Here is a 57,671-nt window from a genome sequence, read left to right on the forward strand (position 1 = left end):
TCCGCCGCAATCGCTACTATATCTTTATCCTCCATGGAGGAATCAGTCATCTTCTGCTTCTGGGCCACCACCTTTACCGAGGCGATAAGGTCCCTGTATCTTGCTGCATTCTCGAAATCAAGCTCCTCGGAAGCAGCCTCCATCTTCTCCTGAAGATCCTTCAGGATCACAGAATAATTGCCATTAAGGAAGTCCAGCGCCTTGTCGATCCTCTCGCGATACTCTTCCTTGGTCACATGCCCGTTGCAAGGTCCGCAGCACTGCTTCATATGATAATTAAGACAAGGTCTCTCAAGCCCTATGTCCCTCGGCAGTACGCGATTGCAGGTCCTGAGCCCATACAGCTTATTTATCAGTTCAATCGTATCCTTGACCGCCGCAGCACTGGTAAAAGGCCCGAAGTACCTTGACTTGTCCTTCTTCATGAGGCGGGAAAAGAGAATTCGCGGATAATCTTCTGCAACGGTCACCTTTATATAAGGATAAGTCTTGTCATCCTTAAGAAGCGTATTGTACCTCGGACAATGCTCCTTAATAAGGTTGTTCTCCAGAACCAGAGCCTCGAGCTCCGAGTCCGTAACAATATATTCAAACCTCGCGATCTGCTTAACCATGCGGTCGATCTGAGGTCCGCGTCCAATATTTGCACGAAAATAAGACCTGACACGGTTGTGCAGGTTTATGGCTTTTCCGACATACATGATGGTATCGTTCTCATCACGCATGATATAAACTCCCGGGTTCTTCGGGAGCTTTTTTAACTCTTCCTGAATATCAAAGTTTCCCATATCCAACTAAATAATAACATAAACACGCCATTAAGGCACCGACGAAGTGTGAGGAAGTCGGTGCCTTAATGATTTGTTAAAGAGGAAAAAAAGGATACTATTAGAGGGTGAGGCCTGTTGGCATCAAAGATTATCCTGCAGATATCTCAAAAGAGCTGCTTCTGCCCTTTCTTCGTCCTCGCCGTCGCAGGTGATGGTGATAGTCTCTCCGCATTTAATGCCAAGAGACATAACGCCAAACAGATGCTTAAGGTCAACGCTGCTGCCGTTCCCCTGCGCTGTAATGCTGCAGTTAAACGTGCCGGCGAGTTTTATGAGACCTCCTGCCGGAAGTGCATGGATCCCCTCGGGGTCTTTTACAGTATAATCAAATACCTTCATATAAAGCCTCCTGCATGCACATCCGATCCGGGATGCCATAAATCACGTTACTAAAAAATTAAATCTCTACTCCAAAGTGATCGAAAAGAATCTTTTCAGCTTCAGGATTCCAAAGTCCCTGGTGAGCCTTGCAGCTCTCATTAAGCTTTGCAAAGAGAGGATCGCTCTCCCCAAGCTTCTCAAAATCATCAATTGCTGTAAGAGGCATATCGATCTGAGTATAGATCAGCTTCTTACCTCCGGGAATTCCGGGCAGATTGCAGGTAGTCTCTGCTGCTGCGTCAAGTCCTCCGATATGAGTAACCATAACTGAAGGATTGATATCTCCCTTGGCAGCAAGCTGAAGAGCCTCTAAGAGGTCATCATTGTTTCCGCCTGTTGTACCCAGAATATGAGTGCTTGTATAGTGAGCATTATAAAGGTTGATGTCAGCCTTGAACTGGTTGTCTGTAGGACCTGCAAAGAAGTTCATGCAGCCATCAAACGCCATAAGTCTGTCGCCCATCTCAGCAACGCTTCTTACAGGAACATAAACGAATACGTCGTCATATCCGTGTCCCTCTGTGATGTCCATAAGCTTCTGCTCAGCATCATCACCTGACGCATTAAAGTATATAAGCTCGATGCCTTTCTCTTTTGCAAACTCAGGGCTGATAACCTGTGCTGCCCTTGCAAGCTTGGCATCATCAAGATCTGTTACTACGATTCTCTTAGGTTTGTTCTCGAAACGAAGGCCATAGCTTACAGCGCCCAGACCCATAGGTCCGCAGCCACCCATGATAAGGATGTTTCCGCCCTCTTTGGTTCCCATAGCGTGGTTGTAATTCTGCTTGTTGGTGTGGTAGTTTGCATGATATCCACCGATAATGCAGCTCATAGGCTCTCCGAGAGATGCCTGGTAGAAGCTCTCGCCGTTGTATGGAAGAAGCGCATCCAGCTCCATTACTTCGTGAGGCATGATGCAGTAAGTAGCATCTCCGCCACAGAAACGATATGAATATCCGGGAGAATCAAGCTTGCCCTGGTAGTTAAGTGCAGGCTGAAGTGCCCACTTATCGCCTACCTTGTACTTGTCCTTCCACTTATCGCCAACTTCAACGATAACACCTGAGCACTCATGTCCTGTGATAATAGGATTTACATCGATATCCTGAGGTGCTCTCTTATGCTTCTTGCCCTGCTTGGCAAGCTTATATGTTGACATGCAGATGCTGTCACTGATTACCTTAACAAGTATCTCATCGTCTTTGATCTCGGGGAGCTCGAACTCCTCAAGTCTAAGATCCATTTCTCCGTACATTCTAACTGCTCTGGTTTTCATTATTCCTCTCCTTCAAAAAGCTCACTGATTTCCTGTTCACTCATGGTCAAAACCTTCTCAACACCTGCCCTGTCGCAGAATGTCATTGCGATCTTCTGAAGCACATCAAGGTGCTCATCTCCAACCGCCGCAATCCCGATAACAACCTTAACCTTCTCGGGAGCGCCCCAGTCCTGGCCCTCAGGAAATGTCATAAGTACAAGTCCTGTCTTTAAAATATGTTTCTTAGCTTCCTCAATACCATGAGGTATTGCTACCTCATTCCCAATATATGTATTAAACACCTTCTCTTTATCCAGCATTGCCTGAGTATAATACTCATTTGTATACCCCTGTGATGCAAAGATATCTCCGATTCTTCTTATGATATCTTCCTTTTCACCGCTTGCCTGATTTATAAAGATATTCTTAGTTTCCAGTATCATGTGTACCTCCGGTTTAAAACGCGCCTAACTGTTCACTAAAATAGGCCCTTAGTATCTCCTGTAGCTTGTCCTGAATGCCTTCTTCATCTCCCCCTTTGAGAACCGCAAGAAACTTCTCGTCCTCAATGATGGCTCCGGACACCCGTCCAAGCATCTCAGCATTCTGCTGCCTGTGCTCATCTATCGGCATTGTCATGCAGAGCACTGCCTTAATGCCATTTAGCTTTGGATCTGTAAAAGAGCTTTCTCCTCCCAGTCCCGCTGTTATTATCTGACACTCTTTTACCGCCTTTGACCTGCAGTGGAAAAGAGCTATCCCAATCTCCGGAAAGAGCTGGCTCATAACCTGTTCTCTTGCGATGATGTCCGCCGCAAGTACCGCTGCTGCCCTTGGTGTGTCAGTAATATCTGTAGCCAAAAGTTTGATCAGTGATTCAAGGGTCGTATCTTTTGAAACTATCAGGTGATGATACCTTCTGATAACACCTTTCACCCTTGTAATAACGTTGTTGATCTCATCAAGCTGCCTTGTGAAGTCATTGTTTTCCTGCCTTGCCGGCATTGATGCATATTCGTCTATCTTAACGCTGATCTGCAAAACATCTCTGTTTGTGATCAGGGGACTAACCTGGCAATAGTCAACGCCCAGGTCATCCACATTTATACTTGATATAAAAAAGTCTGTTCTGGATACGGTATGCTGTGTGATCTCATCCACACCGTATGCCTTTAGCACGATGTCCCAGTCCGAGAAGTGACTCTTTAGCTTGGCCATCATCAGCTGCGCTACCCCAAATCCGCTGGCACAGATGACACCTATTGTTACCGTGCGCTTCTTGCGCTTTCTTGAGTCGATCCTCTCTTTTGCTGCTCCAAAGTGCATTGCGAGGTAGCCGATCTCGGCCTCGTTAGCAACAAGACCTGTCTTTTCCCCAATTACCTCTGCTGCCTTTTCGCATTTTTCAAACACCTCCGGATACTCCTGCTTTATCTGCAAAAGCAGCGGATTGCTGATGGTCATGTCGTTCTTCATCCTGTAAAGAGCCGGCTCAAGATGTACCATAAGGCCTCTGATGAAGTCATCATCAACCTTAAGTTCCCTTGCCAGTTCCGGATCAAAGACATCTATCATGCCATCGATTATTACCATAAGTTCATCGGTATTAATGCCGCTCTCGCCGATGGTTTCGCTGGTGTAATTAAGTTTTGCTCCGTTTATATGAAGCAGTATGTTGTTAACTTCCGATTCCGGAATCTCAATGGAGAACTCATTCTCAAGTGCCGTTGCGATATTCTTGGCGATGTCATACCCCTTGTCAAATCTTGCATCGTAGGTCTGCTCATCCACAAGCTCGCCCTGGCTTATTCTCTCAACAGCAACTGCAAGGTGGACCAAAAGTCCCACAAATGCATCGTTGGTCAAAAGATTCAGATACGGCTCTTCAAGTTTTTCCAAAACCGATTCCACTTCAGAGAGTATCTCTTCATTCATAAGAAGATAGATATTATCTCCCTCTGCAATGACTTTTTTGCTCTTCATGTTCTCAGTGACGTAGCGCTGCATCGCTATTCGATAGCTCTTTTCACTTCCTGAGAGCATGATCCCGTAGCCGGGTTTTCTTATGATATCCAGGTGGCACTCGCTTGCCCATTCACTGATGGCTTCAAGGTCCGTGCTGATGGTAGCTTCGCTCACTCCGAACATATCGCTGTAGTAAAAGAGCTTTTGAGGCTCGCGATTTCTAAGAAGTTCAAGCTTAAGCAGATTCCTTCTCTGATCCTTGTCGGATATCACCTGTTCTTTGCGGGCTTTTACGATCTTTAGAAGCTCGGCCTTTTTGCTTTCGTCGCCGACTATCAAAGATCCTTCGCCCTTTTTTCTTACAAGGGTCAGATCATAGCTCTTTAAAATACTCGAGATGTAATCCGCTTCCCTTAAAATAGTGCGCTTGCTTACACCCAGAGCATCAGCGACTTCCGAATCTGTCGCCGACTGCTCTGCTTCCAACAAATATATTAAGATTTGTCTAATGCGAGGTGTAAGTTCCATTTAGTCTCCGTCTTATGCTCTGAGTTCCTCAGCGAGCTGATCATACTCAGGAGCAGACATGAAGTTGCTGATTGTTATCAGTCTTGCGTTAGGAGCGCTCTTCTTTGCTCTTGCTGCAAGATCCTGATGAGTTACTACTATCTGAGTTCCCTCAGGAATCTCAGAAACTGAAGCATGTGTTACTTCAATATCTCTTCTTCCGACATCAGCGAGTTTCTTTCTGAGTACTGTTGCACCCATTGCTGATGATCCCATTCCTGCATCGCAGGCAAATACGATGTGCTTAACATCTGCTGCTGCAGTGTTTACAAGTGTGTCAGCTACTGTCTGTACTTCGCTTGCTGCAACACCCTTTGACTCAGCCTTCATCTCTTTCATCTGGTTTGTTGACTCCTCAAGAGACTGCTTTGCATTTGAAAGCTTGATGATAGGAGCTGCGATAACAAATGAAACAGCTGCTGCAACTACTACTGAGAGAAGAACCATGAAGGTTGATCCCTTAGGTGCCATTCCAACATAAGCAAAGATTGATCCGGGTGATGGAGGTCCTGCAAGACCAAGCTTAAATGCTGTGTTGAAGATCATGGCTGCTACTGATCCACCGATTGTAGCAAGGAGAAGAAGTGGATTCATAAGTACATATGGGAAGTAGATCTCGTGGATACCACCAAGGAGATGAACTATAAGTGCTCCGGGAGCTGAATCCTTTGTTACCTTATCCTTAGCAAAGAGCCAGTAAGCTACAAGTACGCCTGTACCTGCACCGGGGTTTGTCTCGATCATGTAGAAGATTGACTTTCCGGCCTGGCTAACCTGCTCTGCTCCAAGAGGAGTGAAGATACCGTGGTTAATAGCGTTGTTAAGGAAAAGAACCTTAGCAGGCTCAACAAATATTGAAACAAGAGGCAGAATGCTGTGGCTTACAAGGAAGTCTACACCACCGTTAAGAACTGCAAGTACTCCGCCCATGAAAGGTCCGATTACATAGAATCCAACGATTGCAAGTAAAAGACCAAGGATTCCGATTGAGAAGTTGTTGACAAGCATCTCAAATCCTGAAGGGATCTTACCCTCGATTGCCTTGTCGAACTTCTTGATAACCCATCCGGCAAGAGGTCCGGCGATCATTGCGCCCATGAACATAACGTAATCTGTTCCGCAGATAACACCGACTGCCATGATGGCACCCATAACTGCTCCCCTTTGTCCTCCGACCATCTTACCACCCTGATAAGCTATAAGCAGAGGCAGTACATATTTGATCATCGGGTCAACCATTGAACTGAGCTGTTCATTAGGAAGCCAACCGGTTGCTATAAATAATGCGGTCAAAAGACCCCAAGCAATAAACGCGCCGATATTCGGCATGACCATTCCACTTAGGAAACGGCCGAAGCTTTGTATTTTTTCTTTCATTTGGATTTCCCCTTCCAACCTATGCGATAGGTACGTCCCGACACGTCTGCCGGTATTTCAAGTGTATAATCCGAACGCATTCGTTTGTTGTAAGGTCATTATATTTGTACGCAATTTAATTTTCAATTCATACATCTTTAACTTTGTCACGTGGAGAAAGTGACAAGTCCTTAAGAGTCAAAAAATGCGCGGTGTACAGTGCACCGCGCATTATTTATTTATCCAGTATTTTCTCGAATTCCTTCTCGGGCATCGGCTTGTAGAAATAATAGCCCTGAATAAAATCACAGTCATAGTCCCTTAGGAACTTCAGCTGCTCTTCAGTTTCAACGCCCTCGGCCGTAACCTTGGCGCCTATCATGTGGGCGAGTCCTATGGTTGTAATGATAATGGACTCCGCCTTATCGTTGATTCCAATCTTACGGATAAATCCCAGATCCAGCTTAATGATGTCAAAGCTGAAGTTCTCCAGCATTGAGAGAGAACTCATTCCGCTTCCGTAGTCATCAAGAAGGATCTTTATGCCCTGCTTCTGCATCTTGTTAAGATAGTCCATTGCCTTTGCTTCAAGATCCGCATAAGCCGATTCCGTAACCTCGAACCTTACCATGGTAGGGTCGAGCTCCATGGCATTTATCCTGTCAAAGATACTCTCGATAAAAGCGGTATCGTAGAAATCCACTCTTGAGAGATTCATGGCGCAGGGGACAATCCTTTGCTTGTTGCCCGTGCGTCTTGCTATGAACTCCATGCCCCGTTTAATAATAAAGTTATCCAGAGACGGGATCTTACCCTCGGCTTCAATGACAGGAATGAAATCGCCGGGAGAAACCATACCCATATCTTTGTGCCGCCATCTGATAAGCATCTCGGCACTGACAATCTCGCCGGTCTTGGCATCAACTATAGGCTGGTAATACGGCTCGAATTCGTTTTCATCAAGCGCTCTCTCAAAATCCGCCAGAAGGAATCGCTGCTTAACATAGTTCTCCTTCATAACGTCATCATAGTAAGCGTAAAGAGGATTTCCTTTTCCTGTCTTAATATTCTTCTCGGCAAGCTTGGCCCCTGCAAGGAGCTGTCCTATCTCAGCACCGGAATGTTTTATGGAATAGATTCCACATCTTATCTCATAGTTGAATTCCTTGTTTTCAACTTTGAAGGTCTGGCTGCACACTGCCTTAAGCCTCTTGTCTTTTAAGTTTTCATCAGCAGTTATCAGCGCAAAGTGATCACTTTCAAGACGCCCCAAAAGCACAGGCTTTAAGTACTTCCTCAGCGCATCCCTGGTCTGGAAGATGACCATATCTCCGCTGTTGTCGCCAAAGAGCTCGTTTACCGCCTTAAAGCCCTTAACATTGGTATAGACAAGGGAGTAATCTCCCTGATCGGAAAACTCGGATATAAAGAGCCTTGCCCTGTCCATAAATCCTGATCTTGTATATTCTTCTGTCAAAAGGTCATGATCCAATGTAGTCGTAATATCAAAGTACACAAACAGCAGCCAGTCGGGATATCCGGGAACCTTTCTCACCCTGATATTCTTGGCCCTTCTTCCCCTTGGGGACTCAACATTTATGGTTCTGACAAAATTGCCCTTCTCTTCAATCTCGCGGAAGATCTCTTTTAACTTCATTCCCTTAAGGAAGTTTTCACGTTCTTCCTCGACAACCTTCTGTGAGAGTTTGAAACAAACATCACTGTATTTGAGCTTGGTACTCTCAAATACTTCCCATAGCGTCTCGCACAGATAATAAACCTCGCAGTTCTCGTTCTTCATGTTTACTGTTACAACCATGTCGAAACCGTCTGCAAGAATAGCCTTTATAACAGGCTGCTCGTAAATGCCCATGTAAGGAATGACAGGCCCTTCTTTAAGCGTGCTTCTGACGCCGTCCTCTATAACTTCACCGGTACCTTTAAATCTTGTTCTGCCATTTTTCACCTTGAAATAACTTCCGTCGGTGATCATATAGAATCTGCTTCCAAAACTGTCAGGCAGCACAATATCATTGATGACATCCATGCCATCAATCTTCATGGTTTTTATGTAATCTGCGTGGGGTATTATCTCAATATTGGTAAGATCAAGTCCGTCTGAAAAGTGGACAAAGTTAGGATCCGCAGCTTCTCCCTCAAGCTCCGGCAAAAGATATACATTATAAGCCGCATTCATGGATCCCGAGCTAAGTCCTATAATAACGCCCTCGTAATCAAGGAGCGCCTGCTTAAGCCTGATTCTCTTCATGTATGCAAGCTGCGTAGGCACATGACCACCTGCCAGATATATTACGTTTGACCACGCAATAATATCCGACAGAGCATCGCCTGACTGTTCTCCCAGTATTTTTACTTCGCTTACCGGAAGCTCTTTAAACTCAAACGCATTGAGCAGTTGCTGCTTCTGGTGCTCATTCTCGGATACTGCCTTAGGGTCGCAGGGAATATAAAGGAGCCTTGCAGACTCCGGCCACTCACTCCTCATATCCTCAAAAAGGCCATAGCAGTCCTGTGGTGGAATCTTCTCTACAGATCCCATCTCCTGATAAGGAATGAAACTGCCGGTTAGATAAAGAACCATTTGCTCTTTCTCCTTTTAACCCAAGGCCATTTGCATATCGTATATAAATCTATTGTATCACGTTTTTGCATTCCCTGCCGAATATCAACGCACTATTTTTCAAATGATTTCCGCATATATTGATTAGTCTATGCACAATATTTAAGGAGACTCTATTTTTTTCATCACATATAATAAGCAAAATACTGAAAACAATTCTCGCAGTAGCAGGAGGTTACCATGAATATTTCACATAGAAAAGTAAACAAAGTTCTTGTTCTTACAGATAAAAACGGCGCACCGATTGCCAATAAGGAGGTACATATCCGGCAGACTAATCACAGCTTTTTATTCGGCTGCGGAGCCTTTGATTTTATCCCACACGTCATGAACGGTGATGACAGGACAAAAGAGATAACGGAGAGCTGGCTCGATATCTTTAATTACGGAACGCTTCCCTTTTACTGGGGTAATTACGAACCCGAGGAAGGTAAGCCAAATAAAGAAGTGCTCATGAATACTGCAAAATACCTTCAGGGTAAAAACGTCAAGGTCAAGGGCCACCCACTCTGTTGGCACACTGTATGCGCCGACTGGCTCATGAAATATGACAACGAGACCATACTTAAAAAGCAGCTTGAGAGAATCGAGCGTGAAGTCGTAGGTTTTAAGGGCGTTATTGACATGTGGGATGTCATCAACGAAGTTGTTATCATGCCCATTTTTGATAAGTACGACAACGCCATTACAAGAATCTGCAAGGAGAAGGGTCGAGTAGGACTTATCCGCGAAGTCTTTGAAAAGGCTCACGAGTGTAATCCCGAGGCGACTCTGCTCCTTAACGACTTCAACACATCCGTAGGCTACGAGATCCTCATTGACGGATGTCTCAATGCAGGTGTACCGATTAGCGCCATAGGAATCCAGTCCCACCAGCATCAGGGCTACTGGGGAAAAGAGAAACTGGAAGAAGTTCTGGATCGTTTCTCATCTTTTGGTCTTCCTATCCACTTCACGGAGAACACACTGATCTCAGGCGAGATCATGCCCGCACACATCGTTGATCTCAACGACTGGCAGGTAGATGAATGGCCAAGCACTCCGGAGGGCGAAGAGCGACAGGCAAGAGAAATCGAGGAAATGTACCGAATTCTCTTTTCACATCCTCTTGTTGAGGCTATTACAACCTGGGATTTCAAGGACGGCGCATGGCTCAATGCACCAAGTGGGTTCCTCAGAAAAGACCTCTCGAAGAAGCCATCTTATGAGATGCTTAAAAAACTCGTGAAAAACGAGTGGTGGACTGACACCACAGTAAAGACTGATGAAAACGGCCGTATAGACTTCTCAGGATTTATGGGTGAATACAAACTGACCGCCGGCGATATGTGCGCAGATGCGACACTCGCAGACGATCAGGAGATGGTTATCAAACTGGGATGATAGCACTAATTTATAGCTCTTCCATTATCAAGTTGTTGTTATAGAAAAGATGATTGTGTTCCCGTCTATCCATGCTGCACCGCCATAGTATCCAGGAATAATATCCTTACAAAAATCATATGAATATTTCCAGTTGCCCTCAGGCTTTTCAATACTCTCGAATGTAACATCGGGATCAACTTCTTTCCATTCATAAGATGAAGCATATTTCTCAGCAGCTTCATCGGACAGAATAATATATCCCTGGTACATGTAGTCTGTAGGTCCGGGGACTCTGTCATCTCCACTGCCTAATTTGATCTGCTCCCACTGAGTTTCAAGTGCTCCTTCTAATGAAGGAAACATCTTTGCTATTGCGTCCATGTTATTGCTTGGATTCTTTATTGCTTCTTCATTTTGGGTTTTATCTTGTATTGTTGTTATTAGGGTCCCTTCAAACTTATCAAATACAAACAATTTCATTCCAATCCAGCGGAATGCTAATTGTGCTTTGCGTTTAGCTGAAATCTTTCCTATTTCTTCCTCTTTGCCGGAATCAAGATTTCTTTCATAAACCGAGCCATTCCTATAAAGATATACCTTTTTATCAGTGTAACCAATGATTCGTTCACCGCTTGTTTCGAAGAGAACTTTACTCTTACCGCTTGTCACATCCAATGAGAACAGTAACTCTTTGCTGACATCTTCAATAGACAGTCCTCCAAGTCCAACTTCCATTAATCTGTGATTATTTTTATATACAGGAACTGCTGCAACACCATAAATTAATCCGGCATTATCTGTAATGTTTCCCCACTGGACGTATTTAAACTTTTCTCCGGAAATGCATTCAATCGGCAACTCTTTATCATCCACCTTATAGGTGAAGCTGTCTTCTCCAAAGACCTTTTTGAGTGTGACCACTGTACCATCCTGCATTGTATAGTACATACTTGAAACCGCGCCATATGCAGCGTTTAGCATGTTCTCCTCTACAGCATCAATTTCAGTCTTTGTAATTTCACAAGTATTCGGATCAAAAATATATTTGTCGGTATAGTTATCTGATACAATCACACTACCGTTTACATTTTCTATCAACATCTCATGTTCTGAATCAAATACCTGTCTTGTTTCTTCATCACCATTAAGATACATCAATGAATATTCGGGCACTTTCTCAGATCGTGTGAGCGCAAAAAGAATACCGTCCCCACACTCTACAGCATCATATATGTAACGATCATTTTCCGGCTGATAAACAACCGTGTCTGACGCAGTATTCACTTCCATCTTCACAATGGCTCCATATTTAAATTCATCTGCATTTTTTACAATTCTGTAAAACGATGAAGTCGCCAGATCATTGGGGCCTGTAGCCAACACTGATACTGTCCGATCTGAATCTGCGGATTCTGTGCAGCCTACAAGAAGCAATATAGTAGAAAACAGGGCTATTAAATTAATTAGTTTTCTGTTCATTGTGCATCCTTCCTCATTTCCATGACCTAATTTCTACTGCCCTTCTGCAGGTGGAACTATCTCATCTACGATTGTGTAATCAATATTGTATTCTTTGGCAAACTCCTCAGCATAGCTACCTTTAGTTGTAACGATTGATGCATTGCTAAATGTAGGCTGTGTCCCATCATCATAATGTCCATGTCCTATTGTTTTTACGCTATCTGGTATATAAACCGTGCCATGATTATAAAACCAAAAAGAAAAATCAGTTATTATTTCTACTGTAGATGGAATATATATCTGGACATCATCACACCCTTCTCCACAGTCATCAAAAGCTCCGCTAATAGATGTAACTCCATCCGGAATAATTATTATTTCTTTGTTGCCATAATATGCCTGCAAACTACCATCGGGATATATTGCAAACTCTCCCATTTCCTTCTCAAATGGATTAGCCCTGAACACGCTATACCCTAGCTTTACATTTGTCAAATCCGCCTTCAGTTCTTTTATTGAATTGAATCTAAATGCTTCATCTCCAATTTCTATTACACTACTGGGCAACTCCAAGTATTGCAGACTACAATTGGCAAAAGCGTCACTCCCAATCGTTTCCAAATCTCCAAAATAGGGAATATCCCTCAACATATCATCTCCTAGAAATGCACCATCTTCTATGATCGTCACATTCTCTCCACCAGTAACTTCTTTCAATAAATCAAACCCCCAAAAAGAAGCAACTCCTATTTTCTGAACTGTATTGGGTATGTGTACAGACTCTACTACAAGATGTCCTTTTCCTGCCAAGATTCCAACATTCCCTGTTTCAGTTACAGGTCTAAACATGCATCTGTTGGGTATTATGACATTTTTCTTTGAATAATCTACTGCTACTGCATATGTACCATGAACTTTAAAATACACTCCGGCAAACGGATTATATATTTTAATTGTCGTAATGAATGGGAGCAATAAGAATATCACAAATAATGTAATCACTATCAGTGGAATATATTTAAGTTTCTTTTTTATTGCTTGCATTAGTTGACCTCCATATTATTTAGTCCCAACTGTGATTAAAGCTATAATGTATATCATCCAGCCACTTTCCTGAAATACTGTGGATTATCCCATTTACAGAATATCTGCCAAATGTAAGCTCCGGATTGTACACCAGATACAAAATGGCAAATATAGAAATGCAAATCAAAACTCCTGATATCACATTATGCTCCTTTCAAGTTTTGATAGTAAGCCATCTGTAACAAAGTACACATTCTCTGCTTCCTCTTCAAGTGCATCATCTTTGCATTCCATAAGAAGTTTATCACCTTCGCGCACCCATTCGTTACCTTCGACGTGCATTCTATAAATCATGTCCTCTTCAGTAAGCCAGATTCCTTTTTCGTCAATTTTAGTTACTTCACATATATGAACTTTCGGCTTATTATCAGCTGTTCCCTTGTTGATAATAATTCTTTCATCAATAATCTCACCATGCTGATTCTGTAATGTCCTGGCGTATCCTGCATGAGAAATTGTAATCGCAAATAAAAATACCATAAGAATAAATATCTTTTTATTATTCGTTTTCATATACCTCATTTCCATCCAGTGTGAATGCATTTTCTTCACTTGTCCTACCTCTTCTTTAATAACAGTTCATCAACCCAAAATGTTGCAAATTTTAAAAAAGAGCATCTCCAATTGAGGAAATGCTCATTTTCTTATCATTCAACGGTATAATCCACACCTTTGAATAGCTGGGGATTCGGATCATCAACAAAGTTTATGTCGTTAACATATATCTCAACTGTTTCGTTTGTCCTTCTCAGTTCAACGTGAGACGTCTTTGTTTCATACACTATTCTTCCGTTAATCTGCTCAATAGGATCTCCATATAACTGCGCTGCAGCCTTATTCATAGGATTCAGCAGTTTCATCTGCTCATCTTTTGACTTCTCGCGAATGATTATATTAGCATCAGAGAAGCCAAAATCGCGTACATCAATAGAAAGCATCGTGTCATAATCGAAGATAGGATAGTAATAACCAACCTGCGAATCGCCCCTTGTTGCATCAGGCTCTTTTCCCATGGCCTTTTTAACATCATCCATACTATCTCCCCACTTGGAACCAAGGAAATCGTATTTCTTGCCATTTGCAGGAACTAAAGTATCAAGCACCTGAACCCATTCATCGACTTCGTACTTTGGAGCCGCTTCGGTCTGCTCCTGTTCTGCATTGTCTGTCGCAGTAGTCTCTGTCTGTGTAGTCTCTGCTACTACTTCCTGTTGTGGTTGTTCAACATTCTCTTCAACCTGAGCGGTTGTTGCTTCAATTTCCTCTAATCTTTCGGAAGCGCATGCAACGCTCATTATCATGGTCAAAATCAGCAGCGGAAACACTGCCACCCTTTTTAGTTTTGTCATCGTCTTATACTCCTTCAATTGCTCACATCTGGCTTTTCAGATACTCAACGATTTCTGAACGGCCATATTGTCTTGCATATTCACACGCATCACACTTATCAATACTTCCTACAGCATAGGAAGCACGATAATCTATGCCATTCTCGACCAAAAACTTAACCACATCCAGATGGCCGTTATACACTGCTGCGAAAAGAGGATTTCTTTCAGCTGTACTGATATCGGGTACCGCACCATTTTCCATCAAGAGTTTTAAAACGTCTAAATACCCTTTAAAGGATGTGATATTGATCGGCCCCCCTTCAACAACACCACAGCTCTTGTTCACATCAATTCCACGGCCAATCAGATATCTTACAATATCAAGTTGCCCAAATTCTGCAGCCACCTCAAGCCAGGTTCCAAAGGCTGTTTCGGCATTCAGTAATTCCTGATTGTCTTTTAATGCGTCTTTTAACGACTCTAGATCTCCTTGTTTAATTATCTGTCGTATCCTTTGTTTGTCCTCTTTACTAATCACATTAGCCTCCTATTGCTACTTTGTCCTTAAACTAGCATAGTTTCCCATTAGTTGCAAAACTTCAACAATCTCCTCATATGTTCCACCATCATCTCGCACCTTCCTCAAAGAATTTACAACTTTTTCTAATGCAGGATAAGCATGCTGACCTACTACACGGTTTGGCGCCCATACCAAATTCTCATGTCCAATAACAGGATCTAAACCATATTCTCTGAGGATGGCCTGTCCCTCTTCAACAAGTGCCTGCTGAGCTTCTCCATTACCATTCTTAAACAGGATATGATGGGCATGTGGATCATACATTCCCTCAGGAGCATCCCCAGCAAATGTCCTTAAATAGTCACCAAAATCAATGTTCTTCATTTCAGCTTCATATTCTGCTGATAATCCCAGTTCATTCATCTTAAGCCATTCATAAAACTTCCAAAGCCCTGCTCTTTCCAGATGGTGATCAGGTCTGTTGGTAAAGAGCTTTCGTATTTTGTTATTATCTCTACTGTTATGTCACTGATCTTTTCGTAGTTTTCCAACATTGCCACAAATTCCTAATTGTTCCTCATACATATCGGTTGTGTATTAAGATCATTGTTCGTACATGAAATCTCTAGTATAACTGCATTATTTTCTTCAATGTAATCTTCTAGAATAAAATTAGTAAACTATAAATAATCTTCTCTATGCAATTTGATAGCATTGATAAATTCCTCCCGTGATACTTCACGTGTTTCACAGACTGGATATTCTAACTCCTTGCCACTTTTTTTGTAATATGTGTATTTCAAATAAACTCTTACACATTCATCTACAGTTACTATTTTTAAACTAACATCCCTTCCATTTGTATACCATCCAGCATTCCTTACCGCTCCGAATGCACTGAGCACTATTTCATTAGTCTCCAGTGGCTCTTTCCTAGGATTGTCAAAACACGCTTCCCATAATTGCTGTTCAGGAAGAAACAAATCATTGTATTCAACCACAAACTTTAAATCATACCATTCGTTTATATCAGTATTATCAATTCTCCGATAGTAACATGAATAATGTCTTTTGAACTGTATATCAGTCTTCTCTAGGCAATGCGTAACTATTGACTTACCTTCGGTAGTATCACTAAGCCTATATATTTTTCCATTTACATTGACGTAAGACATCTCTGCTCCTTTTTAATTCTCTTCTAAGCCAAAACAAACCTTTTGGTGCTCGGCTCAAAATATGCAAACAGTGTCTCTTCATTTTGTATGCTAATAACAAAAATAGCGCCTTCTCTAATCTCTGCATCTTCGTACCAATACTCTGGAATCAAATAATATGGACTGGAAGCAAAGCCTGTAGTCCTTGGCGGAATATCACTGTTAGTTGGTATATAATCCGAAACAAATCTCATCCATAATAGTTCATTGGTAACAGACATTCTTTTTCCAAGAATGACTTTAATTCATCAATTTTCATGAACACTCACCTGCCTCTTTCCTCTTCAAGCCCTCTAGTTTCATTCATTTATTGCCATATTTAACCATTCATCTACTACATCCCAAAATCCGACGTTTTTTGCTGATTCTCCATCTTTAAAATACAAATACGCATTATTTGAATTATTATCTATTGCCACATAATCACCCATTCCATTGGAAAAATAACCTAAATAGCTTAATAGTTTACGCCTTCTTGATATCTGGACCACGCTATTTTCATTTGCGTCCAATCCATTTTTGTAACCGTATCTTCACCATTTTCCACATTATGCATTATCATCTCGAACTCATCAAAGCTTTCATTAGTAATTTGTGCTGTCCATAACGGACGATCTACTTCATGAAAACCATGCTCTTTTGCATATGTAGCATTACCAGTGAGTACTACCACATCGTTGCCTCTGACATCACTTACAAAAAAATCTAAACCATTTGAAAATGCCCGAAACGCAACTGTAAAACAACCATTTGTGTCTTTTAAGTTAACAGTTTTCTCGTAACAAATAATGCCGTCTCGACCGATGTCTGTTTTTCGGAATCCATCTACTGGAGTATAACGCCATATATCTGCTTTTTTTCCTCTTTTTTCGATATTGAATATTTCACCTTTATACTCTGTAAGCATTACTTTCCACCGTTGCTTTTTCAAATACATGTTCACTCATTTTAGTCGCCGCCTATTGCAATAACTATAATGATTCATCTCCTTTTATGGAACCCAATCGTTATTTGTAAAGACTAATACTCCAGGCTATCCTCATTTAACAAAAAATCAAATAAGCTCATTATTGTGATACCCTGTTCATTTCTCCAAATCTTTGTATTACCAGATACAACGATTATCTTCTTGAAAGAATCAGATATCTTTACAAGCGAAGCCTGCTCCTGATCCATCTTTTCTTTGTCTGGTAAAGCGAACGCAGCCTGTATATAATACCGTTTGCTTCCCTGGTTGGCCACAAAATCTACTTCTAATTGTTTTTTGGTTCTTTTTCCGTCCTCATTGGCTCTGATTTCCACAACACCGACATCAACATTATATCCACGATAGATAAGCTCATTGTAGATTATGTTTTCCATGATATGCGTCTCTTCATACTGTCTGAAATTCAGAAAGGCATTTCTTAATCCTATATCGGTGTAGTAATACTTAGATGGCGTACTAATATACTTTCTTCCTTTAATATCATAGCGTTCTGCTTTTTGGACTATAAAGCTCTCTTGGAGATACTTTAAGTAATTAGCTATAGTAGGCATGGAAATTCCCTTTCGCCCACTGCTGGTAAAGGTATCAGAAACTTTCTGCGGATTAGTAAGGGAGCCAATAGCGGAAGCTAGCAATTTCATCAGTTCTTCCATTCCACTTCCTTCATGGATATCATATCTTTCGCAAATATCACGTAAATATATTTCTCTATTTAATCGTTCCAGATAAGCCGCCTTGGATTGATCATCAGGCTCGACCAGCACGTGAGGGAGTCCACCATAATACGTATACTCCTGCCAGGCATCAAACTTGTCTTTTCCAGAAGCTGGCAGATATTCAGAAAAGGATAACGGGGCAATATGGATTTCATCTCCCCTTCCGCGGAACTCAGTCATTATATCTGACGAAAGAAATTTCGAGTTGCTTCCGGTAACGTAAACATCTACATTTTTCTTTCTGAGAAGTCCATTCAATACTCCATATAGTCTTATAGGTACATCAGGATTCTTCATTTCCTCTTTTGTTATTGCATACTGAGCTTCATCTATAAAAACATAATAGTTCTGATTACTGTCAACCAGTCTGTTCTTTATATAATCATTCAGCTTATGTGGATCGCGTAATTCAGAATATTCTTCATCATCCAATGGAACGGCGATAATATTTTCCTTTGATACGCCCTGCTCAAGAAGATAATTGTAGAATATCTCGAACAACAGATAAGACTTTCCACATCTCCTTATTCCAGTAATGACCTTAATCAGACCATTATTCATATGACTGATAAGTTTGTCCAAATATCGCTCTCTATCAATTACCATAAAGCATACCTCAATTTAGATTTTGGGTATATGTACCCTTTATCTAAAGTATAACGCCGGATGGCTCTGTTTTCAATTATCATTTTAGAATTTGGGTACATTTACCTTTTTTCTAAAATTGTATTTTTCGAAAACCATTATAAATGTCACTACAGGTGAATTTCCTATATTTGGATTTCTCATAAAAAAGCAGTTACAGAATACTCCATAACTGCTCTTTGTGACCTGTGTCATTCAACGGTATAGTTCACACCTTTAAATGCTTCCCTTGCCTCAGATATTGCTTATCACCTTTATATGCTTACGAAGCTCTGTGCAGATTCCATCAGGGTCTTCATACGCATATAGCGCATACTTATGTTCTTTGCCATCATACGTATAAAAACTTAGGATTCTGTTATTTACCACGTAACACTCTTTTACATCCTTAAATCTGATTGTGGATTTAAAAAAGAGAACCTTGCTGATCATCTCTGAATCTGATATCTGAATTGTCATGTGTTGAACAGCAAAAAAGAATATAAGGCAAAAGAAAGAGATCAGTATTATAAACACAGGTCCCGCAATCACAGGCTCCGGATAGGTATCTACCAGTATATAAATGGCTATTAAGATCATCAAAAGACATGATACATATTCAACTATATATATACCTCTCCTTCGTGTTTTAAAACTCTTCAATTCCATATAGCTTCTCCTATTCAGCCCTTTTCATTTATTGCTCTTTCTCTTTGAAGTGTACTTGTAAATGATTCAATAGCCTCTCAAAATTTGTGTTGGCATTAATACCAAATTCCACTTTGGTTTTATTGTCAAAATAAATAACAATGTTTTCGCTAGTTGTGCCGTTTCGTATGTACTGCGTATAACATTTCCATTTGGTAAGCTGGTCCCAAGTATATATGACTTCTTTTCTGAAAAGATGCTTGACCCTGAACTCCTTACGTTCAACGATCATATACATAACTGCTTCATCAAAGGCAGTATAAACACACATAATCATAATAATCATAAGGGCCAGGTATATTACAGATGCAGCCATCTTAGCTAAAGCCCCGGAAAAGTATTCATACATATCCCGGAAGAGAATTACCATAGCAACAACTACTGCTGCGCAGATAATTCCCCTCAAACAACTTATAATTTTATTTAGTTTATTCAATTCCACTTTAATCATAAATATATGCCCTTTTTCTCATACACATATTTGCTCAACTATAACACATTCTGTCAAACAAAATTGTTGCATTAATCCATCTCGCATGTTTTTGCAATTTCTAAAATCTGTTCCTTGGTATACTCAGGCAGCAGAATGTGATTTGCATCATACTTGGTTGCACCGTGCTCCATGACATATTTAATGAACTTATCATAATCGTAAATGCCGTCGAGAGTTCTTTTCTCCGAGAAGATAAAGAAACTGATCATACCCTTATCAGCCTTGAATGGCTGAGTGGGATTGTTGGCATCTATGAAACAATTGAAGTCCGTCGGGAATATGGACGTACACTCTTCTGTATATGTATAGCCTGCAAGTGTAGAGTTATCAACACTGTTGCGGTAAAAATGTGGCTTTGCGTAATACGCATCAATGTTTTGTTTCTCATGAAGTATTTCTGCGAAACGCTGAGCCTTTCCAGGCTGGCTCATCTCTTCGATCATCTCATCGTCTGCGAAAAACGGCCACTTGGCCAGGGTCAGGATCCATGAACCATACTCTTTACCCTGCTTTGCCCCTTCGATGATCTCTTTTGAAGAGAGCTCCATAAGGTGCGCCGGAATCTCGTCTGCAAAAGCTTCAAATGGTAAAACCTTTCCACTATCTTTGTCCCTTATTTCGCATTTTCCATACTGCCTCTTAATCTCAGCAAGAAGTTTGACGAAATCAGCAATCTCAGATGCTGTTGTTGGTATGTTATGACGTATCTCCACTTCACTTCCATAGTTGCTAAAGCTTATTCCGCGCCCAATATGCTGAGGGTTGTAAAGGATGCATGAGCCGTTCCTATCCTGATCCTCATCCAAAACATAAAAGTCGTTATACACACCATACTTAAACCCGCAGTTCTGGACTATTTCCTGAAGACTTATGGTCTTGTTTCCAAATAATCCTGTCTTTTTGATTCTTAATGTAAAAGCCATTGTTTCCTCCCTTATGTGTGTTTGCTCAGATTTATTTCATCAATTCTGTGTAGTACATGTCATTAGCAGTCAGCTTTTTAATCTTCTTTAGTGTGTCCAGCTCTTCCTCTTTTACTTCATAGAAGCTGTTTTCTTGGTTCTCCGCCAGCACCATTTGTGTCAACGCCTCCAATCAACCATCAATTGAAAAATACTGCAGTTCTTCAAACGCATCATCTATGTCCAATTCGGGATACATTTGTCCAATCATTTTTATAGTCTCGGTATACTTCTGTTTCCCACTACGTGCCATGATTGTGATTATATAATCCAGAACCTCTTCACTAAAGCATTCCTGTTTTTCCAAAATTAAATCGATATCAATCTTACTTGCAATATCACGATGAGAAACTCCCATGTATACTGCGTGAAACATTGACTCTAATACAATGTCATCTGTTTCAGTCAGACTCTCTTTCAAAATATTGTCACATATTTCTATTGCTTCATTGTCAGAGATGGCACCATATTCTAATACATCACCAAGATCATCGTAATTCACATTCATGTTTTAACTCCTTCCTAATTTGGTGTCTCAATTGATATATGGGTTGTGGCATTGTATTAATTCCTCCATGAACTCTTTTACCGCCTCAGTAACAAGTTCCAGATGATAGTCATAGCAATGATTATCTCCAGGAATCGTCACAAACTTGCAGTTCTTGTACTGCTTGGAAAACTTGACGGAAACCTCATACGGTACAGCTTCGTCCTGATCTCCGTGAACAATAAGTACAGGCTTTTGATATTTGTCCACAAAATCTTCAACCCTTATTGTCTGTGCGACTCTGGCGTAATTACCCTTGAGCTTTCTTCCGTCCCAGGCTTCCATTTCATCGGGAATGATCTCTGGATCGAATTTCAAGCCGAGAAGTTCGCCTTTTCTTGCGATTTCCGGAATCATAGCAGCCGGTGACAAAGGCATGATTGCCTTGATGATATCTCTTTCCATGGCTGCTGCAAGCATTATTGATAGACCGCCCTGTGAATGACCTACCATGTAAATGTCCGTAACAAAATCAAGTTTCCTTGCATAGTCAACAACAGCCAGTATATTTGTGAGCCACTTAAAGAGTGTATGATCCTCAAATTTACCATCGCTCTTTCCGTGCCCGTACATGTCTGCTCGAAGAGTCGCCACCCCAATCTCATTAAGAGTCTGTTGAACAGCAACAATATGTCTTTCCTCACTATGACCTGTAAAGCCATGAATTATGATGCCCAAAGGGCACTTTTCAGGGTTCCCCTTGGGCATATCCAAATACGAATTCAGTTTTATTCCATCACAATCAATATACATTCTCATTTACGACAACCCTTCCTTAAAACCGATGTTTATTGTTCCTCTTTAAAAGACTCGATATAGTTTTTCACTGCGGACCAGTTCGTTTTGCAGTTTCATTTTTTTCCTCCGGAACCAACGCTCTTACTTAACACTTAGCAGTTTTCCAGCATATACATATATGCTCCAGCATAATCAACACCAAGCTCATTAACATAATCAGAAGCTTTCTTCTCGTTCACCTTGACCCAGCAGTTAACCGGCAGTTTCTCGTTCATTATTGCAATATACATCTCAATTCTCAGAGCGCTATTGCTTGAAAGCTTATCAAGATTTCTCTCTATCTCTTCATCTGTGCAATGGTACTGCTCTCTGAAGAAATTTGTAAAACCTCTTCTCATAAACTCTTTCTCCGTCCATGGTATTGTTTTCATGTACTTAGAAAGCAGTTCCGACATTGATATTGCCCCTTTAAGAACGCCATCCTTTTCATCTTCGGTAATCTCCAGATCGCATGGAATAGGCATCATTTCTCCTGCCTCAAATCTGATGAAATATTTGGAATAGCGATATAGTAATTCGTACTGCCTATTGTCTTTGAAAATAATCTCCATAGGTCTAGAAACAAGCCCCCCTATCTCGTTCATTATCTTTTTATTCTGCCCAAATCCTCTTCAATCTCATGCTCCAGCATGCCAAAGGCTATATCCTCATCCATGCATCCCATTTCAAAACCGGTTCTTCCTCTGTCTTCAGTATGGTAAATAATCCATTCCTGAATCCTCTCGTCAAAGAACACCCCGTATACAAACTCTGTCTGTCCTCTGTAATCCTCATCGATCGCTATGTTCTGGCAAACTTTTTCTTCATATGATTTCTTCTGTGCAAGAAAATCCTCTCGTGACACGCGCTTAGGCCTGTCCTCATATGCTACCGAATTGTTCTGCTGCAGCAAAAGATCATAATACGCTTTTATTTCTATCTTCTTCAGATGTACGACTCTTCTGTAACCACAGGCTCTTACCAGCGGGTCGTAGTAGTAGCACTGACTGTAATTAAGCTTTCCTCTGATCCTGTCTATTGATCTGAAGGACCTGTAATCCCAAAGTTCAGGATCAAAGTTCTCACTCTTAAGTCCCTCAAGGAATTCACTGATATCAGATGCCATGGGTCTGCGCGTTCCATAACCACACTTAAGCAGTCCCACAGCTCCCAAGCTGTCCAGATAGACAACATCCCCCAATCCGGTAATCATTACAGGAGCCATGATATCCTCTTTTGGAAAAAGAGCTTTCACCTGATTCGAATACTCATCTGGATTTATCACTTTGAAAAAGCCATTCATAAAGCTTCCAAAGCCCTGCTCTTTCCATATGGTGAGAAGCTCTGATGGTAAGGCGCTTTCATATTTTGTTTTTATCTCTTCAGTTATATCGCTGAACTTTACATAGTTTTCTAGCATGATCTCAAATTCCTAACTTCTTCTTGATTCATTCCAAAATATTTATCTATTTCAGCTTGCCACATTTTTCTTAATCCATCTGTAATCTTGTCCGCTTTTCCTTTAGCAATCATCATCTGCTCTCTCTCTTCAATTGAAAGCATTGCTTCTTTTCTAATCCTCTCGCTTTTGCATTTTGAGATGAAAGAAGAGAAATCATCTGCCAAAAGCTCTTTTCTATCGGCATCATGATACATGAGCCAAATAGTTCCGTCCTTATAATTCAAACAAAAATAATCTCCAAACACATTACATGCAATAGGCAATAATCCATTTTCAAAAAGCGTTGTACCCGTTTCACTTTTTACTTGTTCTAATAAATCCCAATTTCTATCAGATACATCAACTCCGAAAAAGCCTCTCACATCACTTCTGTTTTTTCCGTGCCATTCTGTATTAGGAGTCTCGCCCCCATTATATCTTTCAATAAAACTTGCATATTCCTTTGGCAGTTCGATCCCCAACGTTTTTTCTATTCTTTTGATATCAATTTGGTCTATATCAGTTTTGAATTTTGAAATAAGCATGTTCACCTCAATGATATTAGCAATAAAAGTTTTATTTTTGATTTCATAATTCCCTAACTGTAACCTCGTAAATGTTTGACAGCTTGTTTTCTAAAGGAACCCTTGCGTAATACTGCTGGTCATTGTCGAGTTCAAAAGTTACTATTCTGGTAGGGATGTCTTTTCCCCAGTAATTCTTTACAAAATCCTTGTAATCGTTAAAGTCTTCTTTCCAGTCGATCTGAAGGATATAATCTTTTTCTGTTAGGAAGAAGACGATTAGTGTTCCCAGGATTGGGCCTCTGTTTTTTTCCTTTAGGTAATCATCAAGGTCAAAGTATATTTCACCAAGTTCATACTTGTCATAAAACTCTTCGTCTGAAAGCTTACCAAAATCTGCAATAAGTTCATTGACTTTAGCATGGAACTTAGGCGCAATGAATTTCTCAAATTCCGGAGCAAGCGGAATTCCAACAATGTACTCCTCTTCAACCTCTTCCTCAACAACAGGTGTAACAGGTTCGATATTTCCCTGTGCAACTACTCCGCTCTTGTAGTGGGCAAGATCATATGGATAGTTGGGATTATCTTTCAGCTCACTATCATCAATTTCAAAGAGCTTGGCAATGGCTGCTGCTTCATAGGACCAAAGACCATTATATGGTTCCCATGTTTCTGCAGCTTTTGGCCAGCCAAAATCAGCATGCCCCTTAAGGTACTCTTTTATAATGTACTCATTAAGCATGTCTTTCGCTTTATTCTTATCACTCTGAGCCACTTCACATATCTTGCCCGCGATAATATAAGGGTTTTCTCTGAGGTACTTGTCAGACTTAAATTCACGTTTGATTCCGTATGCGTTTAAAAGATAATCGATCAGTATATCGTTGTACTCGTCCTTGTCGAGCTTATCCACCAATACCTGAAGTTTTTCTTTTTCCATTTCCAAAAGAATTGCCTGAGATATCTGTCTTAAAACGCCTATATACCCACTCTGAGTGAACTCATTCTGAACTGTGTATTCGATTATCATACTGACAATGTCTTCATAGGGCATAACTACTTTGTCAGCAGAATATTGAACATCAAAAAGATTCCTCAAATCAACAGGTATATCCATTTTTTCAAGCTTGATTATATCCATGTTTTTATTTGGATAACGCTGAATACCCTGCTTCTCATCTTCAAGCAGTTGATCTATCTTCTCAATTGTGTAATTAATATTCTCTGGCAGAAGCTCTAGTTCTGCTTCCAAAAGTTCTATATCGCAACGTTTATCTCTCATAAACAGCCTCCTTATGGATTGTGCGTTCGATATTCTCCGTTTATATCACATTCGCATACCGGTATTCCTGGTCTGTATTCCCAAATCATTTTGCATAACTCATCAATACCTTCATCAAGCATGTTGAAAACAACAACCTGCTCAAGGCCGTTAATGTTCTGCAATATCTCAAGATCTTTCTTTGAAATATGAGTCCCATAGGATTGATAAATTGAGACAACAGAAGCATTAAAATGAATCCCTTCGTCACACAGCACTTCCGCGTTTTGTAATGTGTCCAGGTCCAAATATTCAAGCCGCTTTGTCTTTTCTCTTTTCAAATCATCACCAAGATCTATCGAATACGAATCAATGCCTTCGTTATAATATGTAAGTAGAACGTTCTTTACTTTGCTATTTCCCTCTACTACTTGAATGCATATCTTCTCATCTCCAAAATAATCTTTGTTGTTATCAACAAAACTATTATGGGCTACTATCAGTGAATTTAACTCGCTATATCCTTCTATGTTCGTACATGAAATCTCTAGTATAACTGCATTATTTTCTTCAATGTAATCTTCTAGCCTAATATTCTTTTTCCCATAAAGATCTATGGCTTCAATCCATTCTTCATATGGAGTATCTGCCATAAGTTTGTCGTCAAAAGGAATCGCACATCCGACAAAAATGAAAGCCACACAAGCAATGCTGGCCAATATTAATAATTTTAGTTTAGATTTCATGACTATCGATGTTATCATAAATTGCAGTTCCCACTTCCCTAACTGTAACCTCGTAAATGTTTGACAGCTTGTTTTCTACAGGAATCCTTGCGTAATATTGCTGATCATTGTCGAGTTCAAAAGTTACTATTCTGGTCGGGATGTCTTTTCCCCAGTAATTCTTTACATAATCCTTGTAATCGTTAAAGTCTTCTTTCCAGTCGATCTGAAGGATATATTCTTTTTCTGTTAAGTAGAAGACGATTAGCGTTCCCAGAATTTGCCCTCTGTTTTTTCTTTTAGATAGTGATCAAGGTCAAAGTATATTTCGCCGAGTTCATACTTGTCATAAAACTCTTCGTCTGAAAGCTGGCCAAAATCTGCAATAAGTTCGTTGACTTTGGCATGAAACTTAGGTGCAATAAACTGCTCAAATTCCGGGGCAAGTGGAATTCCGGCAATGTACTCTTCTTCAACCTCTTCCTCAACAACCGGTGTGACAGGTTCGATATTTCCCTGTGCAACTACTCCGCTCTTGTAATGGGCAAGATCATATGGATAGTTGGGATTATCTTTCAGCTCACTATCGTCAATTTTGAAAAGCTTAGCAATGGCTGCTGCTTCGTAGGACCAAAGGCCATTATATGGTTCCCATGTCTCTGCAGCTTTTGGCCAGCCCAAATCAGCATGTCCCTTAAGATACTCTTTTGTAATGTACTCATTAAGCATGTCTTTCGCTTTATTCTTATCACTCTGAGCCACTTCACATATCTTGCCCGCGATAATATAAGGGTTTTCTCTGAGGTACTTGTCAGACTTAAATTCACGTTTGATTCCGTATGCGTTTAAAAGATAATCGATCAGTATATCGTTGTACTCGTCCTTGTCGAGCTTATCCACCAATACCTGAAGTTTTTCTTTTTCCATTTCCAAAAGAATTGCCTGAGATATCTGTCTTAAAACGTTTATGTACCCACTCTGAGTGAACTCATTCTGAACTGTGTATTCGATTATCATACTGACAATGTCTTCATAAGGCATTACCACCTTGTCAGCTGAGTATTGCGCATCAAAAAGATCCCTTAAATGTACAGGTATACCCCTTTTTTCAAGCTCAATTATATCCATATTTTTCCTTGGATATCGCTGAATCCCATGCTTTTCATCTTCAAGCAACTCATCTATTTCCTTTATAGATTCTTCTACATTTGGCGGAAGATACTTTAACTCTGCCTCGAGTAATTTTATATTGCATCGTTTATTTCTCATTAAAACCTCCTTACGGCCACAAGGTTTTCACTAATCACTGCCTGACTTCTTTCATTGAAGGTAGTACTAAATGCAGGGTATTTCGCCTTCACCTGATCAGAAACTTTAAGGTATGCTGTTTTCTGCTCCTGTTGTTCACATCTTACTCTGCAGATACTCAACAATTTCCTTGCGGCCATATTGTCTGGCATACTCACAGGCATCACATTTATCTATACTTCCAACAGTATAGGATGCTTTATAATCTATGCCATTCTCAACCAAAAACTTAACAACATCTAAATGTCCGTTATATACAGCAGCGAAAAGAGGATTTTTTTCCGCAGTACTTACGTCAGGTACTGCACCATTTTCCATCAAGAGTTTTAAAACGTCTAAATGCCCATAAAAGGATGTGGTATTGATCGGTCCACCTTCAACAATACCACAGCTCTTGTTCACATCAATTCCACGGCCAATCAGATATCTTACAATATCAAGTTGTCCAAATTCTGCAGCCACCTCAAGCCAGGTCCCGAAAGCAGTCTCTGCGTTCAGCAATTCCTGATTGTCTTCCAAAGCATCTTTTAACGACTCTAAATCCCCTTGTTTGATTATCTGTCGTATCCTTTGTTTATCCTCTTTTGTAATCACGTCGGCCTCCTGTTATTTAATATAGGGCTAGGATATCTGATTTAATGCTTCTTTTTTCAATTCGTACTTTATCTATTTTGGCTGTCTCTTCCGGAGACAGATCTTTATATGTACCATCATAAAAATTATGGGTAAAACTTATCGGACAGCTATCATACAAGGATGGATCAGTTTCTTTTTTCATATGATCGTTTATCATTACATTATTCAAATGCTCAGATACAGCAATCACCTCAAAAAGATAACCATAGAGTGATACGTACATAGTGCATTTGTAAATATCATCAAATTCTTCGGCATTTAGTTGTGTCCGATACTTACATCTGCCCTTATAGCGAGTTTTTTTAGATTGTTTACATATTGGCACGTCTGTATGTATAACAACCTGCTTATTTCCTATTAAAGTTACATCATAGCAATTTCCTTCATACAGTCCTTCGTGATAAACGCCCCATCCGGAAAAAGTTGATTCTTTCGAAAATTCTTTTGCGTTATATTCTTCCACTATTACGCCGACGAGTCTTTCTGCTTCCTTCTGTCTCATGTCTTTGACATGATTTATCATGCAGTCAACGGACTCTTTAACTGCATCTTCTGCATCTTGGCTTTGCAGCCTCTTTTCCCCGAACACAGATTGAAGCTTGAAGAAATAGCTGTTATGTATTACCGGCTGTTTTTTCCACTCAACATTTGCGATTAGGTTTTCACCAAGGAAAATGTCAAAGCTTTTCATAAACAGTTCATGCTCATAGTTTGTATCACAGACACTTAAGCATTCATTACACAGGCAGATATATCCGCCTGATGCATCAATACTATATTGGTTATTGCATTTATTACAGGATATCAACATCTCTCTTCTCCAATTCATCATGTCCTCTGAATTTATTAAATTTTTATAAATAAATCGTATTATATTTGATTTATCCGCTTGTTGCAACACATAAAAAAAGGCCATGGAAAAAGTCCATGGCCTAAAATTATGTCTTAGTCTTTCTTGTCAAAGTCCTCAGGAACGCGGGAGAAAAGTCCCTGGTTCTGAGTGGGCTGAGGCACTTCCTGTTCTGAAGGCTCTTCTGCGACAGGGGTATCTGTATCTACTTCGCGGAAGTCCTGGACCTGTGGCTCGGAGGCCGGTGTCTGCTCTGGTTCACTTACTACGGAGTTCTCAACAGGCTGCTCGGGAGCAGGCTCTTCTTTCTTAGGCTTTTTAACAGGAACATCCTCACCAACCTTGGCTGATTCAGCTCTTATGGCGTAGATTCTTCCTTCCTTGGCCTTCTCCTGCTCTTCCTCTGTGGGTTCAGGAATGTTCTCAACCTCGCGGTAGATCTTCATGAACTCCTTACCTGTAATGGTCTCTTTCTCAATAAGGAACTGAGCAATCTTGTCCATTGCATCGAGGTGCTCGCTGATGATCTTCTTAGCCTTGGCGTAGCACTCTGCAAGAAGCTTCTGAACCTCGGCATCAACCTCAGCAGCTGTCTGATCGGAACAGTTAAGAACTCTGTTTCCGTCCAGGTATCTGTTCTGGATTGACTCAAGCTGCATAAGTCCGAACTTGTCGCTCATACCGAACATGGTGATCATGCTGCGCGCCATGCTGGTAGCTTTTTCTATATCGTTCTCAGCACCGGTAGTTACCGTGTTAAAGATAACTTCCTCTGCTGCTCGTCCGCCGAGGCTGACGATGATGTCATCTATGATCTCGTCCTTGGTCTGAAGGAATTTCTCGTCCTCAGGAACCTGCATTACATATCCGAGAGCTCCCATGGTTCTGGGCACAATGGTGATCTTCTGTACGGGTTCTGTGTTCTTTTGAACCGCGCTGATAAGCGCATGTCCAACCTCGTGATAAGATACGATCTTTCGCTCTGCCTTACTGAGGATTCGGTCCTTCTTCTCTTTTCCTACAAGAACCTGCTCAACGGCTTCCATAAGATCCTGCTGGCATACATACTCTCTGTGTGCCTTGACTGCATTGATGGCTGCCTCATTGATCATGTTGGCAAGGTCGGAACCTACTGCTCCGCTGGTTGCAAGTGCGATTGCCTTAAGATCAACGGTCTCATCCATCTTAACATCCTTGGAGTGAACCTTGAGGATCTCCTCACGTCCCTTAAGGTCAGGCTTATCAACGATGATTCGTCTGTCAAAACGTCCCGGACGCAAAAGAGCTTTATCCAGGATCTCAGGTCTGTTGGTAGCGCCAAGGATAAGTACACCCTTTGAAGAATCGAAACCATCCATCTCTGAAAGGAGCTGGTTAAGAGTCTGCTCTCTCTCCTCATTGCCTCCGCCGTACTTGCTGTCACGGCTCCTACCGATGGCATCGATCTCATCTATGAAAATGATACATGGTGCATTCTTACTTGCTTCGCTGAAAAGATCTCTAACCCTGCTGGCACCTACGCCGACATAGAGCTCGATGAAGTCCGAACCTGCCAGTGAGAAGAAAGGTACATGCGCTTCTCCGGCAACAGCCTTGGCAAGAAGTGTCTTACCTGTTCCGGGAGGGCCTACAAGCAGAGCGCCCTTGGGGAGCTTAGCTCCGATCTTGGCGTACTTACTTGGGTTATGGAGGAAATCTACGACTTCCACCAAAGACTCTTTTGCCTCATCCTCACCTGCTACATCCTTGAATGTAACTCCGGTCTCCTTCTGTACATAGACCTTGGCATTGCTCTTACCTACGCTAAGTGGTCCGCCGCCTCTGCCCATTCTCTTGAAGATGATGGAGAGAAGGAGCCACATAAGAAGAATCGGCGCTATATAATAAAGAAGAAACGTAAGTATTGCACCTGAGCTGTCGGGAACTTCGCTTGATACCTCAACTCCCGCATCCAGCATTCTCTGGGTAAGGACGCTGTCCTCTTCTGCCTTACCTGTGTAATAGGTTACTGTGGTATAGCCTGTGAGGGAATAGCCAAAGCCAAGCTGATCTTCTGCCTTGGTTTCCTTGGGATAGATGTTGATGCGATCTTCCTCGATCACGATCTTCTCTATCTCGCCGGCCTCTACCTTCTGAATGAATTCCGAATAGGTAACTTCACTGTTGGTGTTCTCTGAAAATGCTCTGAGAAAGTATGTCATGCAGAACATTGTTACCAATGCTGCTACAAGTAGCAGTATGAGGTTCTGCCTTCTCGGAGAATTGTTACCACCCCCTCCGAGAGGGTTGTTATTTCCATTTCTTTGATTTTGATTATTGTCCATATATTTTCCTACTTCCTTAAATGTCCGTTCATGCTATAATAAAAAGGATGTTTTAACTATAACATAGAATTATATCGTGTACAATCGATTAAATCAAGGGGAGGCGAAAATGGCAGTAAAATACATCTTTGTGACAGGTGGTGTTGTATCAGGTCTAGGGAAAGGAATCACTGCTGCGTCGCTGGGACGTCTTTTAAAGGCCCGCGGCTACAAAGTTACAATGCAGAAGTTTGATCCATATATTAATATTGACCCGGGTACAATGAACCCAGTACAGCACGGAGAGGTATTTGTTACAGAAGACGGAACTGAGACAGACCTCGACCTTGGTCATTACGAGAGATTCATCGACGAGAACCTGGACAAGAACTCAAATGTTACAACCGGTAAGATCTACTGGTCAGTTCTTCAGAAGGAGCGTCGCGGTGATTACGGCGGAAGGACCGTTCAGGTAATCCCTCACATCACCAATGAGATCAAGAGCAAGTTCTACCGCAACTTTACAGATGATGAGACACGTATCGCCATCATCGAGGTTGGAGGAACCGTGGGAGATATCGAGTCCCAGCCATTCCTTGAGGCCATCAGACAGTTCCAGCACGAGGTAGGACACGACAATGCAATGCTCATCCTTGTTTCTCTCATTCCTTACCTTCGCTGCTCACAGGAGATCAAGACCAAGCCCACACAGTCAGCTGTTAAGACTATGCAGGGAATGGGACTTCAGCCCGACGTTATCGTCTGCAGAAGTGAGCTGGAGCTGGATATCGAGACCAAGGAGAAGATAGCTCTTTTCTGTAATGTTCCATCAAGCCATGTTCTCAATAACCTTGACCTTGAATACTTATATGAAGCACCACTTGCCATGGAAAAAGAGCATCTGGCTCAGGTTGCATGTGAGTGCTTAAACCTTGAATGTCCCGAGCCCGACCTTACAGACTGGAAGGCAATGGTTGACACTCTCTACTCCCTTAAGCACGAGACAAGGGTTGCCCTTGTTGGTAAATATACTCAGCTCCACGACGCTTACATCAGCGTTGTTGAGGCACTTAAGCACGGCGGTATTTCCAATCAGACAGCAGTTGACATCAAGTGGGTTGACTCAGAGGAAGTTACCGAGGACAATGTTGCAGAAATCCTCTCAGATGTTGACGGACTTATCGTTCCCGGCGGATTCGGCGATCGTGGTATCGAAGGTATGATCACCTCCATCAAGTATGCGAGAGAGAACAACCTTCCGTTCCTTGGCCTTTGCCTTGGAATGCAGCTGGCAATCGTTGAGTTTGCAAGAAACGTTGTCGGATATACAGATGCTCACTCAATTGAGTTTGATCCAAACACCCAGCATCCTATGATAGCTCTTTTACCTGATCAGAACGGTGTTGAGGATATCGGCGGAACTCTCCGTCTTGGTTCATACCCTTGCGTTCTTGATAAGGACTCCAAGGCATACGAGCTCTTCGGCGATGAGAACATCACTGAGCGTCACCGTCACAGATATGAGGTTAACAACGACTACAGAAACGTGCTGGTTCAGAACGGCATGAAGCTCTGCGGAATGTCACCGGATGGCAGGATTGTTGAGATGATCGAGCTTCCAAGCAATGACTTCCACATGGCAACTCAGGCACATCCTGAGCTTAAGAGCAGGCCTAACAGGCCACATCCGCTGTTCTCCGGATTTATTAAGGCTTCACTGGCGCATGAGAATAAGAGATAAAATTATAAAGGCTTTCCTCTTGGCGGAGGAAAGCCTTATTTTTTGGATTTGCGGTTGTTTGAATTCGGTCGGTTATTCGGATTCGGTACCGTAGACTTCGATCTGGGTCAGCGCCGGGAAGGGGCTTGGGTCGTCTGCTTTGATCAGGTTGCCAAGCTTGAGGGATTCGATTCCCTTTCTGGTTATGTTGAATATGTGTGGCTCCTGGACTTTCTTGTCCATTTTTATGGTTTCGCTGCTGCCATCGGAGAAGGTAAAGGTTCCTTGGATCCACCAGTTGTCATGTGGGAAATCCGCTCTTGTGTATAGAACAATCTTGTCGATATCTACCTTTCTTCCGAAGTCCAGCGTGATCTCTGCATCGTCCTGCCTGTTGATGCCCCAGGATTCGTATGGCCACTCGCCATGGGAAAGGGTTGCCTTGCATCCATCTATTGCGTTACGTGCTGCAAACACTGCTTCGCCTCTGGTCTCAACGTTTGCGCTGGCGTGCGGATAAACTCCTGATACTTCATGCTGGTCAAAGGGATTAAGCGCCAGGTTTCTGTATGCTTTGATCTCGTATTCTTCTGCCTTCCTGATGGTGACTATGTGCCTGTTTCCGAAGAAGGACAGGGGGTTGTAGCTTGTCTTTTTCTCATAGAAGGGCACAGTGAAGAGAACCGTTTCCTCCTTTATCAGTACCAGCGCCGGGTCGATGGTGGCATCCACCTTCACCACATAGAACTCTCCCGGAGTTATTCCGGAGAACTCGATGATATCGCCTTTCCTGTATTCTCCATCCCAGGCCAGGATCACTTCTGCCTCGCCTTCCGCTTCTGCTTTCGGGACATGGTCCCAGTCGTTGTATATGCTAATCTTCATACTGAAAATCTCCCTTCGATGCCGTAGAAGTCGATCACTCTTGTTTCGCCGCTCTTGAGGTGGATTGTTACGGGGCCGTAGCCGCCGCATTTCTGGGGATCTGTGTATTCCACTTTCTCTATAGGGAAGATCTCGTCCTCGGTGAAATCCTCCAACGACTCCTTGGTGATGACCTGAGAGATCAGGAAGTAGGGCTCGTACCCGTACTGCTTCTGCCTGGAAGTCTTGGCGTACATGACGATGGACTTCTTGCTGTCGGGGTTTGTGCCCTCAGAGTCTATGCGCTCAATGCTGCTCCAGCCGTCGAATATGGTGAAGGCCATCTGCTTCTCTTTGCCGATGTGGTCATGGCCCTTAAGGACTGCTGCCCTGGCGCCGTCCTTCTCAAGGAATGTGACATCTGTGCCTTTATCGGGGAAGCCGAAGGCGCCGAGCGTTACTTCCAGTGGCCTTCTGTACATGCGGATCTTGTCGGCCCTGATGATTCCGTAGGGAACGGCAAAGTCCGCCAGGTCGATGGCTGTACGCCAGTGGCACTCGGTCTCCATCTCATAGTCAAAGAACTGCCTCCTGTAAAGGACCTCGTCCTTCTCACCCGCCCAGTAAGTGACATTTCCGCGAAGCGCCATGTCCTCATCGGTGTAACGAACCACGTACTGCTGGGACTCAACCGCCCTGTCCACGGTAGCTTCCCATGGGAATTTAGAATTAAAGACGAGTTTGGAGTAATTGTTCATGCCATGCTCATCATCTTTATGCTTAACAATCTTGCCGGTGCGGAGCTCCGTAATGCCGTTGGCCTGATGGTTTGCCATGCAAAGCCCCGGCCCGTCAAGGGTCCAGACCTTTGTTTCCTTATCCTTAAGCTCATCCCAGATTCCGCCATTCTCCCTGGCAGTCCAGAAAGGATGATCCTCAGGAAGATGCAGGCACAAGAGAGCCTTCGCCAGCCAGAAGGGTGATTCTGCGCAGGAGTATCCCTGAAGAAGCGGTGAAAACGGGCCGTAGAACCCAAGTGTCGGAACGCCCTCCCACAGGAAGTCATCCCTTGTGAAGAACTGAAGTAGCGACCCTGAGCAGATGCGTCTTGCAAGTCCCGGATCCACCGTAGGATTCTTCATCATAAGATTTCCGTCAATGGCGCTGGTGGCTGCGTTTCTGTAGATCCCGCTCCTGCCCCACATATTTGTAAAGCCATCCCTATCAAAGAAATAAGGATAGGTCTTCATAAGTTCATTGGAATTCTCCTCAAACCTCGCTGCAATATAAGGCTCTTTTTCATAGCCATACCAGTTGTTCCAGATGGCTGTGTACATATTGAAAGCCCAGCATGAGTAGTAGTCAAAAGAGTGCCCATCGCGATACCAGCCATCTCCGACATAGTAATGAAGTATATTCTGGGCATGGTCTCTCATGATGTCCTCGTCGATCTCATACCCGTTCATATAGAGGAACGCCAGATCCAGCATATTAAAGAGCCTCCAGTTCTGAGGCACCGTATTGGCATGAGCAAAGTCAGACAGAAATGCTGCGATCCTGTCCTTCTCCTCCTTGCTGTACTTATCCCAGATTTCCTCCGCGGACAGCCACAGGCAGATGACAAGCGCCGCCGTCTCCACGGTCTGCTGATATGCAGCAAACAGATTTCCGCTCTCGTCCGTGCTCTTCATATCCGTGTAGTTCAGGACATAGTTGGGCTCACCGGGCGTAACAGCGCACAGAACCTGCTTTGCATAGTAGTCCCTGACGTTTATCCCGTTCAGCTCAAGGTCCGGCTTAATATGCACAAGAGGCGCAGCTATGAAAAAAGATCTCGCCAGCCCCTCAAAGATCTCGGCCTTAAAGCGCCACTGCGGATGATCCGGCTGCGGATATGTGATCTCTCTCTCATACCTCGGCATGACTACCGGATCCTCGATGGACTTAAGGTTATTAAAGACGCCGGACAAAAGATATTCTGCCGCCTCTATCCAGCTCTCTCTGGTAAGCCCCGTGTAAGGGCTGAGTTCAAAGTCTGTATGTGTAGGTTTAAATACCATCTTCTCTCCCCCCGGGCCTTAGAAAATCCTAAGTGCCTTATCTGCCAGCTTCATAAGCGCTTCAATAAAGTAGTAATCACCATAGATGATGGACATGTTGTGGCCATCGCCGTGATAATCAACCGCGCAGTTATTAAGTAGATTGTCCGTATCCGTGCCCCAGCTGCAACGATTTTCATCAAGTGTCTTAAGGAGCTTAAGAGCAGCATCCAAATACTTATCTGCTTCGCCCTCATCCTCAAGCCCTCTGGCCAGCTCGATGAGTCCGGACGCTGTGATGGCTGCTGCCGTGGAGTCTTCAAGATCGACATCCTTTGGCTGCCTATAGTCGATGGGCACCAGATAGCTCTCCGGCATTTCAGAGAGCACATAGTCAGCGATCTTCGCCGACGTCTCCAGATATTTCTTTTCCCCTGTATAATGAGCTGACAGCGCAAAGCCGTAGATTCCCCAACTCTGGCCTCTTGTCCAGGATGAGCCCACAGCGTATCCCTGTCCGCCCAGAGTCTCAGTCACCTTGCCCGTGAATGGATCAAAGACAACAATGTGGTTAACCGATCCGTCCTCTCTGACAAATTCCTTCATGGCAGTATCCGCGTGAGCTACAGCTATCATCTTGAATCTCGGGTCCGTTGTCTCCTCGCTCGCCCAGTAAAGGAGCGGAAGATTCATCATGCAGTCGATTATCGCATAGCCCCTTCTGTCCACGTTGTCCCAGTTGTTCCAGGCTCTGATGAAATTCCCCGCAAGGTTGAATCTGCCGGCCATGTTGTTTGCAGCCAGCATCGCCCTGTTCAGTGACTCCTTGTTCTTTTCCTGTTTGTATCTTATAACGGAAGTCGGCAGCCACTTAAAGCCGTTGTCGTGGTCCAGCCCGTCAGTGTTCATGAGGTTCTTATCGAGCTTGTCCTCGACGCCTATGGCCTCCTGCCTGAACATCTCGTTTTCGGTCAGCGCAAAAAGCTGCCACATCTCGCCGCCCCAAAAGCCGTTGGTCCACCAGCAGGGGTCCGAGACGCTCTTATCGTCAAACCTTCCATTCTCTGTGGTGTAGGGAATCTTGTCCCTGTTTCTTTCTGTCACCACTGTCATTTTATCTTCTATCTTCTTAAGGGTCTCAAGGACCCATGCACTCTCATTTTCTGTCAGCGCTCTCATACCGATTCTCCTTCTCTTTTCTTTAACTTATCTTAAGACTTATCCTGCCGTCACTCATCTTTATCAGCACCCTGTAAACCTCATGCTTCCAGGAAATCTTCAGTCTCTCGTCGGTGATGGGATAGGTCTGGATTTCAACGACCTCACCTCCGCTGAGAACTGCCTCTCCAAGATTTCCAATTCTGATGCATGTTTCTCCCGAAGCGGCAACATTTACCTCGGGCTTTTCGTACGTCATCAGGGTCAAAAGAGCTGTCGCACTCCCTTCATACTCATCCAAAACCTCAACACCGCTTCCCTTTTTGTGGGTTATGGTCCTGAAATATCTGCGGACCTCATCGCTCTTATAAGCTCCGGCGATGTCCATGGAAAGCGAACTTGCTCCGGTTTTTGAATCACCTTCAAGTGCGGCTAAGACGCCTTTTGCGCCAAACTCTTTTCCGTCTTTTTGCAGAATAATTCCATCATTATAGTAGTCCCCGGCCGAGTCAAATCCTAGGCTGGCGATTTTTACTTCAGTATCATTTTTTATAAAGGTAGGCACGTTGTGGAACTGCGACTGCATAGTCCATATCTCATAGCGCCTGTCGGAAAACGTCTCCCTGGTATAAGTCCCAACTCCCAGGTCGATGATAAGTGGCTTGCCTTTCTTATAGATGGTAAACGAGCCCACATCATTATGGTTGTGGCTGTCGGCATTATCCCCCGCCTTGGCTGCACAGATGTAAGTCTCATCCCTGCTGACCATGAGCCCCGTGCTCTCAAAGAATGAATCCTCACAGAGCATCTCACTCTCCGGATAGTCCATCATCTCTTCATAGCTAAGAGCCTGAAGCACATGGTAAAAGAGATTTATCTCTCCCGTAAGTATCCTGTCGCCATCATCAGCCTTCCTGAAATCAGCAGCTGCAAAGGATGAAAGCACCTCATCCCCGCAGAGCTTGCCAAACAGAAACTCCCTTGAAGTTCTTCTCGGGCAGATGGCTGCGCAGTCTGCAAAGTTTATGTATATGTTGTCGGTTACATTCATTCGTACGATGTAACTTGCGATGTTCTTTACCAGTGGCTCCTTAAATACTTCCTCAAAGCCCGTTCCCTTAAGGGCGTCAGACATCAGATATAGTGCTCCAAACAGGCACAGTCCTGCATGGGAGTAGTACTGCGCTCCCTCGTTACAGCATCCGTCATCGCCGTACTCATCAAGGAAGAAGTCCAGAGATATGGCCGATCTCTCGAGGTAGTCCGTAAGCTCTTTTTCCTGAAAATATCCTTCCGGCCTTGTGAGCGCGCAGATGAGCACGTTCTGAATTATCCAGGGCGTCCAGTTGCACATGGGCTGCTTGCCGTCTCCCATCCACCAGAAGTGCTCGGTTTCATAGGGCGTAAAGATCCTCTCTTTCAGGGCGCTTTCTATAACTTCGCTGATATCAGAGCTCTTTTCCCTAAAGACAGGGCGAAGCAGGTACTCAGCAAATGCCAAAAGGGCGCCGGTCTCTGCGGCAAAAAGGTCGATTATCGGGTGAAGAACGTCAGGCATTTCCTGCTGCTTGGCGTCCCTGATATGTGAGTTGTGGGCAGGAAGACACCAGGAAGATTCTGAGAGAATCAGGTATATTCCGTCCAGGATGTCAGCAATAAAAGTCCCCTTGTTCTCTGCAAGCTCCGCCATTACAAGGCTGCAGAGCTTTCTTCTTCTGGAAAAGTACAGTTCCTCAAACCTTACCCTGTTTCCGTTTTTTGAAAACTCCAGATAGTCGGATAAAAGGATCACAGACCAGGGCTCTTTGTTAGCTCTTTTACCATCTTCTATGAGCATGGCCTTAAGATGCGCCGGGAGCCCTTCGTACTCCTTCCTGTCACTGATGTCAGGACACAAAGAAAACGCGCACAGTGAGCGCGTTTCCTTAAAGTAGTCGTATACGAGGTGTCTATGTGAAATCTCTTTTGCCATCTGATCATCCCTTTACTGCACCGGTTGTAATGCCGGCAACGAAGTACTTCTGAAGTGAAATAAACACAATAAATACCGGTATTAATGATAACACAGATGCTGCCATAATAAGACCATATTCGGCAGAGTACTGCGAAATAAACATCTTCAGTCCGATCTGCAATGTCTTCTTGGACTCGGTGGTCAGATAGATGAGTGGTCCAAGGAAGTCGTTCCAGGTGTTAACGAAGGTAAAGATGATCAGTGTTGACAGCGCAGGCTTTGAGAGCGGAAGCATGATCTTGGCGTAGATCTCATACTCGCTCATTCCGTCGATCCTTGCTGCTTCGCACAGCGAATCCGGGATTCCCTCGTAGAACTGTCTCATGAGGAACACTCCGAAGGCCGAGAAAGCCTGAAGTATGATGATGGCAAGGTGCGTATCTGCAAGACCAAGGCTTCTCATGAACATGAACTGAGGAACCATGTAAACCTGCCATGGAACTGCGATGGTTGCCACGTATGCCAGGAACAAAAGATCTCTTCCCTTGAATTCCAGCTTGGCAAAGGCGTAAGCTGCAAAGCTCGAGGTAAAGAGCTGGAGCAGTGTGACGATAAGTGTCAGCTTGGCTGTGTTCAATGTGAACTTTGCCAGAGGGATCTTGGTCCAGATATCAATGTAGTTCTGCCACCTGGGCGCCTTGGGGATCCACTCGAAGGGAATTACGAATACGTCCTTGTTAAACTTAAGCGATGCGGAGATCATCCAAAGGAAAGGCACAAGCATCATAAGTGCCAGGAGGATCAGCAGCGCATAGATTATGATATTTCCTATTATGCGATTGTTCTTTTTGCTCTTCACTTTTGATTCCTCCCCGTCAGTCGTTAGCGTAATTCTTCTCACCCCTGAACTGGATGAGTGTAACAACAAGAACTATGGCAAAGAGCACCAGTGCTGATGCAGAAGCTCTTCCCAGCTTCCAGTTTCTGAAAGCTTCCTCGTAGATGTAGTAAACAAGAACGATGGCGCTCTTATTGACAACACCGTTGGAGCCTCCTGCCAGCATATAAACAATGTCATATACCTTGAAGCAGTTGATAGTAAGCATGATTGTTACAAAGAAAGTGGTGGGCTTGAGCTGCGGAACAGTGATGTGCAGGAACTTCTGCCATGCATTTGCTCCGTCGAGGGATGCAGCTTCATAAAGGTCTTCGCTGATTCCCTGAAGTCCCGCCAGATAAATGACCATATAGTAACCCATGTTCTTCCATACGGAGAACATGATAATTGTCAACATTACCGTACTTGATGATGCAGCCCACTTAAGAGGCTGAGCATGAAATACGTTCATAAGAAGCTGATTCACGATTCCGCCCTTGGCCGGTGTAAAGAGCATGTTCCATACAGCAGCAACGGCAACCAGTGAAGCAACATAAGGGAAGAAGGCAACGGTTCTGAAAAAGCTCTTTCCCTTGATCTTCTGATTGAGAAGAATGGCCAGTGCCAGCGCCATTACAAGAGTTACAGGCACTGTGAATATACTGTAGATGATCGTATTCTTTAAGGCAGATGTGAATCTGTCGTCTGCAAATATCTGCGTGAAGTTGCTAAGACCCACAAACTTCATCGCATTACTTCCGTCCCACTCAGCAAAAGACATGAGCAGGGCCAGGATTATAGGTCCAAGGGTAAATACTGCAAACCCTATAAAGTTCGGTGCGATAAATGAATAGGCCACCAGATTTCTTTTTCTCTGGCGTCTCTTCATATTCTGTTCCATTGCAGTAAGTTCTGCAGCCATGTGTGTTTCCTCATTTTCCTTAAATAGCGTTTTTCCTAAAAAGAGCACTTGAATTAGGGCTTTCCTGAAATTCAAGTGCTCCTTTGTTTTGGTATCTGTTCTTATTTATTACTGAGCAAGAACTGCCTGAACGCCTTCGTTCATAGCTGCAATTGCATCGTCAACGCTTACTTCCTCATTCATGATAAGGTCGTGCTGCTCGTTGAGAACTGTCTCGATCTCAGATGACTTGTCGTTTGCAGGCATCTCAAGATATGTGTGGCTTGTGATAAGAGCTTCCTTGGAAGCATCGTCTGTTGGGAAGCCGTCCATAGATGCGATGATGTCAACGATTGTCTTGTTGGTCATAGCAGGGATGTTACCTGTAGAAGCCATAACCTCTGCACCCTCAGCGCCGCTTACGAACTTAACGAAATCCCAAGCTGCATCCTTGTTAGGAGCTGATGTAGGAACTGCAAGAGCTGTGATTGTTGAAAGAGTTGAACCGGGCTCAACACCTTCAGCGTGAGGATACTTAACGATACCCCAGTTTGTGCAGTCTGTGTACTCACCGTCTTTGATCTTCTGGATAAGAGTTGCGATAAACCATGATCCCATGTTCATTGTAGCTACATTACCCTGAGCAAACGCTGCTGAGTAGTGAAGTCCCTGTGTCTTAAGTGTTGCATAATCCATGCAGACACCGTCTTTCTGCTGATTAAGAACCATCTCGTAGTAAGGCTTTGTGAAGTCATACTCGCCATCAACGATGGTGTGCTTGCCATCAAGGATACCGTCGAGCTGGATTGTTGATCTCCATGTGTGGTAGTGAGATCCGTAAACCTCAGCACCTGGTGTTGTATCTGTTACGCTTCTTGCAAGCTTGTCGTACTCTTCCCATGTCATGTCGTTTGTAGGGTAAGCAACGCCTGCCTTATCAAAGATGTCTTTATTATAGAAGAGAACCCAGATATCTGATCTGAAAGGAAGCTCATAGAGGTTTCCGTCGATAGTAACCTGATCTGTTACTCCGTTGTAGAGTGAAAGATCAACGCCATCTGCTGCGATGCGGTCGTTAAGGGGCTCAAGAACACCCTTGTTAACCAGTGATACGTAGCCGGGAACGTCCTTAATTGTTACTACGTCGAAGTCTGAACCTGCTCCTGAGAGCTGTGTTCCAAGAACTGTGCTGTAATCTGTTGATCCAAGGTCAACCATCTCGATGGTTACGTTTGGATGAGCTGCTGTATAAGCGTCGATAAGTGGCTGATAGTAAACTGTGCTTGATACATCCCAAAGAGCCCACTTAAGTGTTACAGGCTCATCAGATGTAGCTTCCGGTGTCTCAGCTGCTGCCTGTGTATCTGCTGCAGGAGCTGCCTCGGGCTGTGCCTGTGTCTCTGTCTGTGTTGTGTCTGCTGCAGGAGCCTGCTCTGCTGCTGCTCCGCAAGCGGTGATGCTTGCAACGACCATGGTCATAGCAAGTAAAGAGCTAAGAATTCTCTTTTTCATATTAACCTCCCTCTCAAGGTGCCATCACATGACGGCTTGTTTGTTATACACATAGTTTATATTTTGTTAATAATTGAATGAATGTACATTCTTTATTTCTTGTTGTCAAAAAAATGCAATTTTTTTATATAAAATTGTATTTTCTTTATTTCCCCACTGCTCTAATATATACCTATGCATACCAAAAAACACTCTATTCGTAACAAAATCGTGTTATGGGCTGTGGGTTTTGCCCTCATCATAGCTCTGGCAGTTGCCTGTGCAAGCTATGTTCTCTCCGCCAGGTACCTCAGGGAAAACCAGCAGCAGTCTGCGCTCACCAACATCCACGTCCTCGGGGGCGATCTGGATTCCGACATAAATACCGTTATCACCTTCACCAACTGGATATGCCTCGACAGTACCATCGGCAACTATCTCCGCACTGTCGACAGGTCTTATGCCAATGACATTCAGGCCGGCAGGAAGCTCTCAGTCGGCGCCTGGAATCATCTCAACAACGAATTTAATATAGTAGGTGTCAGAAATTCCGTAACAAGGGTCGTCATCTCAACACCCGGCGGAACCCAGTTCCTTCAGTGTGTCTCGGGAGGCAACGATCAGTCCGTCACCGATGTGCCTATGACCATCATGGACACTTCGTTCTTTGACGATCTTATCACTGCTCCCGGTTTTAAGTGGAATGGCTTTTATCCCAATCCCTTAAGTAAGAACGGCAATCCCAAGGTCATCCCCATCATCAGGCCCATTCACAGCTCATCCTCCTCGGCCATCATCGGCTGGGTTTATATGGATATTCCGATCTCTGTCATAACCGATTCGCTAAAGAGCTTTGTGCTGACGGAAGATGATGCACTTTATATCACGTTCAGTAAGGGCATAACTTACAGATATACGGATGAAGGTCTTTTAAAAGAGTCTGTTCCGGAAGGCGCGATTTCCTATACCCTCCCGGACTCAGGCTGGACACTGTCCTACCTTCCGTCAAAAACCGCACTGATAAACAGGATGCGCTCCTATCAGCTCATGATCATGGTCATCTTCCTTGTCATTCTCTTTGCAGGCGTGATGCTGAGTTTTTCTCTGCACAGGACCATAACAAGGCCTGTTGACCGCCTGATAAGCAGGCTCGATACCATAGGCCAGGGCGATTTCTCAAGGGATGAGAAGATTGAGTGGAACAACGAGCTGGGCGAGATCGGCCGTGGAATCAACAACCTCTCCGAGAACGTATCCGATCTTATGAACAAAAGACTTCTCGACGAAAAGGCAAGGCACGACCTGGAATACCAGATACTTCAGTCACAGATCAATCCTCACTTTTTGTACAACACCTTAAACACCATCAAGTGGATGGCCACCATTCAAGGCTCGGAGGGCATCGCGGATATGTCGACATCTCTTTCGCGCCTTATGAAGAACATCGCAAAGAGCACTGAGGACCTGATCCCGATCAGCGATGAATTCTCGCTGGTCGATGACTATTTTACCATTATGAAATACCGCTACGGCGGAACCATCGATCTTGAGTACATTACAGATGATGAAGCACTGCTTAAGCAGCACATCAACAGGTTCTCTCTGCAACCCATAATCGAGAACGCCATCTTCCACGGCATCGAGCCCAAGGGCAGCGCAGGCAGGATCACCATCCACACTTACCGCAAGGACGGCAATGTTATAATAGATGTTACCGACAACGGCGTTGGAATGACGCCTGAGTCAATTGCCGAAGTGCTCTCCGGTGCAAGCCAGACCAGCACCGAGTTCTTCAAGCAGATCGGCGTTTACAATGTTAACGAGCGCATCAAATATACTTTCGGCGAGGACTACGGAATCACGATAGAAAGTGAGCCGGGAGTCTACACCACCATGAGATTTACGCTTCCCTTTGTCGCACCACCGGAAGACGAATATATGTAATAACAAATTGGAGTTTTAAGATCAATGTACAGATTACTGATTGTAGATGACGAGCCTCTTGTTCAGATAGGCTTAAAGAGTATGCTGGCAAAAGAGCTGGCTGACAAAATAGAAGTAGTGGGAACAGCCTCCAACGGACAGGAGGCCTGGGACATCATCTCGGAAAACCCGCCTGACATCGTTATTGCTGACATCAGAATGCCGGTGATGACAGGGCTTGAGCTTCTGGGTAAGTCCCACAACAAGTACGGCTCAGTTCCCGCCTTTATAATGCTGACTGCCTACGAGGAATTCGAGATGGCAAGGCAGGCTATCGTCTATGACGCCGTGGACTACCTGGTCAAGATAGAGCTCAATCCCAAGACCCTTGCAAGTGCTATAGACAAAGCTATTTTGCGTGTTGACGAAGCACGTCCTTCCGGTGCATCCAAAGAAGCCGGCAGTACAGGCTCTCTTGAGGACCTCAGGCAGAAGTTCATAATGAAGCTCTTCAGTCACCTCCTTGGTTCTGAGGAAGCTCTTTTGAGCGAGGCAAGAAGCCTTAACCTTTCTTTTGACTACAACCGCTACATCGTGGTTTATGGCGAGATTTCATCAGATGGCGCTTTAAGTTCAGGGGATGGCTTTACCCCCGAAGCCCTTGATATCTACAACTCCAGCATCAGCATGGCAAAAGAGATCATCTCCCGCCACGCGCCGTGCCAGATTGTTTCAATTGACCTGCAGCACTTCGCAGTTGTCTTTTCCTTCACTGAGGATACTCCCGTTGCCGGGACCATGGACCTTATAACGGAGGCACTGGAGAATGCCAGGACCATGATAACCAGTTACTTTAAGGCTTCCCTTACCTTTGGTATCGGCTCTGCCGTCTCTACACCCATGGATATCGCAGTCTCTTTTGACGAAGCAAAGACTGCACAGCAGCAGGCAGACAGCGCCCAGCCCATTCGTCTCTTCAGCCACATCGTCGGCAGCAACAGGCGCTCGGGCAAGGACAAGCTCATCGGCGCGATCCAGCAGTACATCGACGAGAACCTCGGCGGTAAGCTGCAGCTAAACGAAGTCGCAGAGGTCTTCGGACTCTCCCCGGCTTATCTGTCAGTTCTTTTCAAGAAAAATACAGAGACGGGCTTTTCAGAATACGTCTACACCAAGAAAATCGACCGGGCAAAAGAGATGCTTCTCTCCGGCGATATGAAGATCTACGAAGTCGCTGACGCTCTTGGGTTTGAATCAGCGTACTACTTCTCCAAGGTGTTCAAGAAGGTCGACGGGCATAGCCCCAGAGAATATATTCAGAGTAAGAGTGATATGTGAGACATTGGGGAGTCAGTGGGGGTGGTTCAGTTTGGTGAGTCAGTGGGGACGTTTCAGTTTGACTCATTTTGCTTCACAAAATGAGTCAAACTGAAACGTCCCCACTGACTCACCAAACTGAACCACCCCCACTGACTCCCCAATGTCTCCATAAAAAAAGCGTCACATCCGAAGATGTGACGCCTTATTTTTATTCTTATTAAAGAACTTCCAAAATCAAAGCTTAGGACCAGCTGCAACAAGTGCCTTACCGGCATCGTTTCCTTCATACTTCTTGAAGTTCTTTGTGAATCTCTCTGCAAGATCCTTAGCCTTAGCTTCCCACTCAGAAGCATCAGCGTATGTATCTCTAGGATCAAGGATTGCAGGATCAACACCGGGAAGTGATGTAGGAACTTCGAAATCGAAGATCGGGATCTTCTTGGTCTCAGCCTTGAGAACGTCGCCGTTAAGGATTGCATCGATGATTCCACGAGTATCCTTGATGGAGATTCTCTTGCCTGTTCCGTTCCAACCTGTATTTACAAGGTAAGCCTTAGCGCCAGACTTCTGCATCTTCTTAACGAGCTCCTCACCGTACTTTGTAGGATGAAGCTCAAGGAATGCCTGACCGAAGCATGCTGAGAATGTAGGTGTAGGCTCTGTGATTCCTCTCTCTGTTCCGGCAAGCTTAGCTGTGAAGCCTGACAGGAAGTAGTACTGTGTCTGCTCAGGTGTCAGGATAGATACTGGAGGAAGTACTCCGAAAGCATCAGCTGACAGGAAGATTACGTTCTGAGCTGCAGGACCTGAAGATGTAGGATGTACGTTAAGAACGATGTTCTTAATGTGGTTGATAGGATAAGATACACGAGTATTTTCTGTAACGCTCTTATCGTCAAAGTCGATCTTGCCGTTTCCATCAACAGTTACGTTCTCAAGAAGAGCATCTCTCTTGATAGCGTTGTAGATATCAGGCTCTGAATCCTTATCAAGGCCGATAACCTTAGCATAGCAGCCGCCCTCGAAGTTGAATACTCCGTTGTCGTCCCAGCCGTGCTCGTCATCACCGATAAGAAGTCTCTTAGGATCTGTTGAAAGTGTTGTCTTACCTGTTCCTGAAAGTCCGAAGAAGATTGCTGTGTTCTCACCGTTCATATCTGTGTTAGCTGAGCAGTGCATAGAAGCAATTCCCTTAAGAGGCAGGTAGTAGTTCATCATTGAGAACATACCCTTCTTCATCTCTCCGCCGTACCATGTGTTGATGATAACCTGCTCACGGCTTGTGATGTTGAATGCCACGCATGTCTCTGAGTTAAGGCCAAGTGCCTGGTAGTCGTCAACCTTAGCAAGTGATGCGTTGTAAACTACGAAGTCAGGCTCAAAGTTTGCAAGCTCTTCATCTGTAGGAACGATGAACATGTTCTTAATGAAGTGAGCCTGCCAAGCAACCTCAACGATGAAACGAACTGCCATACGAGTATCCTTGTTAGCTCCGCAGAATGCGTCAACTACAAAGAGTCTCTTGTTTGAAAGCTCGTTCTTAGCGATCTCTTTAACCTTAGCCCATGTGTCTTCTGACATAGGGTGGTTGTCGTTCTTGTACTCGTCTGAAGTCCACCATACAGTGTCCTTGGAGTTCTCATCCATAACGATGTACTTATCTTTAGGAGAACGACCTGTGTAGATACCGGTCATAACGTTTACAGCGCCAAGCTCTGTGTCAACGCCCTTCTCATATCCGGTAAGTTCAGGCTTCATTTCCTCTGTGTAAAGATCATCGTATGAAGGATTGTGAACGATCTCTGTAGTACCTGTGATTCCATACTTGGTTAAATCGATGTTTGCCATTTGTTAACCTCTTTTCTTAATAATTTTTGCACGAATAATCATATACCTCACTATATACTGATAATTCGCGGATACACTATTAAATTACGGGGCAAATTGCGCCCACTACTACATTTATACTACAAAGCCAAGCTTTTAACAATGTTTTTAAGGCAAATTTCTATGAAATATGTGTAAATTTGTTAGCATTAGCTACATGGACTGAAAATATCATCCGCCGCATCTTCCGTCGCTTCAATGGCGTAGCACTCAACTGTGTGTGGTGCCATGTCGACGCACTCTTTATCCTTGACGATTCCCTGCATTCCGCTCCAGATATCAACGGCCTTTGCCTCGGTTCCCGAAAGCCCCAGGTCCTTAAACTTTATCTTGTGGCTCTGTGTCTTTTCCCCGATGTTAAAGATGGCAAGGAATGTCCTTCCGTCCTTGGCTCTGCTCCTCCAGATAACAAGGTCCTTCTTTCTGTATATTTCCTTTGGCTTACGGCCTTTCTTGTGCATCTCAAGGAGTCTTTCATTAGTTAAAAGAGCTTTCGTAAACTCGTCATTCTCTCTGAGATCTCCGCCGAACATAAGAGGGGATCTGAAGATGCACCAGAGTGTCATAAGGATCTTTTGCTCATCATGTGTAAAGTGTGTGTAGTGGCCCTTCTCGCCGTTCTCGTCATTGCACATGCAGATACGTCCGAGAGGTAGCATGTCGCAATCAGGCCAGTGGCCCTTGCAGCCTACACCTTCCCACTCGTGAGCTTTCTCGAACATGTCGTAGAGCATCTTCCAGTCGTCCCAGAAGTCATCCGTCATACGCCACATATTCGCATTCTCTAATAAGAAGTCTTTCTGGCTAAGCTTGGCCGGTCCGGGTGAAAGGCTGAGAACCATGGGTCTTCCGCACTTCTCAATAGCCTCTTTTATCATGGCAATCTCGGAAAATCCTGCTCCCGGAGCCTCCGGTCCGCAGTCGATCCTTGCGATGTCATCAACCTTGACGTAGTCAACGCCCCACTTAGCGTAGAGCTCAAATATTGAATCATAGTAGGCCTGAGCGCCGGGGGCCGAGGCGTCCACACCATACATATCCGTGTTCCACATGCAGATGGAGTTAGGGATCGCGATATCCCTTGCAGTCTTATCAGTTCCCAGGATCTTGGTGTTCTGATGTACAGCCTGTCTCGGGATTCCTCTCATAATATGGATTCCGAACTTAAGACCCATATCATGTATCTTTTTTGCAATGGGGCCAAAGCCCTTGCCCTTTGCTGCAGAAGGGAATCTGTTCACAGCAGGCACAAGCCTTGAGTACTCATCCATCTCCAGCTCTGTAAATTTGTGATACTGATGAGAATCCGCCGTGGGCTCATACCACTGGATATCGCATATCACATACTCCCAGCCGTAGTCCTTAAGATTCTCTGCCATGTACTTCGCATTTCCGAGAAGCTGCTCCTCATTCACCGCTGCCCCGTAGCAGTCCCAGCTGTTCCACCCCATGGGCGGTCTTTTTGCAATAATCTCTTTCTCTTCCATGATCAGTCCCCCTCTTCTGTATTAAGCAGTGCCTGATAGATCTCCCTTTTTCCGACACCTCTGTCGGCTGCCACTTTCTTCATGGCGTCTTTGTGGGAGATTCCCTGGTCCTCGTAGTACTTCATGTGATCTTCGATGCTCATCTCCTGCCAGGAGAGTCTCTTTTCCTCGTCCTGCTCTTCAAGGCTCTTTCCCTCTATTACCAGCACATACTCGCCCCTTGGTTCGTTTTCTTTGTAAAAAGAGATTGCCTCGGCAATAGTGGTTGGACGAACTTCCTCAAATTTCTTGGTGAGCTCTCTGCAGATGGAGATGCGCCTGTCGCCAAGCGTCTCATACAGGTCATCCAGCGCAGCCTTTAGGTGATGCGGCGCTTCGTAGATGATCATTGTCCTGCTCTCATCCTTGAGGTCCTCAAGGATTCTTTTTCTGCCTTTTTTATCTTCAGTTGCTGAGGGCAGAAATCCCTCAAAACAAAATCTTCTGGTCGGAAGTCCCGACAGCGTCAGCGCTGTTATGCACGCAGCCGGTCCCGGTAGTGATGTGACGGCTATCCCAGCCTTGTGACACTCCGCAACAAGAACCTCCCCCGGATCTGAAATGGCGGGCGTTCCTGCATCGGTAATAAGCGCAACATTGACTCCTTCCTGCATCTTCTGGATCAGGTACTGCGCCTTGTCGTACTTATTATATTCGTGATAGCTGGTCATCTCGGTATGAATATCGAAATGATTCAGGAGCTTTATGCTGTTCCTGGTGTCCTCCGCTGCAATCAGGTCGACACTCTTTAAGGTCTCCAGAACCCTGAAGGTCATGTCGTCCAGATTTCCGATGGGGGTCGCACATAGATAAAGTTTACCTGCCATTTTATCTTCTCCGGGGAGTCATTGGGGACGGTTCTCTTTGACTCCTTTTAAGTTTAATTTAAATCAATGGTGAGTCACCGGGGACGTTTCAGTTTGACTCATTTTGAGTCAAACTGAAACGTCCCCACTGACTCACTGCCCCTCCAAAAAAGGAGTCAAAGAGAACCGTCCCCATTGACTCCCTCTCAATATCCGTAGATATCATAGATCTCCGGCGTATACTTCCCTGGAGCCTCGTAGATAATAAGCGGCTTTTCAACCGTCAGCCTTGATCTTCCGCCTCGTGCCCCTTCAATGAGAACCATGTTCGGCTCCTTGTCGGCGTAGGGGTAAACCAGCTGCATTCTCTTGGGCTCAACCTTGTATTCGTGCATCAGCACCATGATCTCCGCAAGTCTGAAAGGCCTGTGGACCATGTAGAACTTACCGCCGCTCTTAAGACATCTGGCTGCTGCCCTGATAACGTCCTCAAGGTCGCAGAGCACCTCATGCCTTGCAATCGCCTTCGGACCGTCCGGGTTCTTCAGCCCGTGGCCTCCTATCATATAAGGTGGATTACTTGTAACCACGTCAAAAGAGGCAGCGTCAAATAATTGCCCTGCCTCCTTAATATCGCCCTGTACTATTCTTACTCTGTCCTGGAGATCATTGTAAATGACGCTTCGCTGCGCCATATCTGCGCTCTCCTCCTGGATCTCAAGGCCTATGAGCTCTTTTGCATCTGTCTTGGCCGCCATAAGGATCGGTATGATCCCGGTGCCTGTTCCCAGATCCAGTACTCTTCCTCCTTCCGGAGCAGAGGCAAATCCTGACAAAAGAACTGCATCCATCCCGAAGCAGAATTTCTCCGGGCTCTGGATTATCTTGTAGCCGTTCCTTTGCAGGTCATCAAGTCTCTCGCCTTCCTTAAGATCAACCATCTGTAAGCTTGGACTTTCCTTCCTGCTTTTCGATCTTCTCAAGTTTCTCGAGCTCTTTCATCTCCTCGTCTTCCTGAGAATTCTTCTTGTTGTTATTGTTCTTTTTCTTCTGTTTCTTTCTGATTGTCTCTATCTCTTCGAGCTTATACTCGTGAACTTCCTTCTCATCGTTGACTTCAACAAGGATCTTGAGAGTCTGTCTTAAGATGTTGACAGATGATACCTCTCCGCCAAGTCCGTCCTTAGCTACGCAGTAGTCACCGACACCGGGCATCTTGCGATTGAGCTCCTCATATACATCTTCCTCATTCTTGAGACAGCACATGAGTCTTCCGCATACACCGGAAATCTTGGTAGGATTAAGTGAAAGGCTCTGCTCCTTGGCCATCTTGATGGATACGGGAACAAAGTCTGAAAGATATGAGTGGCAGCAAAGAGGTCTTCCGCAAATGCCGTAGCCACCGATTATCTTGGTCTCGTCCCTGACACCGATCTGCCTGAGCTCTATCCTGGTCTTAAATACAGCCGCCAGGTCTTTTACCAGTTCTCTGAAGTCGATCCTGCCGTCAGCTGTAAAGTAGAAGAGGATCTTGTTGTTGTCAAAGGTATATTCTGCATCGATGAGCTTCATATCAAGGTTGTGCTTCTTGATCTTTTCAAGACAAACCTTAAAGGCCTCTTTCTCTTTTTCCCTGTTAGCCTTCTCCTGCTCATCGTCCTTGGTGCTGGAGGTGCGAAGTACTGTCTTAAGAGGCTTGACCACCTTCTCGTCCTCGATGTCCTGAGGCTCTGAAACTACGGTTCCGTACTCAACGCCTCTGGCTGTCTCAACGATTACATGGTCACCCTTTTTAATGACATACTTGCCCGGTGAAAAATAATATATCTTGCCGGCTGTTCTGAATCTTACGCCGATTACTCTTGTCATAAATACTCCTTAATGCCCATGAGCATAAGCTCTAAGGCTAAATCTATATTAACATTGGAGTCTATGCGGTTTTTCGCAATCTCCATATCTTTAATAATGCTGCTTATGCCTTCATAAGTGCAGTTTGTGGTAACACTACTAATATACGATACCTTGTCAGTGAAAATCAAGTGAGTATCATCCCCCGTGGCCTTATACACCAGCATATCCCTGAACAGGAAAAGAAGTATGTCCATAAAGTCAGCATACTGACCAAGGTCGATTCCCTTCTTGCTGCTCTTCTCATCCCCATCGGGGTTCTCCAATATGCCGTGAACCCTGTCCATGATCTCGTGTATCTCAAGGTTCTTGAGCTTGGCAACCAGCTCTATGGTCTCGTTCTTTAAAGTCTCGAACCTCTCATTGGAAGCCAGCTCCAGCGCCTTGCCCACATTTCCTCTTGCAAAAGAGGCGCACAGCATCGCCTTGTAATCCACCACGTGGCACTCCTGCATCAGGTAATTTATGATGGAGTCGTCCCTGACGGGCTTCATTGGAAGAACGATACATCTACTTATAATAGTAGGCAGAAATGCATTTATGTTGCTGGTCAGAATAATGATGACAATATATGACGGTGGCTCCTCCAGCGTCTTTAGCAGAGCATTCTGCGCCTGGGGCGTCATCTTCTCCCCCTCGGGAATGATATAGATCTTGTATCTGCTCTCGTAGGGCTTAATGACAACGTCGTCTCGAAGCTGCTGCCTGATGTCGTCAACACCTATACTATTAGGCTTTTCATGGGTTATGGTTATGATGTCCGGATGATTGTCTGACAGTGCCTTAATACAGGAGGGGCACTCGTTACAGGACTCCCTATAGTCTCCCCTGTCCTGCCTGTTTTCGCACTGAAGAGCCTTGGCAAAAGTCTTGGCGATAAACTCTTTTCCCGAACCACTCTCACCTGAGATGATATAGGCATGAGAAACTTTATCAGTAATGAGCGCATGCTGCATGTGCTCTTTCATCTGCTGTTGATCTATGATATCGGCAAAATCCGCCATTTACTCTCCCCTTAAGTAAAGATGTCCAGTAGTAACCCCTGTATCTGTCCAATCTTAGCAAGTATATCGATACCGTTCTTCTCGTCCTTGACCAGTTCCTGGGCCAGCTCATCAAGCTCTTTGTCCACCTGCCTGATTATGCCGTAAACCCTGTGTCTTCCCTTCCTGTCAAGGAAGTTCTCTCTGGAAAAGACATGACTCCTCGTCACTACTTCGTTCATGAAATCCTTGATAAGGATCCTGTACCTCTGCATATCCTTGATGTCATTTCTCTTGGATATCTTCTCCCCCTGCTGGATGATATCCTGCATCATGAGATTCAGGCGCTCTGCTAGCCCCGAATCCTCAAGCTTGCTGGTAAGGACAAACTTAAAGTCGCCGTTTGCCTCCTGCACCTGCTCCGGAGCCGGGGTCTGAGTTGTGGGTGTAAGATTACTAACTTTAATATCCATACATTCCCTTCCCGCCTAATAAGGTCAGCTCATCTTCTCGTAAATGTGTTCCCTTATCTCTTTTATACAGTCCTCGATAAGTCCGTTGTTGAAAAATCTCTTTTCCACACCGGCCTCTTTTATCTTGGCCTCGTCAAAATCTTCCTCGTCTGCCAAAAAGCGTCTGCACATCTCGTCATACCTTGGATGTTCCTGCTTGGCTTCTCTCTTCATGGCTCTCTCAAGCCTGATCCTTGCCTCAACATCGATCAGTATCGGAAGGACATTCTCTTTTCCGAAGTAATCCCTGAAGTAACAATAGGACTCAAGTGTTCCTATTACCAGGTAGCTGTCTCCGCTGGCAAGATCGATCTGACCGTCATCTACTGTAAAGTACCTCCACTCGCCGTAGTTGGTGTGGTATGTCCTCTCCTCGATGATCTTCCCTCTGCTGCGAAGGTCAAGGTAGCCCTCTTCATCTCTGAAGAAGTACTGAACTCCGTCCGTCTCGCCATCGCGCATGGGGCGCGTGGTGTAGGGAACGACCTTCTTAAGGGATAAGTCATTATCAGCTATTAGGTTTTTGTAGATTGTGTCTTTCCCTGAGGTGCTCTTGCCCATCAGAAGGAAAATCCTGCCGGTAGCCATTTTGCTTATACTTCCTCAACTCTTATCATGTTTGTTCTTCCGGGGATGCCAAGAGGTACGCCTGCTGTGAGGACTACCTTGTCGCCGGCCTTTAAAAGACCTGCATTCTTAGCTGAACTTATTGCCTCCCTGAAGAGCTCATCTGCTGTGTCTTCCTGCCTGATGTGAAGAGGCGCAACGCCAAACATCAGGTTTGCCTGTCTGCATACTGTAGGATTGATGGTGCATGCAATGATCGGGCAATTAGGTTTATACATTGAAACCATGCTGGCTGTAAAGCCGCTCATGGTGACTGTCAGGATCGCATCGGCGCCAACCTCTGCAGCAATGTTGCAGGTAGCATGTGAGATCGCTGTGGTGTCATCGCTTGGTGCGTAATCTCTTTTCTTAAGTCTTCCTACATAATCTATATCGGCTTCTGTTCTCTCGGCTATACGTACCATGGTCTTGAGGGCCTCTACAGGATAATCGCCTGCAGCTGTCTCGCCTGAGAGCATGATCGCTGTTGTTCCGTCATAAATAGCGTTGGCAACGTCGGTAGCCTCGGCTCTTGTTGGTCTTGGATGGTGGATCATTGAATCCAGCATCTGTGTGGCTGTGATAACATACTTACCTGCAGCCTCTGCCATCTTGATGAGCTTCTTCTGAACTACGGGAACTTCCTCGAAAGGAACCTCCACGCCCATGTCACCTCTTGCAACCATGATTCCGTCAGCAGCAGCAAGGATCTCTTCAATATTGTTGATACCCTGAGTGCTCTCGATCTTGGCAATGATCTTCATGGGAGAGTTCTTCTCTTTTAATATAGCTCTGATGTCCTCTACGTCTGCCTTTGTTCTTACAAATGATGCAGCCACAAAGTCAAAGCCCTGCTCACATCCGAAGATGATATCGCTCCTGTCCTGCTCGCTTAAGTACTCCATTGAGAGCTCGGCTCCGGGTACATTAACGCCCTTCTTGTCAGAGATAGGACCACCGTTTACTACTGTGCAAACGATGTCAGTGTCTGTAACCTTCTCAACTGATAGCTCAATAAGTCCGTCATCAAGAAGGATTGTCATTCCGCTCTTGCAGTCCTTGGTGAGGTCCTTGTAAGTGATGGATACCTCGTCCTTGGTGCCTTCTATATCTCTTGCTGTAAGTGTGAAGGTCTGTCCGGCCTCCAGCATCTCTTTTCCATTCTTAAAGTCCTTAAGTCTGATCTCGGGACCCTTTGTATCAAGCATGGTTGCAACAGGGATCTCAAGCTCGTCTCTGAGCTTTCTTATCCTCTCAAACTTTCTTCTGTGCTCATCATGTGAGCCATGTGAAAAGTTGAATCTTGCAACATTCATACCGGCCAGCATAAGCTCTTTTAACTTATCCTCACTCTCACTCGCCGGTCCAATAGTACATATTATCTTGGTTTTACGCATATAATTCCTCTCTTATCTATATCTATTATACCCTTATTCTCGCTATTTTCGAGCTCCAAAATGCCCTGGACATTAAGTCCTTCGGCAATATATCGCTCTATGTCCTTAATGAGATCTCCGCCAATGACCTCTCCGGGCACTATCAGTGGAATTCCCGGTGGATAAAGGTTTACAAAGTCCCCGCTTATTCTGCCTTCCGCCAAATTTAAAGACACCGTTTCCCGCTCGCTGTCCCAGGCTTTTTGCAAAGACATCTCTCTTCCAGGAATAGCATATTTTTCATCTGCTGCGACGATCCTTGCTCCCGCTTTTTTCTGCAAGATCTCATCTATCTCGCAAATTGCCTTTATCAGGCGCTCTATTCCTTCCTCTGTATCCCATCCGGTGATTATGGCCAGAGCATAATGCTCCCCTGCCATTTCCAACTGCAATAAATAGTCCTCACGCAGTATATCATATAACTGCTGACCTGTCATTGTATCAGTATCCGCATAGATAAGCACCTTTGCCGGATCCTGTAATTCGCAAAGCCCAGGAATCTTAAGGACACTGCAGTCCTTTGTCTCTTCCTGGATCTTATTCCTGTAGCCTACGAGCCTCTCCGAAAACTCTTTTCCCCTCTCCTGCATCTCTTTCATGCACAGATCTATGGAGGCCATCAGCACGTAGGATGGGCTGCTGGACTGATATATTCTAAGAAATCTTTTTAAAAGAGCTTTATCAACAAGGCTGCCCTGAACATGTATTAGCGCAGTCTGTGTCATGGCCGGCAGCGTCTTGTGAAGAGAGTGTATGACAATGTCAGCTCCCTCCTTCACAGCGCTCTCAGGCAGTCCCTTACCGAATCCAAAATGCGCACCATGGGCTTCATCCACAATAAGGATAACGCCTTCTTCATGGCACACTTTTGCAATTCCCTCTACATCCGAGCATCTTCCCTCATAAGTTGGAGATGTGATAAACACGGCACTTGGCTTGTCCGTCAGGGAGTCTAAAGCTCTTTTCACATCTTGTGCACTATAGCCGTCGAAAATCCCGTACTCCCGGATCATCCCGGCTTCCAAATAGTCTATCTCCAGCCCTCTTAGATACGCTGCATGGTAAAAAGACCTATGGCTACCCCTTGCAGCTAAGATCCTGCCACCTTCCAGAACCGCCGCAGATACTGCGCTAAGGACGCCTGACGTACTTCCGTTTACCAAAAAGAAGGTCTCATCAGCGCCGTATAAGCTGTTTGCCCTTCTCTCAGCCTCAAGAATTATACCCTTCTCATCATGGAGATTATCAAAGCCGTCGATTTCCGTTATATCACAACGAAAAGCACCCTTTAACGGGGTGCTTTGAAGGTTTCTCTTATGACCGGGCATATGGAAGGGGTACATGTCCCCCTCCGCCAGGTTTATCAGCTCCTGGTAAATATCAGGCATAATTTACGTTGATCTTTCCCTTCTTAAGCTTGAGTGTCTCCAGTGTTGATGCATACTTGTCCGCAAGACATACCACCCAGGCTTCCCTGCATTTAGGCGGCTTAACCGTAAGCGGCCACATGTGCTTTTTTATTATCTCTTTCTCTCTCTCGGAGAGTGTAAAGTCTCTTGTCGCGTTCCTCAGCGCAATTCCCGGATGATAGAATCCGTGGAGCTTGGGATGGATGTTCCCGGGCGCTTCGCCGTCATGCCAGTCGTAGAGGAAATAGTCATGAAGAAGCGCTCCTCTTACCAGCTCCCTCTCCCTGCTCTTAATTCCAAGCTTTCTGTTAAGTCTTATTGCACAGAGCGCCACATGGATGCTGTGCTCATAGACCGTAACATTTCCATGCTGAATAAAGCTCTTTAACCTGATGTAATGCTCAGAGCCGAGGATATCTGCGCCGTAACGGCATAGTGTTGCCCTGTATTCCTCGTCCTTCTCAAGCTCAGTCAAAAGCTCAGGATCGAATACATCAGGGTCGTAGTCCTTAACATCGAGGACTTTCTTTATTATCTCTTTATCTTCTTTTGAAAGTCTGTGCATCTATAAACTCCATAAAACCGCATAGTTATGGCTGTAAACTTAACTTTTGTTTCAATTCATAATAACACACATTGCCTAAGAAAAAATTAAAATCATGAAAAAACTAACTAAATATTTACTTCTTGTTAACCAGCTCCTCGTACTCATCCACAAGCGACTTGAAGTACTCCAGTGCCTTGTCGTAAGTCTCACTTGAAAGCGGGTCAATTCCAGCCTCAGAGAGAAGCTCTACAGGCGGCGCAGATCCGCCAAGCTTAAGGAAATCCAGATACTCATCCACAGCTCCGGCTTCACCCGATGTGATCCTCTCAGCTATTGATGCTGCGTATGCCACATCTGCAGAATACTGGTACACATAATAAACATAGTAGAAGTGCGGAATTCCTGCCCACTGATATCTTGAAGCCGGGAACGTGGTAACAGCATCACCCCTGTACTCCTGAAGGAGCTCCATCCACTTATCACCAAGGTCCTCAGCATCCAGCGACTGTCCTGACTCCACAACCTTGTACATGTAGTCCTCAAACTCGGAGTACATCATCTGAGTGAAGAACGTTCCTGCAAACATACTAATTGCATTCTCCAGGTAAAAGAGCTTTTCGTCATCACTCTGGGCATTTTTTAACTTATATTGATAGTACAAAAGCTCATTGGTAGTAGATGCAACTTCCTGAGTAAATATTGTGGGATTGCTGTAAGCAACAGGCTGGTCCTCTGTCGCGTACTGATCATATACAGCATGTCCCATTTCATGAGCTATTGTACTGATATCATCTGAGTAACCCTTATAGTTAAACAGTACCCAAGGATAATACTCAACTGATAGCTTGTTCTCAAAGGCTCCTGTAGCTTTGTTAGCAGCAGGATAGACATCAATCTGCTCACTGGTGATTATCTTGGTGAAGTGATCAATATAGTCATCTCCAAGAATTCCAAGAGCGT

At 44.2% G+C, this 57,671-nt stretch carries 55 protein-coding genes (2 of these 55 cut by a window edge); 4 read left to right on the forward strand and 51 right to left on the reverse strand.

Going from position 1 to position 57,671, the window contains the following annotated elements:
- From uvrC to G589_RS0112575, 7 genes are all read right to left on the reverse strand, one after another.
- A protein-coding gene (uvrC, locus tag G589_RS0112545) for an excinuclease ABC subunit UvrC (RefSeq protein WP_026522386.1) crosses the window boundary here: on the reverse strand, positions 1–788 show its 5' portion. It extends 1,105 nt beyond the left edge of the window; the window shows 788 of its 1,893 coding nt (coding positions 1–788); its start codon is at positions 786–788; its stop codon lies off the left edge, out of view.
- Between the two features lie 123 nt (positions 789–911).
- Positions 912–1,169 carry an HPr family phosphocarrier protein gene (locus G589_RS0112550; protein WP_026520010.1) on the reverse strand — a complete coding sequence of 86 codons (258 nt, stop codon included), beginning with the start codon at positions 1,167–1,169 and terminating at the stop codon, positions 912–914.
- A gap of 58 nt (positions 1,170–1,227) precedes the next feature.
- Positions 1,228–2,490 (reverse strand): zinc-binding dehydrogenase, encoded by a 1,263-nt coding sequence (locus tag G589_RS0112555; RefSeq protein ID WP_026522387.1) that lies wholly within the window; start codon positions 2,488–2,490, stop codon positions 1,228–1,230.
- Complete coding sequence (locus G589_RS0112560) at positions 2,490–2,915, reverse strand: PTS sugar transporter subunit IIA (protein WP_026522388.1); 426 nt, start codon at positions 2,913–2,915, stop codon at positions 2,490–2,492. Before G589_RS0112560 ends, G589_RS0112555 begins: the two co-directional genes overlap by 1 nt.
- Before the next feature lie 13 nt (positions 2,916–2,928).
- A complete protein-coding gene (locus G589_RS0112565; RefSeq protein WP_026522389.1) occupies positions 2,929–4,965 on the reverse strand; it encodes a BglG family transcription antiterminator in 2,037 nt (678 codons plus the stop codon).
- Between the two features lie 12 nt (positions 4,966–4,977).
- Complete coding sequence (locus G589_RS0112570) at positions 4,978–6,381, reverse strand: PTS mannitol transporter subunit IICB (protein ID WP_022770811.1); 1,404 nt, start codon at positions 6,379–6,381, stop codon at positions 4,978–4,980.
- Positions 6,382–6,595: 214 nt separating this feature from the next.
- Positions 6,596–8,962, reverse strand: a complete 2,367-nt coding sequence (locus G589_RS0112575; protein ID WP_026522390.1) for an EAL domain-containing protein — start codon at positions 8,960–8,962, stop codon at positions 6,596–6,598.
- Positions 8,963–9,181: 219 nt separating this feature from the next.
- Between G589_RS0112575 and G589_RS0112580 the strand changes: the two genes are divergently transcribed.
- Positions 9,182–10,384, forward strand: coding sequence for an endo-1,4-beta-xylanase (locus G589_RS0112580; RefSeq protein WP_026522391.1), 1,203 nt, complete (start codon positions 9,182–9,184; stop codon positions 10,382–10,384).
- A 27-nt stretch (positions 10,385–10,411) separates the two neighbouring features.
- Here the strand turns inward: G589_RS0112580 and G589_RS0112585 are convergent, their stop codons facing one another.
- The 25 genes from G589_RS0112585 to ftsH all read right to left on the reverse strand — a co-directional run bounded on the left by G589_RS0112585 (position 10,412) and on the right by ftsH (position 30,865).
- Entirely contained in the window at positions 10,412–11,845 is a 1,434-nt protein-coding gene (locus tag G589_RS0112585) for a hypothetical protein (RefSeq protein ID WP_026522392.1), read from the reverse strand.
- A 33-nt stretch (positions 11,846–11,878) separates the two neighbouring features.
- Positions 11,879–12,871, reverse strand: coding sequence for a leucine-rich repeat domain-containing protein (locus tag G589_RS0112590; protein WP_026522393.1), 993 nt, complete (start codon positions 12,869–12,871; stop codon positions 11,879–11,881).
- A 180-nt stretch (positions 12,872–13,051) separates the two neighbouring features.
- Positions 13,052–13,465 carry a hypothetical protein gene (locus G589_RS0112595; protein WP_026522394.1) on the reverse strand — a complete coding sequence of 138 codons (414 nt, stop codon included), beginning with the start codon at positions 13,463–13,465 and terminating at the stop codon, positions 13,052–13,054.
- Between the two features lie 95 nt (positions 13,466–13,560).
- Entirely contained in the window at positions 13,561–14,262 is a 702-nt protein-coding gene (locus G589_RS0112600; protein WP_026522395.1) for a hypothetical protein, read from the reverse strand.
- A 22-nt stretch (positions 14,263–14,284) separates the two neighbouring features.
- On the reverse strand, positions 14,285–14,782 hold the full coding sequence (locus G589_RS0112605) for an ankyrin repeat domain-containing protein (protein WP_026522396.1): 498 nt from the start codon (positions 14,780–14,782) through the stop codon (positions 14,285–14,287).
- A gap of 15 nt (positions 14,783–14,797) precedes the next feature.
- Positions 14,798–15,187, reverse strand: a complete 390-nt coding sequence (locus G589_RS19910; protein WP_051192370.1) for an AHH domain-containing protein — start codon at positions 15,185–15,187, stop codon at positions 14,798–14,800.
- Positions 15,184–15,318, reverse strand: a complete 135-nt coding sequence (locus G589_RS21940; RefSeq protein ID WP_155832542.1) for a GAD-like domain-containing protein — start codon at positions 15,316–15,318, stop codon at positions 15,184–15,186. The genes G589_RS19910 and G589_RS21940 overlap by 4 nt, the downstream gene beginning before the upstream one ends.
- Positions 15,319–15,444: 126 nt before the next feature.
- On the reverse strand, positions 15,445–15,939 hold the full coding sequence (locus G589_RS0112620; RefSeq protein ID WP_026522397.1) for a hypothetical protein: 495 nt from the start codon (positions 15,937–15,939) through the stop codon (positions 15,445–15,447).
- 496 nt (positions 15,940–16,435) lie between these two features.
- Positions 16,436–16,885 carry a hypothetical protein gene (locus tag G589_RS0112630; RefSeq protein ID WP_155832543.1) on the reverse strand — a complete coding sequence of 150 codons (450 nt, stop codon included), beginning with the start codon at positions 16,883–16,885 and terminating at the stop codon, positions 16,436–16,438.
- A gap of 113 nt (positions 16,886–16,998) precedes the next feature.
- Positions 16,999–18,288, reverse strand: coding sequence for an ATP-binding protein (locus tag G589_RS0112635; protein WP_026522400.1), 1,290 nt, complete (start codon positions 18,286–18,288; stop codon positions 16,999–17,001).
- A gap of 273 nt (positions 18,289–18,561) precedes the next feature.
- Positions 18,562–18,975 carry a hypothetical protein gene (locus G589_RS0112640; protein WP_026522401.1) on the reverse strand — a complete coding sequence of 138 codons (414 nt, stop codon included), beginning with the start codon at positions 18,973–18,975 and terminating at the stop codon, positions 18,562–18,564.
- A gap of 28 nt (positions 18,976–19,003) precedes the next feature.
- Positions 19,004–19,465 (reverse strand): hypothetical protein, encoded by a 462-nt coding sequence (locus G589_RS0112645; RefSeq protein WP_026522402.1) that lies wholly within the window; start codon positions 19,463–19,465, stop codon positions 19,004–19,006.
- 71 nt (positions 19,466–19,536) lie between these two features.
- On the reverse strand, positions 19,537–20,430 hold the full coding sequence (locus G589_RS0112650; RefSeq protein WP_026522403.1) for a DUF4299 family protein: 894 nt from the start codon (positions 20,428–20,430) through the stop codon (positions 19,537–19,539).
- A 31-nt stretch (positions 20,431–20,461) separates the two neighbouring features.
- Positions 20,462–20,584, reverse strand: coding sequence for a hypothetical protein (locus G589_RS22340; protein WP_022770798.1), 123 nt, complete (start codon positions 20,582–20,584; stop codon positions 20,462–20,464).
- A gap of 18 nt (positions 20,585–20,602) precedes the next feature.
- The gene (locus G589_RS0112660; RefSeq protein WP_026522404.1) at positions 20,603–20,977 is read right to left on the reverse strand and encodes a hypothetical protein; all 375 of its coding nucleotides are present in this window, start codon (positions 20,975–20,977) and stop codon (positions 20,603–20,605) included.
- A gap of 27 nt (positions 20,978–21,004) precedes the next feature.
- Positions 21,005–21,775, reverse strand: a complete 771-nt coding sequence (locus G589_RS0112665; RefSeq protein ID WP_242826449.1) for an alpha/beta hydrolase family protein — start codon at positions 21,773–21,775, stop codon at positions 21,005–21,007.
- Between the two features lie 131 nt (positions 21,776–21,906).
- Positions 21,907–22,365 (reverse strand): hypothetical protein, encoded by a 459-nt coding sequence (locus G589_RS0112670; RefSeq protein WP_155832544.1) that lies wholly within the window; start codon positions 22,363–22,365, stop codon positions 21,907–21,909.
- 32 nt (positions 22,366–22,397) lie between these two features.
- Complete coding sequence (locus G589_RS0112675) at positions 22,398–23,213, reverse strand: GAD-like domain-containing protein (protein ID WP_026522407.1); 816 nt, start codon at positions 23,211–23,213, stop codon at positions 22,398–22,400.
- The gene (locus G589_RS0112680) at positions 23,207–23,821 is read right to left on the reverse strand and encodes an SMI1/KNR4 family protein (RefSeq protein ID WP_155828928.1); all 615 of its coding nucleotides are present in this window, start codon (positions 23,819–23,821) and stop codon (positions 23,207–23,209) included. The genes G589_RS0112675 and G589_RS0112680 overlap by 7 nt, the downstream gene beginning before the upstream one ends.
- A gap of 1 nt (position 23,822) precedes the next feature.
- Positions 23,823–25,043, reverse strand: coding sequence for a PoNe immunity protein domain-containing protein (locus G589_RS0112685; protein WP_026522408.1), 1,221 nt, complete (start codon positions 25,041–25,043; stop codon positions 23,823–23,825).
- A gap of 11 nt (positions 25,044–25,054) precedes the next feature.
- Positions 25,055–25,786: a hypothetical protein gene (locus tag G589_RS0112690; protein WP_051192371.1), complete on the reverse strand. Its 732-nt coding sequence runs from the start codon at positions 25,784–25,786 to the stop codon at positions 25,055–25,057.
- A gap of 225 nt (positions 25,787–26,011) precedes the next feature.
- The gene (locus G589_RS19915) at positions 26,012–27,016 is read right to left on the reverse strand and encodes a PoNe immunity protein domain-containing protein (protein ID WP_051192372.1); all 1,005 of its coding nucleotides are present in this window, start codon (positions 27,014–27,016) and stop codon (positions 26,012–26,014) included.
- 135 nt (positions 27,017–27,151) lie between these two features.
- Complete coding sequence (locus G589_RS0112700; RefSeq protein WP_026522410.1) at positions 27,152–27,649, reverse strand: ankyrin repeat domain-containing protein; 498 nt, start codon at positions 27,647–27,649, stop codon at positions 27,152–27,154.
- Positions 27,650–27,665: 16 nt separating this feature from the next.
- On the reverse strand, positions 27,666–28,520 hold the full coding sequence (locus tag G589_RS0112705) for a hypothetical protein (protein WP_155832545.1): 855 nt from the start codon (positions 28,518–28,520) through the stop codon (positions 27,666–27,668).
- A 116-nt stretch (positions 28,521–28,636) separates the two neighbouring features.
- Complete coding sequence (gene ftsH, locus G589_RS19920; RefSeq protein WP_081669042.1) at positions 28,637–30,865, reverse strand: ATP-dependent zinc metalloprotease FtsH; 2,229 nt, start codon at positions 30,863–30,865, stop codon at positions 28,637–28,639.
- A 109-nt stretch (positions 30,866–30,974) separates the two neighbouring features.
- Here ftsH and G589_RS0112715 point away from each other — a divergent pair, with 109 nt between their 5' ends.
- Positions 30,975–32,585, forward strand: a complete 1,611-nt coding sequence (locus G589_RS0112715) for a CTP synthase (RefSeq protein ID WP_022770533.1) — start codon at positions 30,975–30,977, stop codon at positions 32,583–32,585.
- Positions 32,586–32,657: 72 nt separating this feature from the next.
- Here the strand turns inward: G589_RS0112715 and G589_RS0112720 are convergent, their stop codons facing one another.
- The 7 genes from G589_RS0112720 to G589_RS0112750 form a co-directional block, all read right to left on the reverse strand.
- On the reverse strand, positions 32,658–33,449 hold the full coding sequence (locus G589_RS0112720) for a DUF7402 domain-containing protein (protein ID WP_026522412.1): 792 nt from the start codon (positions 33,447–33,449) through the stop codon (positions 32,658–32,660).
- On the reverse strand, positions 33,446–35,488 hold the full coding sequence (locus tag G589_RS0112725; protein ID WP_026522413.1) for a DUF2264 domain-containing protein: 2,043 nt from the start codon (positions 35,486–35,488) through the stop codon (positions 33,446–33,448). Before G589_RS0112725 ends, G589_RS0112720 begins: the two co-directional genes overlap by 4 nt.
- A gap of 18 nt (positions 35,489–35,506) precedes the next feature.
- On the reverse strand, positions 35,507–36,646 hold the full coding sequence (locus G589_RS0112730; protein ID WP_035776068.1) for a glycoside hydrolase family 88 protein: 1,140 nt from the start codon (positions 36,644–36,646) through the stop codon (positions 35,507–35,509).
- Positions 36,647–36,668: 22 nt separating this feature from the next.
- Positions 36,669–38,597, reverse strand: a complete 1,929-nt coding sequence (locus G589_RS0112735; protein WP_035776070.1) for a heparinase II/III domain-containing protein — start codon at positions 38,595–38,597, stop codon at positions 36,669–36,671.
- Positions 38,598–38,601: 4 nt separating this feature from the next.
- A complete protein-coding gene (locus G589_RS0112740) occupies positions 38,602–39,438 on the reverse strand; it encodes a carbohydrate ABC transporter permease (RefSeq protein ID WP_022770540.1) in 837 nt (278 codons plus the stop codon).
- A gap of 16 nt (positions 39,439–39,454) precedes the next feature.
- A complete protein-coding gene (locus tag G589_RS0112745; RefSeq protein WP_022770542.1) occupies positions 39,455–40,378 on the reverse strand; it encodes a carbohydrate ABC transporter permease in 924 nt (307 codons plus the stop codon).
- Positions 40,379–40,486: 108 nt separating this feature from the next.
- The gene (locus G589_RS0112750; protein ID WP_026522416.1) at positions 40,487–41,869 is read right to left on the reverse strand and encodes an ABC transporter substrate-binding protein; all 1,383 of its coding nucleotides are present in this window, start codon (positions 41,867–41,869) and stop codon (positions 40,487–40,489) included.
- Positions 41,870–42,091: 222 nt separating this feature from the next.
- Here G589_RS0112750 and G589_RS0112755 point away from each other — a divergent pair, with 222 nt between their 5' ends.
- Both G589_RS0112755 and G589_RS0112760 read left to right on the forward strand, forming a co-directional pair.
- Complete coding sequence (locus G589_RS0112755; RefSeq protein ID WP_051192373.1) at positions 42,092–43,792, forward strand: sensor histidine kinase; 1,701 nt, start codon at positions 42,092–42,094, stop codon at positions 43,790–43,792.
- Positions 43,793–43,816: 24 nt separating this feature from the next.
- Complete coding sequence (locus G589_RS0112760; RefSeq protein ID WP_026522418.1) at positions 43,817–45,109, forward strand: response regulator; 1,293 nt, start codon at positions 43,817–43,819, stop codon at positions 45,107–45,109.
- 216 nt (positions 45,110–45,325) lie between these two features.
- Here the strand turns inward: G589_RS0112760 and pckA are convergent, their stop codons facing one another.
- From pckA to G589_RS0112820, 12 genes are all read right to left on the reverse strand, one after another.
- Positions 45,326–46,939 (reverse strand): phosphoenolpyruvate carboxykinase (ATP), encoded by a 1,614-nt coding sequence (pckA, locus tag G589_RS0112765; RefSeq protein ID WP_026522419.1) that lies wholly within the window; start codon positions 46,937–46,939, stop codon positions 45,326–45,328.
- A 188-nt stretch (positions 46,940–47,127) separates the two neighbouring features.
- On the reverse strand, positions 47,128–48,465 hold the full coding sequence (locus G589_RS0112770; RefSeq protein WP_026522420.1) for a glycoside hydrolase family 27 protein: 1,338 nt from the start codon (positions 48,463–48,465) through the stop codon (positions 47,128–47,130).
- A gap of 2 nt (positions 48,466–48,467) precedes the next feature.
- Positions 48,468–49,331 carry a 16S rRNA (cytidine(1402)-2'-O)-methyltransferase gene (gene rsmI / locus G589_RS0112775; protein WP_026522421.1) on the reverse strand — a complete coding sequence of 288 codons (864 nt, stop codon included), beginning with the start codon at positions 49,329–49,331 and terminating at the stop codon, positions 48,468–48,470.
- 185 nt (positions 49,332–49,516) lie between these two features.
- Positions 49,517–50,251: a tRNA1(Val) (adenine(37)-N6)-methyltransferase gene (locus G589_RS0112780; RefSeq protein WP_026522422.1), complete on the reverse strand. Its 735-nt coding sequence runs from the start codon at positions 50,249–50,251 to the stop codon at positions 49,517–49,519.
- Positions 50,244–51,179, reverse strand: coding sequence for a PSP1 domain-containing protein (locus G589_RS0112785; RefSeq protein WP_022770555.1), 936 nt, complete (start codon positions 51,177–51,179; stop codon positions 50,244–50,246). The genes G589_RS0112780 and G589_RS0112785 overlap by 8 nt, the downstream gene beginning before the upstream one ends.
- The gene (locus tag G589_RS0112790) at positions 51,176–52,222 is read right to left on the reverse strand and encodes a DNA polymerase III subunit (RefSeq protein WP_022770556.1); all 1,047 of its coding nucleotides are present in this window, start codon (positions 52,220–52,222) and stop codon (positions 51,176–51,178) included. The genes G589_RS0112785 and G589_RS0112790 overlap by 4 nt, the downstream gene beginning before the upstream one ends.
- Before the next feature lie 11 nt (positions 52,223–52,233).
- Positions 52,234–52,674 (reverse strand): YaaR family protein, encoded by a 441-nt coding sequence (locus G589_RS0112795; RefSeq protein WP_022770562.1) that lies wholly within the window; start codon positions 52,672–52,674, stop codon positions 52,234–52,236.
- 24 nt (positions 52,675–52,698) lie between these two features.
- Positions 52,699–53,301 (reverse strand): guanylate kinase, encoded by a 603-nt coding sequence (locus tag G589_RS0112800; protein WP_035776074.1) that lies wholly within the window; start codon positions 53,299–53,301, stop codon positions 52,699–52,701.
- 5 nt (positions 53,302–53,306) lie between these two features.
- Positions 53,307–54,716 carry a pyruvate kinase gene (pyk, locus tag G589_RS0112805; RefSeq protein WP_026522424.1) on the reverse strand — a complete coding sequence of 470 codons (1,410 nt, stop codon included), beginning with the start codon at positions 54,714–54,716 and terminating at the stop codon, positions 53,307–53,309.
- Complete coding sequence (locus G589_RS0112810; protein ID WP_026522425.1) at positions 54,698–56,143, reverse strand: aminotransferase class I/II-fold pyridoxal phosphate-dependent enzyme; 1,446 nt, start codon at positions 56,141–56,143, stop codon at positions 54,698–54,700. Before G589_RS0112810 ends, pyk begins: the two co-directional genes overlap by 19 nt.
- Positions 56,136–56,729, reverse strand: coding sequence for an HD domain-containing protein (locus G589_RS0112815; protein WP_026522426.1), 594 nt, complete (start codon positions 56,727–56,729; stop codon positions 56,136–56,138). The genes G589_RS0112810 and G589_RS0112815 overlap by 8 nt, the downstream gene beginning before the upstream one ends.
- Before the next feature lie 115 nt (positions 56,730–56,844).
- Positions 56,845–57,671, reverse strand: partial view of a M3 family metallopeptidase gene (locus G589_RS0112820; RefSeq protein WP_026522427.1) — the final stretch only. 1,093 nt of this gene lie beyond the right edge of the window; only the last 827 of its 1,920 coding nucleotides appear in the window; its start codon lies off the right edge, out of view; its stop codon occupies positions 56,845–56,847.

Source organism: Butyrivibrio sp. VCB2001, assembly GCF_000423965.1.
In the GTDB taxonomy this organism is placed as follows: Bacteria; Bacillota; Clostridia; order Lachnospirales; family Lachnospiraceae; genus Butyrivibrio.

Excerpts from the sequence above, each read along its gene's own strand:
- G589_RS0112555 (WP_026522387.1), bottom strand. The coding sequence starts at position 2,490 with ATGAAAACCAGAGCAGTTAGAATGTACGGAGAAATGGATCTTAGACTT.
- G589_RS0112810 (WP_026522425.1), bottom strand. The coding sequence starts at position 56,143 with ATGCCTGATATTTACCAGGAGCTGATAAACCTGGCGGAGGGGGACATG.
- G589_RS0112650 (WP_026522403.1), bottom strand. The coding sequence starts at position 20,430 with ATGGCTTTTACATTAAGAATCAAAAAGACAGGATTATTTGGAAACAAG.
- G589_RS0112780 (WP_026522422.1), bottom strand. The coding sequence starts at position 50,251 with ATGGTTGATCTTAAGGAAGGCGAGAGACTTGATGACCTGCAAAGGAAC.
- G589_RS21940 (WP_155832542.1), bottom strand. The coding sequence starts at position 15,318 with ATGTTGGAAAACTACGAAAAGATCAGTGACATAACAGTAGAGATAATA.
- G589_RS0112720 (WP_026522412.1), bottom strand. The coding sequence starts at position 33,449 with ATGAAGATTAGCATATACAACGACTGGGACCATGTCCCGAAAGCAGAA.
- G589_RS0112640 (WP_026522401.1), bottom strand. The coding sequence starts at position 18,975 with ATGGAATTGAAGAGTTTTAAAACACGAAGGAGAGGTATATATATAGTT.
- G589_RS0112660 (WP_026522404.1), bottom strand. The coding sequence starts at position 20,977 with ATGAATGTGAATTACGATGATCTTGGTGATGTATTAGAATATGGTGCC.
- G589_RS0112705 (WP_155832545.1), bottom strand. The coding sequence starts at position 28,520 with ATGAATTGGAGAAGAGAGATGTTGATATCCTGTAATAAATGCAATAAC.
- ftsH (WP_081669042.1), bottom strand. The coding sequence starts at position 30,865 with ATGGACAATAATCAAAATCAAAGAAATGGAAATAACAACCCTCTCGGA.
- G589_RS0112630 (WP_155832543.1), bottom strand. The coding sequence starts at position 16,885 with ATGCTTACAGAGTATAAAGGTGAAATATTCAATATCGAAAAAAGAGGA.
- G589_RS0112580 (WP_026522391.1), top strand. The coding sequence starts at position 9,182 with ATGAATATTTCACATAGAAAAGTAAACAAAGTTCTTGTTCTTACAGAT.
- G589_RS0112670 (WP_155832544.1), bottom strand. The coding sequence starts at position 22,365 with ATGGAGATTATTTTCAAAGACAATAGGCAGTACGAATTACTATATCGC.
- G589_RS0112600 (WP_026522395.1), bottom strand. The coding sequence starts at position 14,262 with ATGACAAAACTAAAAAGGGTGGCAGTGTTTCCGCTGCTGATTTTGACC.
- G589_RS0112575 (WP_026522390.1), bottom strand. The coding sequence starts at position 8,962 with ATGGTTCTTTATCTAACCGGCAGTTTCATTCCTTATCAGGAGATGGGA.
- G589_RS0112745 (WP_022770542.1), bottom strand. The coding sequence starts at position 40,378 with ATGGCTGCAGAACTTACTGCAATGGAACAGAATATGAAGAGACGCCAG.
- G589_RS0112665 (WP_242826449.1), bottom strand. The coding sequence starts at position 21,775 with ATGAGAATGTATATTGATTGTGATGGAATAAAACTGAATTCGTATTTG.
- G589_RS0112565 (WP_026522389.1), bottom strand. The coding sequence starts at position 4,965 with ATGGAACTTACACCTCGCATTAGACAAATCTTAATATATTTGTTGGAA.
- G589_RS0112795 (WP_022770562.1), bottom strand. The coding sequence starts at position 52,674 with ATGGATATTAAAGTTAGTAATCTTACACCCACAACTCAGACCCCGGCT.
- G589_RS0112635 (WP_026522400.1), bottom strand. The coding sequence starts at position 18,288 with ATGGTAATTGATAGAGAGCGATATTTGGACAAACTTATCAGTCATATG.
- G589_RS0112790 (WP_022770556.1), bottom strand. The coding sequence starts at position 52,222 with ATGGCGGATTTTGCCGATATCATAGATCAACAGCAGATGAAAGAGCAC.
- pckA (WP_026522419.1), bottom strand. The coding sequence starts at position 46,939 with ATGGCAAACATCGATTTAACCAAGTATGGAATCACAGGTACTACAGAG.
- rsmI (WP_026522421.1), bottom strand. The coding sequence starts at position 49,331 with ATGGCAGGTAAACTTTATCTATGTGCGACCCCCATCGGAAATCTGGAC.
- G589_RS0112730 (WP_035776068.1), bottom strand. The coding sequence starts at position 36,646 with ATGAGAGCGCTGACAGAAAATGAGAGTGCATGGGTCCTTGAGACCCTT.
- G589_RS19915 (WP_051192372.1), bottom strand. The coding sequence starts at position 27,016 with ATGAGAAATAAACGATGCAATATAAAATTACTCGAGGCAGAGTTAAAG.
- G589_RS0112685 (WP_026522408.1), bottom strand. The coding sequence starts at position 25,043 with ATGAGAGATAAACGTTGCGATATAGAACTTTTGGAAGCAGAACTAGAG.
- G589_RS19910 (WP_051192370.1), bottom strand. The coding sequence starts at position 15,187 with ATGAATGAACTGGGATTATCAGCAGAATATGAAGCTGAAATGAAGAAC.
- G589_RS0112785 (WP_022770555.1), bottom strand. The coding sequence starts at position 51,179 with ATGACAAGAGTAATCGGCGTAAGATTCAGAACAGCCGGCAAGATATAT.
- pyk (WP_026522424.1), bottom strand. The coding sequence starts at position 54,716 with ATGCGTAAAACCAAGATAATATGTACTATTGGACCGGCGAGTGAGAGT.
- G589_RS0112620 (WP_026522397.1), bottom strand. The coding sequence starts at position 15,939 with ATGTCTTACGTCAATGTAAATGGAAAAATATATAGGCTTAGTGATACT.
- G589_RS0112550 (WP_026520010.1), bottom strand. The coding sequence starts at position 1,169 with ATGAAGGTATTTGATTATACTGTAAAAGACCCCGAGGGGATCCATGCA.
- G589_RS0112645 (WP_026522402.1), bottom strand. The coding sequence starts at position 19,465 with ATGATTAAAGTGGAATTGAATAAACTAAATAAAATTATAAGTTGTTTG.
- G589_RS0112770 (WP_026522420.1), bottom strand. The coding sequence starts at position 48,465 with ATGGAAGAGAAAGAGATTATTGCAAAAAGACCGCCCATGGGGTGGAAC.
- G589_RS0112675 (WP_026522407.1), bottom strand. The coding sequence starts at position 23,213 with ATGCTAGAAAACTATGTAAAGTTCAGCGATATAACTGAAGAGATAAAA.
- G589_RS0112715 (WP_022770533.1), top strand. The coding sequence starts at position 30,975 with ATGGCAGTAAAATACATCTTTGTGACAGGTGGTGTTGTATCAGGTCTA.
- G589_RS0112760 (WP_026522418.1), top strand. The coding sequence starts at position 43,817 with ATGTACAGATTACTGATTGTAGATGACGAGCCTCTTGTTCAGATAGGC.
- G589_RS0112690 (WP_051192371.1), bottom strand. The coding sequence starts at position 25,786 with ATGATAACATCGATAGTCATGAAATCTAAACTAAAATTATTAATATTG.
- G589_RS0112815 (WP_026522426.1), bottom strand. The coding sequence starts at position 56,729 with ATGCACAGACTTTCAAAAGAAGATAAAGAGATAATAAAGAAAGTCCTC.
- G589_RS0112725 (WP_026522413.1), bottom strand. The coding sequence starts at position 35,488 with ATGGTATTTAAACCTACACATACAGACTTTGAACTCAGCCCTTACACG.
- G589_RS22340 (WP_022770798.1), bottom strand. The coding sequence starts at position 20,584 with ATGGTGCTGGCGGAGAACCAAGAAAACAGCTTCTATGAAGTAAAAGAG.
- G589_RS0112800 (WP_035776074.1), bottom strand. The coding sequence starts at position 53,301 with ATGGCTACCGGCAGGATTTTCCTTCTGATGGGCAAGAGCACCTCAGGG.
- G589_RS0112735 (WP_035776070.1), bottom strand. The coding sequence starts at position 38,597 with ATGGCAAAAGAGATTTCACATAGACACCTCGTATACGACTACTTTAAG.
- G589_RS0112560 (WP_026522388.1), bottom strand. The coding sequence starts at position 2,915 with ATGATACTGGAAACTAAGAATATCTTTATAAATCAGGCAAGCGGTGAA.
- G589_RS0112585 (WP_026522392.1), bottom strand. The coding sequence starts at position 11,845 with ATGAACAGAAAACTAATTAATTTAATAGCCCTGTTTTCTACTATATTG.
- G589_RS0112590 (WP_026522393.1), bottom strand. The coding sequence starts at position 12,871 with ATGCAAGCAATAAAAAAGAAACTTAAATATATTCCACTGATAGTGATT.
- G589_RS0112570 (WP_022770811.1), bottom strand. The coding sequence starts at position 6,381 with ATGAAAGAAAAAATACAAAGCTTCGGCCGTTTCCTAAGTGGAATGGTC.
- G589_RS0112750 (WP_026522416.1), bottom strand. The coding sequence starts at position 41,869 with ATGAAAAAGAGAATTCTTAGCTCTTTACTTGCTATGACCATGGTCGTT.